48 protein-coding genes and 1 tRNA gene (1 of these 49 only partly in view) are annotated in these 57,671 nt (G+C 33.8%); 17 read left to right on the forward strand and 32 right to left on the reverse strand.

Features of this window, described 5'->3' with window-relative positions:
• Positions 1-559 carry the 5' portion of a fibronectin type III domain-containing protein gene (locus tag BLR30_RS15640; RefSeq protein WP_089860958.1) on the reverse strand. Its footprint begins 2,180 nt before the window's first position, so only the first 559 of its 2,739 coding nucleotides appear in the window; it begins with the start codon at positions 557-559; its stop codon lies off the left edge, out of view.
• A gap of 285 nt (positions 560-844) precedes the next feature.
• Here BLR30_RS15640 and rplS point away from each other — a divergent pair, with 285 nt between their 5' ends.
• On the forward strand, positions 845-1,201 hold the full coding sequence (gene rplS, locus BLR30_RS15645; protein ID WP_034709455.1) for a 50S ribosomal protein L19: 357 nt from the start codon (positions 845-847) through the stop codon (positions 1,199-1,201).
• A gap of 187 nt (positions 1,202-1,388) precedes the next feature.
• Complete coding sequence (locus BLR30_RS15650) at positions 1,389-3,110, forward strand: cellulase family glycosylhydrolase (protein WP_089860960.1); 1,722 nt, start codon at positions 1,389-1,391, stop codon at positions 3,108-3,110.
• A 52-nt stretch (positions 3,111-3,162) separates the two neighbouring features.
• On the opposite strand, the gene BLR30_RS15655 is transcribed toward BLR30_RS15650, so the two are convergent.
• Together BLR30_RS15655 and BLR30_RS15660 are read right to left on the reverse strand one after the other, a co-directional pair.
• Positions 3,163-4,296 carry a reverse transcriptase family protein gene (locus BLR30_RS15655; RefSeq protein ID WP_089860962.1) on the reverse strand — a complete coding sequence of 378 codons (1,134 nt, stop codon included), beginning with the start codon at positions 4,294-4,296 and terminating at the stop codon, positions 3,163-3,165.
• A 215-nt stretch (positions 4,297-4,511) separates the two neighbouring features.
• Positions 4,512-5,762 (reverse strand): phosphoribosyltransferase-like protein, encoded by a 1,251-nt coding sequence (locus tag BLR30_RS15660; RefSeq protein WP_089860964.1) that lies wholly within the window; start codon positions 5,760-5,762, stop codon positions 4,512-4,514.
• Between the two features lie 54 nt (positions 5,763-5,816).
• Here BLR30_RS15660 and bla-A point away from each other — a divergent pair, with 54 nt between their 5' ends.
• The 5 genes from bla-A to BLR30_RS15685 all read left to right on the forward strand — a co-directional run bounded on the left by bla-A (position 5,817) and on the right by BLR30_RS15685 (position 9,735).
• Positions 5,817-6,698, forward strand: a complete 882-nt coding sequence (bla-A, locus tag BLR30_RS15665; protein WP_089860965.1) for a CGA/CIA family class A beta-lactamase — start codon at positions 5,817-5,819, stop codon at positions 6,696-6,698.
• A gap of 31 nt (positions 6,699-6,729) precedes the next feature.
• Complete coding sequence (locus BLR30_RS15670) at positions 6,730-7,140, forward strand: hypothetical protein (protein WP_089860967.1); 411 nt, start codon at positions 6,730-6,732, stop codon at positions 7,138-7,140.
• 27 nt (positions 7,141-7,167) lie between these two features.
• Entirely contained in the window at positions 7,168-8,058 is an 891-nt protein-coding gene (locus BLR30_RS15675; protein WP_175443677.1) for a 3-hydroxybutyryl-CoA dehydrogenase, read from the forward strand.
• A gap of 81 nt (positions 8,059-8,139) precedes the next feature.
• Complete coding sequence (locus BLR30_RS15680) at positions 8,140-9,456, forward strand: hypothetical protein (RefSeq protein WP_089860971.1); 1,317 nt, start codon at positions 8,140-8,142, stop codon at positions 9,454-9,456.
• Positions 9,457-9,495: 39 nt separating this feature from the next.
• Complete coding sequence (locus BLR30_RS15685) at positions 9,496-9,735, forward strand: hypothetical protein (RefSeq protein ID WP_002977986.1); 240 nt, start codon at positions 9,496-9,498, stop codon at positions 9,733-9,735.
• A 54-nt stretch (positions 9,736-9,789) separates the two neighbouring features.
• On the opposite strand, the gene BLR30_RS15690 is transcribed toward BLR30_RS15685, so the two are convergent.
• The 3 genes from BLR30_RS15690 to dnaN form a co-directional block, all read right to left on the reverse strand.
• Positions 9,790-10,197, reverse strand: coding sequence for an META domain-containing protein (locus BLR30_RS15690; RefSeq protein ID WP_089860973.1), 408 nt, complete (start codon positions 10,195-10,197; stop codon positions 9,790-9,792).
• 169 nt (positions 10,198-10,366) lie between these two features.
• Positions 10,367-12,769 (reverse strand): phenylalanine--tRNA ligase subunit beta, encoded by a 2,403-nt coding sequence (gene pheT / locus BLR30_RS15695; protein WP_089860975.1) that lies wholly within the window; start codon positions 12,767-12,769, stop codon positions 10,367-10,369.
• A 590-nt stretch (positions 12,770-13,359) separates the two neighbouring features.
• Positions 13,360-14,490, reverse strand: coding sequence for a DNA polymerase III subunit beta (gene dnaN, locus BLR30_RS15705; RefSeq protein WP_089860980.1), 1,131 nt, complete (start codon positions 14,488-14,490; stop codon positions 13,360-13,362).
• Positions 14,491-14,692: 202 nt separating this feature from the next.
• Between dnaN and BLR30_RS15710 the strand changes: the two genes are divergently transcribed.
• The 3 genes from BLR30_RS15710 (at position 14,693) to BLR30_RS15720 (ending at position 16,128) form a co-directional block, all read left to right on the forward strand.
• Entirely contained in the window at positions 14,693-15,061 is a 369-nt protein-coding gene (locus tag BLR30_RS15710) for a diacylglycerol kinase family protein (protein WP_089860982.1), read from the forward strand.
• A 147-nt stretch (positions 15,062-15,208) separates the two neighbouring features.
• On the forward strand, positions 15,209-15,583 hold the full coding sequence (locus BLR30_RS15715; protein ID WP_089860984.1) for a hypothetical protein: 375 nt from the start codon (positions 15,209-15,211) through the stop codon (positions 15,581-15,583).
• A 2-nt stretch (positions 15,584-15,585) separates the two neighbouring features.
• The gene (locus tag BLR30_RS15720) at positions 15,586-16,128 is read left to right on the forward strand and encodes a hypothetical protein (RefSeq protein ID WP_089860986.1); all 543 of its coding nucleotides are present in this window, start codon (positions 15,586-15,588) and stop codon (positions 16,126-16,128) included.
• Positions 16,129-16,271: 143 nt separating this feature from the next.
• Here the strand turns inward: BLR30_RS15720 and BLR30_RS15725 are convergent, their stop codons facing one another.
• The 12 genes from BLR30_RS15725 to BLR30_RS15780 form a co-directional block, all read right to left on the reverse strand.
• On the reverse strand, positions 16,272-16,655 hold the full coding sequence (locus tag BLR30_RS15725; protein ID WP_089860987.1) for a barstar family protein: 384 nt from the start codon (positions 16,653-16,655) through the stop codon (positions 16,272-16,274).
• Between the two features lie 39 nt (positions 16,656-16,694).
• Entirely contained in the window at positions 16,695-20,390 is a 3,696-nt protein-coding gene (locus tag BLR30_RS15730) for a phosphoribosylformylglycinamidine synthase (RefSeq protein ID WP_089860989.1), read from the reverse strand.
• 114 nt (positions 20,391-20,504) lie between these two features.
• On the reverse strand, positions 20,505-21,464 hold the full coding sequence (locus tag BLR30_RS15735) for a WG repeat-containing protein (protein WP_089860992.1): 960 nt from the start codon (positions 21,462-21,464) through the stop codon (positions 20,505-20,507).
• A gap of 18 nt (positions 21,465-21,482) precedes the next feature.
• Positions 21,483-22,499, reverse strand: coding sequence for a hypothetical protein (locus tag BLR30_RS15740; protein WP_139164646.1), 1,017 nt, complete (start codon positions 22,497-22,499; stop codon positions 21,483-21,485).
• A gap of 45 nt (positions 22,500-22,544) precedes the next feature.
• The gene (gene purB, locus BLR30_RS15745) at positions 22,545-23,972 is read right to left on the reverse strand and encodes an adenylosuccinate lyase (protein ID WP_089860996.1); all 1,428 of its coding nucleotides are present in this window, start codon (positions 23,970-23,972) and stop codon (positions 22,545-22,547) included.
• A gap of 230 nt (positions 23,973-24,202) precedes the next feature.
• The gene (bglX, locus tag BLR30_RS15750; protein WP_089860998.1) at positions 24,203-26,530 is read right to left on the reverse strand and encodes a beta-glucosidase BglX; all 2,328 of its coding nucleotides are present in this window, start codon (positions 26,528-26,530) and stop codon (positions 24,203-24,205) included.
• Between the two features lie 153 nt (positions 26,531-26,683).
• On the reverse strand, positions 26,684-27,388 hold the full coding sequence (locus BLR30_RS15755) for a carboxylesterase family protein (RefSeq protein ID WP_089861000.1): 705 nt from the start codon (positions 27,386-27,388) through the stop codon (positions 26,684-26,686).
• Between the two features lie 82 nt (positions 27,389-27,470).
• Positions 27,471-28,859, reverse strand: a complete 1,389-nt coding sequence (locus tag BLR30_RS15760; RefSeq protein ID WP_089861002.1) for a glucoamylase family protein — start codon at positions 28,857-28,859, stop codon at positions 27,471-27,473.
• A gap of 19 nt (positions 28,860-28,878) precedes the next feature.
• On the reverse strand, positions 28,879-30,273 hold the full coding sequence (locus BLR30_RS15765; RefSeq protein WP_089861004.1) for a glucoamylase family protein: 1,395 nt from the start codon (positions 30,271-30,273) through the stop codon (positions 28,879-28,881).
• 49 nt (positions 30,274-30,322) lie between these two features.
• Complete coding sequence (locus BLR30_RS15770; protein ID WP_089861006.1) at positions 30,323-31,219, reverse strand: LamG domain-containing protein; 897 nt, start codon at positions 31,217-31,219, stop codon at positions 30,323-30,325.
• A 4-nt stretch (positions 31,220-31,223) separates the two neighbouring features.
• Complete coding sequence (locus BLR30_RS15775; RefSeq protein ID WP_089861008.1) at positions 31,224-32,702, reverse strand: RagB/SusD family nutrient uptake outer membrane protein; 1,479 nt, start codon at positions 32,700-32,702, stop codon at positions 31,224-31,226.
• A gap of 14 nt (positions 32,703-32,716) precedes the next feature.
• On the reverse strand, positions 32,717-35,587 hold the full coding sequence (locus tag BLR30_RS15780) for a SusC/RagA family TonB-linked outer membrane protein (protein WP_089861057.1): 2,871 nt from the start codon (positions 35,585-35,587) through the stop codon (positions 32,717-32,719).
• Positions 35,588-36,009: 422 nt separating this feature from the next.
• On the opposite strand from BLR30_RS15780, the gene BLR30_RS15785 reads away from it, so the two are divergent.
• Entirely contained in the window at positions 36,010-36,687 is a 678-nt protein-coding gene (locus BLR30_RS15785) for a DUF4197 family protein (RefSeq protein WP_089861010.1), read from the forward strand.
• 41 nt (positions 36,688-36,728) lie between these two features.
• Entirely contained in the window at positions 36,729-37,034 is a 306-nt protein-coding gene (locus BLR30_RS15790; RefSeq protein WP_042721409.1) for a DUF493 family protein, read from the forward strand.
• Positions 37,035-37,090: 56 nt separating this feature from the next.
• On the opposite strand, the gene BLR30_RS15795 is transcribed toward BLR30_RS15790, so the two are convergent.
• The 10 genes from BLR30_RS15795 to BLR30_RS15840 form a co-directional block, all read right to left on the reverse strand.
• Entirely contained in the window at positions 37,091-37,441 is a 351-nt protein-coding gene (locus BLR30_RS15795; RefSeq protein WP_089861013.1) for an ArsC/Spx/MgsR family protein, read from the reverse strand.
• A gap of 74 nt (positions 37,442-37,515) precedes the next feature.
• Positions 37,516-38,130, reverse strand: coding sequence for a deoxynucleoside kinase (locus BLR30_RS15800; RefSeq protein ID WP_089861015.1), 615 nt, complete (start codon positions 38,128-38,130; stop codon positions 37,516-37,518).
• Between the two features lie 32 nt (positions 38,131-38,162).
• On the reverse strand, positions 38,163-39,116 hold the full coding sequence (locus tag BLR30_RS15805; RefSeq protein ID WP_089861017.1) for a hypothetical protein: 954 nt from the start codon (positions 39,114-39,116) through the stop codon (positions 38,163-38,165).
• 110 nt (positions 39,117-39,226) lie between these two features.
• Positions 39,227-40,249 carry a glutaminyl-peptide cyclotransferase gene (locus BLR30_RS15810; protein WP_089861019.1) on the reverse strand — a complete coding sequence of 341 codons (1,023 nt, stop codon included), beginning with the start codon at positions 40,247-40,249 and terminating at the stop codon, positions 39,227-39,229.
• Between the two features lie 91 nt (positions 40,250-40,340).
• Positions 40,341-40,766 (reverse strand): SRPBCC family protein, encoded by a 426-nt coding sequence (locus BLR30_RS15815; protein ID WP_089861021.1) that lies wholly within the window; start codon positions 40,764-40,766, stop codon positions 40,341-40,343.
• Positions 40,767-40,929: 163 nt separating this feature from the next.
• Complete coding sequence (locus BLR30_RS15820; RefSeq protein WP_089861023.1) at positions 40,930-41,604, reverse strand: DUF2490 domain-containing protein; 675 nt, start codon at positions 41,602-41,604, stop codon at positions 40,930-40,932.
• Between the two features lie 154 nt (positions 41,605-41,758).
• Positions 41,759-42,208 carry a VOC family protein gene (locus tag BLR30_RS15825; protein WP_089861025.1) on the reverse strand — a complete coding sequence of 150 codons (450 nt, stop codon included), beginning with the start codon at positions 42,206-42,208 and terminating at the stop codon, positions 41,759-41,761.
• A 23-nt stretch (positions 42,209-42,231) separates the two neighbouring features.
• On the reverse strand, positions 42,232-42,603 hold the full coding sequence (locus BLR30_RS15830) for a VOC family protein (RefSeq protein WP_089861027.1): 372 nt from the start codon (positions 42,601-42,603) through the stop codon (positions 42,232-42,234).
• Positions 42,604-42,665: 62 nt separating this feature from the next.
• Positions 42,666-43,121, reverse strand: a complete 456-nt coding sequence (locus BLR30_RS15835; RefSeq protein ID WP_089861029.1) for a DUF1569 domain-containing protein — start codon at positions 43,119-43,121, stop codon at positions 42,666-42,668.
• Between the two features lie 160 nt (positions 43,122-43,281).
• On the reverse strand, positions 43,282-49,140 hold the full coding sequence (locus BLR30_RS15840; protein ID WP_089861059.1) for an alpha-2-macroglobulin family protein: 5,859 nt from the start codon (positions 49,138-49,140) through the stop codon (positions 43,282-43,284).
• A 19-nt stretch (positions 49,141-49,159) separates the two neighbouring features.
• Here BLR30_RS15840 and BLR30_RS15845 point away from each other — a divergent pair, with 19 nt between their 5' ends.
• The 4 genes from BLR30_RS15845 to BLR30_RS15860 are packed head-to-tail and all read left to right on the forward strand — an operon-like array spanning position 49,160 to position 51,891.
• Entirely contained in the window at positions 49,160-49,915 is a 756-nt protein-coding gene (locus BLR30_RS15845) for a UbiA prenyltransferase family protein (RefSeq protein WP_089861031.1), read from the forward strand.
• Positions 49,916-49,918: 3 nt separating this feature from the next.
• A complete protein-coding gene (gene recF / locus BLR30_RS15850) occupies positions 49,919-50,998 on the forward strand; it encodes a DNA replication/repair protein RecF (RefSeq protein ID WP_089861033.1) in 1,080 nt (359 codons plus the stop codon).
• Between the two features lie 12 nt (positions 50,999-51,010).
• Positions 51,011-51,598 (forward strand): hypothetical protein, encoded by a 588-nt coding sequence (locus tag BLR30_RS15855; protein WP_089861035.1) that lies wholly within the window; start codon positions 51,011-51,013, stop codon positions 51,596-51,598.
• Complete coding sequence (locus BLR30_RS15860; protein ID WP_089861037.1) at positions 51,595-51,891, forward strand: hypothetical protein; 297 nt, start codon at positions 51,595-51,597, stop codon at positions 51,889-51,891. Before BLR30_RS15855 ends, BLR30_RS15860 begins: the two co-directional genes overlap by 4 nt.
• Positions 51,892-52,054: 163 nt before the next feature.
• Here the strand turns inward: BLR30_RS15860 and BLR30_RS15865 are convergent, their stop codons facing one another.
• The 3 genes from BLR30_RS15865 to BLR30_RS15875 are packed head-to-tail and all read right to left on the reverse strand — an operon-like array spanning position 52,055 to position 55,833.
• The gene (locus BLR30_RS15865; RefSeq protein WP_089861039.1) at positions 52,055-54,088 is read right to left on the reverse strand and encodes a recombinase; all 2,034 of its coding nucleotides are present in this window, start codon (positions 54,086-54,088) and stop codon (positions 52,055-52,057) included.
• 13 nt (positions 54,089-54,101) lie between these two features.
• A complete protein-coding gene (gene mtgA, locus BLR30_RS15870; protein ID WP_089861041.1) occupies positions 54,102-54,746 on the reverse strand; it encodes a monofunctional biosynthetic peptidoglycan transglycosylase in 645 nt (214 codons plus the stop codon).
• A 40-nt stretch (positions 54,747-54,786) separates the two neighbouring features.
• Complete coding sequence (locus tag BLR30_RS15875) at positions 54,787-55,833, reverse strand: ABC transporter substrate-binding protein (protein ID WP_089861043.1); 1,047 nt, start codon at positions 55,831-55,833, stop codon at positions 54,787-54,789.
• A gap of 48 nt (positions 55,834-55,881) precedes the next feature.
• Between BLR30_RS15875 and BLR30_RS15880 the strand changes: the two genes are divergently transcribed.
• Positions 55,882-55,955 (forward strand) — tRNA-Arg (locus BLR30_RS15880).
• 936 nt (positions 55,956-56,891) lie between these two features.
• Here the strand turns inward: BLR30_RS15880 and BLR30_RS15890 are convergent.
• Complete coding sequence (locus BLR30_RS15890; protein ID WP_089861046.1) at positions 56,892-57,554, reverse strand: 4'-phosphopantetheinyl transferase family protein; 663 nt, start codon at positions 57,552-57,554, stop codon at positions 56,892-56,894.
• Positions 57,555-57,671 lie beyond the last annotated feature (117 nt).

Here is a 57,671-nt window from a genome sequence, read left to right on the forward strand (position 1 = left end):
AATGAACATTTTCGTAATGATCCAGCGTTCCTACATCCACCTGATCTCCCACCATGAAAGTGAGCGCCACATTATCAGAAGGATCCGAATTTGGGCCGAACTTTTCTTTTAACTTTTTATAAGCATTTAACGTTAAAGTATCATATCTTGGTTCTGCTTTGATCTGGTTGTCTCCCATAATCAGAAAACGTATTTTACCGTTGGCAGTAACCGGCTGGCCAGGTAAAGGAAGTGTCCTGAAATTGTAAACCGCAGATTCGCTACTGCCGGTTTTTATTTTATAGTAATATTTTGTATTCGGCTGCAAACTGGTGATTTTGGCAGTGTGATAATAATAATTATTGTTGTATCCGGTATCTGAGAAGATATTTGTTGTGCCGGTAAATGTCACATTAAGATTGGACGGATTCGTTCCGTAAAAAACAGTTGTTTCGTTATTGGATGACGTTTTCCAATTGACAATCATTGAGGTTGGTGTCGGGTTTTGTAAATAAGGATACAGATTTTGCCCGAATGTCATCTGGACGACAAAACAAAAAAAGAATAGCAATTTTTTCATAAGTACAGTTTTAAGCTTATAATGTTTTAATAATATAATTGGTAATGAGAAGCCTGTAAGGTGTTTTATTACCGCGCAAAAGTAGAATACTCATGTAAACTGTACCTGATGATAACTTCAAGGAAATATTAATTTTATACCTGAAATTTTCTTAAATATTTCATAAGATTTAATATTAATTTGTTTTGAATATTTGAAAAATGATTTGTATATTTGCAGCCTGTTATTCAACCTCTGACGAAGTCCGTGTAAGTTGCTTAGCTTTAAACATTTTATTTATTAATAATGGATTTATTAAAGTACGTACAAGACAAGTACATTACAAAAAAAGAATTCCCTGAATTCAAAGCGGGTGATACAATCACTGTTTACTACGAGATTAAAGAAGGACAAAAAACAAGAACTCAGTTCTTCAAAGGAACAGTTATCCAATTGAGAGGTACTGGTTCTACAAAAACTTTCACGATCAGAAAAATGTCCGGTGATGTAGGTGTAGAAAGAGTATTCCCTATCAATATGCCTGCGCTTCAGAAAATTGAAGTTGACAGAAGAGGTAGAGTTAGAAGATCAAGAATCTACTACTTCAGAGATCTTAGAGGTAAAAAAGCGAGAATTAAAGACGCTGCTTACAAAAAGAAATAATTCAGACAACAATACATACGAAAAGAGACTGTTTAGCAATAAGCAGTCTCTTTTCATTTATGCTCCAATCATATTTTTCTTCCTATAGAAATATTTTGAATTCTATTTAATAAATTTTAAATATATTTGTCATTATCAAATAGTCATTCTTAAAAAGATCCCATAAAATTTAATATTTAAAACAACTATGAAACGAGCAATCCTACTTTCCGCTTTTTTATTGTCTCAATTTGGGACATCACAACTTTTAAAGACGAACGGACAAAAGATCGTCAACGACAAAGGCGAAAATATACAATTAAGAGGTCTCGGTCTGGGAGGATGGATGCTTCAGGAAGGATATATGCTGAAAACCGCTGATTTTGCCGGTCCGCAATATAAAATCAAAGAAAAAATCGCAGAGCTTATCGGTGAAGACGGAATGAATGAATTCTATAAAGCTTACCTCAAAAACGGAATCACCAAACAGGATATTGATTTTCTGAAGAAAGCAGGATTCAATTCTATAAGGCTGCCGATGCACTATAATCTGTACACATTGCCCATTGAAAAAGAACCTAAAAAAGGTCAGAACACCTGGCTGGAAGAAGGATTTAAAATGACTGATGATCTTCTGAAATGGTGTGCTGACAATAAAATGTACCTGATTCTGGATCTTCATGCAGCTCCAGGCGGACAGGGAAATGACGTAAATATTTCCGACAACGACAAGTCTAAGCCATCCCTTTGGGAAAACGAGGAAAATCAAAAAAAGACGATTGCTCTTTGGAAAAAATTAGCAGAAAAGTATAAAGATAGTCCGTGGATTGGAGGGTATGATCTTATTAATGAGCCCAACATCAATTTCACAGGAAAAAATCCGAACGGAACTGATGAAATGTCGAACGCTCCTCTCTGGAAACTTCAAAAAGATATCACGGAAGCCATTCGTACTGTTGATAAAAAACATATCATCATTATTGAAGGAAACGGCTGGGGAAACAATTATAACGGACTCACTCCACTTTGGGATGAAAATATGGTTTTCAGCTTTCATAAATACTGGAATTATAATGATGATGCTACCCTTAAATTTGCCCTTGATCTTCGTGAAAAATATAACATCCCAATCTGGCTGGGAGAAACAGGAGAAAACTCAAACGTTTGGTTCACGGAACTTATTCAGCTTTTGGATAAGCACAACATCGGTTATGCATTCTGGCCGATGAAAAAAATTGACAATATCGCAGGAATTACCAACGTAAAAATCACTCCGGAATATCAGAAGCTCCTGGATTACTGGAAAAACGGCGGTGAAAAACCATCAAAAGAATTTGCCAAAAAAGCATTAATGCAGATTGCCGAAAATTATAAGTTTACTAATGTAGAAGTAAAAAATGATGTAATTGATGCCATGTTCAGACTGACTGTAGATTCCTCTACAAAACCTTTCAAAAATCTTCAGGCTCCGGGGAAAATTCCTGCAATAGATTATGACTTAGGAAGAATTGGCTCTGCATATAAAGACAATGATTTTATGAATCTCTGGGTAAGTGATCCGGAAAAAAGATCCGAATGGAACTCCGGAAACCAATTGAGAAATGACGGCGTTGACATCTATAAAACCGCAGACAATCAATATTATGTAGGGAAGACAGAAAGTGGTGAATGGCTTCAATACACGATCAATGCAAAAACAGGAAAAGCCTACACTTTTGATATTAATTATGCCAGTAATTCTCCGGCAAAAATCAGGATTGAAGATGCTTCCGGTAAAGTATTAACAACCGTTTCACTCGATTCTACAGGAGGAAATGAGAACTGGAAAACTGTTTCCGCAAAGGGAATCAATCTTAAAAAAGGTGAAAACAAAATCCGTATTTATTTTGAAAACGATGGTGTTAATCTTAAATATTTAGAATTGAAATAAGAAAAAATCTTAAATTGCAAATCCCTTTTAGTTTCTAAGAGGGATTTAAAAACTATTCGCTAATACTCCAATTTATTTTCCTAAAAATATCAAACATTTTATTTGCTACATCTTTATTGATAGAATTTGTATAACAAATATGCCCAAATAGCCAATCATGAAACTGAATAATATTATATTTTCTAAAATCTTTATTTCTTTCTAAATGGTTATTAACACCAAACTTTCTGCAATAATGTAAATGTTTAAATATTTCTTTCCTATATTTTTTTGAGAGATTAACATCGCTTGTCACAGTAAGTCCCGTAACGTATTGACGCTGTCCTTTTTTCTTAATAATGGTTTTTGAAGGATTGACAAAAAAACCTTCAGATTCTATAAGTTTTATAATAAGTTTTGAATATGGTAAAACGCCCTCATTTTTCTTTACTGAAAAAGTGAGATCATCAGCATAACGACTGTAACGAAAATTCAATTTTTTTGACAAATTAATTATTTTTTTGTCTAAATTAGTAGCAATAATATTTGCTAACATAGGACTTGTTGGCGCTCCTTGGGGTAATACAGGAGTCTTAGCATTTCTTATAGAAGATAATTTAAGTTTTGAATATTCATCAAAACAGTTCCAGTAACTTTCTCTATTACTTGCAGTTACTATCTTAGCAATAGAAATAGCTAAATTTTTTATATAGCCAACAGATTCAAATACTTGCACTACTCTGTCAAAAGTAATAGAATCATAAAACTTTAATAAATCAACTTTAAGGATTTTTTCTGAATTTTCATGAACTATTGCGTTATTTAATATTCCTTGATTTGGCATAAAACCTTTACAACAATCTTCTAATTTATAAACATATAAAATATTTAGCAATATCCATTTTTGGATATATTTGAGATCTTTTGAAGGAGCCATTATTTCCCTATAGCCATTCCTTTTCTTTTTTATACTAAAATAATTATATCTTTTATATTTATGTTCATACTTATTGTCATTCTCTCCAATTAAAAATCGAAGATATTTATATTGAACACCAATTTCTTGGGCTAAGTGATGCAAAGAAAAAATTACAGGAAAACCATTTGAATCTAATTTCTTAATATATTCAACGCAAACATCTATATATTCTTTAGACTTCCCTTGCTTTTCAGCTTCCAAAATAAACAGTTCTAAAGGAAAAGGCATTATTTATTACTTATTTAAATTTATTTTATATAAAACTCAAGAATCTAAATAAATTCTTAATAAGCTAAGTGAAATTTTCGTTTATTATAAGTCTAAGCGATTCTACGGTTTGAGAAAATTTCACTTAGCTTATTAAAAATTATCAAGTAGCTTTAAATATTCTTAGTAAACTTCACTAAGACGTTAATAATTTAATACTAACTATTACTAATATTTTATGCCTTTCCTTTGAACTGTTTAGGCAAATTTAAAATATTTTTCAATAACATTCTTTCTCTTGTTTCATTTCTAAAATTTTCTTTTTTAACATTTTTAATAATAGAGTCTATAAGATTAATACCTTCAATTGTCAAATCTTTACTTTTACTGAAAAATTTTTGCTTAATCGCTTTTTTATAGATTTCTTCTAGCTCATGTAGCGTTAATCCTAATAATTGGCATATTAAAATATTTTCCATTTTATAATTTCTACGTAAAAATAATAATGCAATTAAAGAATGATGTTCCTTAATACTATAAGTGAAATTTTGCGATTTATTATTTCTTGTATTATAGTTGTAAAAACTATTATCATTTTTTAAAATATTTAACCCCAATTTTTTATATATTCCAATAAAAAAAGAAAACTCTTTTTTTATTTCTCTTGCCTCACTTATTTTTGATTCTTCAAACCTGGGAAATAAAGATTTCCAACTATCACTATCTTTCCAAATAATAGGTAAGGTATTATTTGGGCTACCATAAGAAAAACTTAAGAATGATTCAGAATTTGAATAACCTCTAGGTAAATATTTGAATGATTTTTCATACTTCAAAATAATTTTTTTAATCTCTTCTATATTACCTAAAAATTTCAATGGAGAAGTATCATTGCAAAATATCTTTGATCTAAATTCAGATTTTATTAATAAATTAGGAAATCTAGACTCTAAATAGTTTTTTGCCTCGAGCATTGTAATTGATGAAAGTAAAGTGATTGATTTAAAATTATTATTATATATCCATTTTTTTGTAGACTTTTTCGAAAATTCTTTACAAAAAGAATGACCAGAACCAACAAAATCATCAATAAAAACAACATGCTTATACTTCCCAATTTTTATTTTTTCATAATCAAATTCAATAGCAATGTTTTTTCTTCGCCTTAATTTCGGTGTATGAGTTAATGGATAGGTTATCAAAGTCGAACTTTTTCCTATTTTCCCATATGGTATAAAAACTATTCCTTCATAAGTTGGGATATCTTTTATTAAACTACCAAGCAAATCATCAAACCTCATTAGCAACTCATTATAAGTAATGAATTCAAAGGTTAACATTAGTGTAAGAATATGGTCTATTTCATCATCCTCAAAATTCTCAAGCCACTTAATAATTTTAGATGGAAAAACCGAATACTTCAATCTAGGAAGTAAATGCTCTATTTTGTTAAAATATTTTTTATTATATTTAAAAGTATAACTCATGTAACAAAATTAAATACTAAATTTAAAAGAAAATCAACTATAAAATATATTTAAATGCAAAAAAAATTTAAATTGGTATTCTTTTTTCTATCCGCATTTATCTATTCCCAGGAATCAGTTTTAGATAAAAAAATCAGTTCAATCATCCAAGATAAAAAATCTACTATTGGAATTTCCGTTCTCGGTTTTGAAAATGGTTTTAAATACAACAAAAATGCAGATAAGAAACTTCCGATGCAAAGTGTCTTTAAATTTCATATCGCAGCGACTGTTCTCGATTATGTTGATAAAGGTAAGCTTTCTCTGGATCAAAAAGTATTATTAGACAAATCCAATTTATTAGAAAATACCTGGTCGCCCCTTCGCGAGAAATATCCCAACGGAGGCGTAGAAATTCCTTTAAGTGAAGTTCTTGAATATACCGTTGCCAAAAGCGATAATAACGGGTGCGATATTCTGCTGAAATTATTAGGCGGTACACAAACCGTTCAGCGATTTATGGATTCAAAAGGTTTGAAAGGTTTTCAGATTAAATACAATGAAGCGGAAATGCACAAAGACTGGAATAATCAATATAAAAATTACAGCACAGCATCTTCTGCTACTGAAGTTCTTAAAAAATTTTATGACGGAAAATTACTTTCTAAAAAATCTACGGATTATTTAATGAAAGTCATGTTTTCAACATCTACGGGAAAAAACAAACTGATCGCTCAACTTCCGGAAAATACGCCCGTGGCAAGAAAAACGGGAGCTTCCGGAAAGAATAATTCCGGCCTGACGGGTGCAGAAAACGAAATCGGCATCGTGACATTACCTAATGGCAAGCATTATGCAATAGCTGTATTTGTCAGTAAATCAACGGAAAGCGATGTGGTGAACTGCAAAATGATTTCAGATATTTCAAAGTCGGTCTGGGATTATTTTAATAAGTAAAATTTTAAGCTTAATTTTAAAACCATCAAAAATGAAAAATTTAATACTAACAATAGCAATCTTCGGCAGCGCATTATTCTCTGCGCAGAAAAGCGAACACTATCTCCAGATTGGTTACGCAAGCGTTTGCTGCGGAACTCCTTCTGAAAAGCCTGTTATGGATTATCTTACAAAGTTTAAACAGAAGAACAAGGTAAAAAATCTTGAAATCTACAAACAGAGCGGATTGGGAAGAGAAGGCGAATACAACTTGTACATTGGTACCGATGGACTTTCAAAAACTCAGAAGGATACTTTCATTAGAGGATTAAAAGCTGCAGTTGACAGGCAGAATAATACAAGAAGCAAAAATAGTGACGGATTGGTCAATTTTAATGAATCAGAAATTATAACAAAAGCTGACCTTTCCAAAGCAAGAAATTTAACATTAATAAAAAAATAAATAATTAAAACTAAATAAGGAAAAATGATCAAAAACATTGTAGTTATCGGAGCGGGAACCATGGGAAATGGTATTGCACATACATTTGCACAAAGCGGTTTTAAAGTAAATCTGGTAGACGTTTCTCAGGAAGCTTTAGACAGAGGCTTAAAAACCATAACCACGAATCTCGACAGAATAATTGCAAAGGGAAACCTTACCGAAGAACAAAAAGCTGAAACGTTAGGAAATATCACTACTTTTACAGCGCTGAAGGATGCTGTTACCGATGCAGATCTTATTGTTGAAGCTGCAACGGAAAATCAGGAATTAAAATTGAAAATTTTCGGACAAATGGACGAGTTTGCTCCTGAAAACTGTATTCTGGCGACCAACACTTCATCTATTTCAATCACGAAAATTGCGGCTGCCACCAAAAGGGCGGATAAAGTAATCGGAATGCATTTTATGAATCCTGTTCCGATCATGAAATTAGTAGAGATTATCAAAGGATATTCGACTTCAAAAGAAACTTTTGATGCGATTTATGAAATGAGCAAAACATTAGGAAAAGTTCCGGTAGAGGTAAACGACTATCCTGGTTTCGTGGCTAACAGAATCTTAATGCCAATGATTAACGAGTCCATCGAAACATTGTACAATGGTGTAGCGGGTGTGGAGGAAATCGATACCGTAATGAAACTGGGAATGGCTCATCCGATGGGACCGCTTCAACTGGCAGATTTTATCGGTCTTGATGTTTGTTTAGCGATCTTAAATGTAATGTATGACGGCTTCAAGAATCCTAAATATGCACCGAATCCGTTATTGGTTAATATGGTTATGGCCGGAAAGCTGGGTGTAAAATCGGGAGAAGGTTTCTACGATTACTCAGAAAGCAAAAAAGCAGAGAAAGTAGCAAAAATGTTTTCAAAATAATTTTGAGTTATGAGTTATTAGATATAAGTTATAAATTTGATGCAAAACTTTGCAATCTGCAACCTAATAACTATAATCTTGATGAAATTTAAAGAAAGAACAATTCAAATATCAATGATCATCACTACCTTAGTGATGATCATTTTACGTTTTTTACTAAACGAAAAAGGACGGGTAAGTCCGGATTCTATTCGTTATATGCGTTTTGCACATGTTTTTCCTACCATTGATAATACGACGACACCGTTGGGGTATCCTTTAAGTATTAAATTTTTTACGTTTTTAGGAACTGATGAATTCTGGAGCAGTAAAATAGTGGGCATTGCAGCATTTCTTTTTATTATAATTTTTTCTTGGAAAAAGAAATTTTTCTTTAGAGAAACGGTTGTTTTATGTGCGTTATTTAGTTTTCTTTCAATATTTTCCTATACGATGAGTGAGGCTTTGACATTGCCTTTCGTGCTATTATTTATTTACACTTCTTCGTTAGTGATTAAGGGAAAACTCAGAAATGGAAAAGCCATTTTTTATCTTTCATTGAGTTTAATTGCACTGTATAATGTCCGTTACAGTTCGCTATTCATTATGGCAGGCACAGGACTTTTTGGATTGGTTTCTTGGAAAAAGCAATATGCAAAAACGTTTATTATTTCAGTTTTGATCGGCGGAATTTTTGTGGTTCTGTATAAATTTTTATTCATTGATTATTTTAATGAAAACTATGTAAATGAATTTCTGGAAATAGGTCTGCACCCAACCTCACAACTTTTAAAAGAATTGTTTCTGGGGCTGTGCACTACTTTTAATCCATTTATTCACATTGCAAATCCGGCGGGAGGCCTCATCAATTATGCAATTTATGGAATTGGCTTTTTTAATATCCTTGTAATGGTGTATCTGTTTATTAAATATAAACTTTCAGAGACTGAGTATTTCTTTATTTTCGTGAGTATTGTCGGTATAATCTGCTCTTATTTCATCCAATATTTCTACTCTGTAAATCCAATTGATTATCGTCTGATGGCTCCATTCAGCTTCCCGATATGGCTCGTGTATTTCAGAAAATTATTTTTGATTTTTAATTATAAAGTATATGCGATAGGTTTTTTGAGTATTCTTTCCGGGCTGGCTTTTACGTGGCTTTCAAGAGGAAATTATCTTGAAAACAGAAAAGAAATGAAAAAGTTTTTACAGTCTGAAAATCTGGATAAAGGACCGGTAAAATTTTATGTGGAAGATATCGAAGATCTTGAATATATTCAGGTTGCAGAACTCATCAGTACCGTAAATCCTTATGTAATACTAAGTTTTAAGCCAAAAGACACTTTACAGAAAACAACTTTAACGAGGTATAAAGTTTTACAAAAAATGAAGATTGACAAGAACAAATACCAATAATTTTATTATCTTTGATTTTAAAGTTAAAACATTAAAAAAATGAAATTACCAAAGTTTTTATTAGCAGATAATTCGGAATTTCCAGAAGATTTGTTCGTAGTTCATACAGAATATCCAAGATTTATCCTGAATGTTGAAGAAGAAGAAGTTGAATGGCTGGATGATCTTGAAGGCGATGACGAAGAAACAATGGCAGATGAAGCTACAAAAGTGGTAGAAGCTGCATTTAAATGGTGCGATGAAGAGTTGGCTAAGTACGACGAAGAAGAGGAAGATTAATAACAATTAAAACATAAAAAAGGAACCCCTGATGGAGTTCCTTTTCTTTTTTATCTATTCAGCTTTATTGAATTTTAATAAAAGGAGATTGTCCTGATAGAGTTCTAGGACATTACCGTTAACAACATATTTGTTTGCTTTTGACATCATGTCCATAAAGTTTTTCTCCACACTCATGTTTTCGCAGGCCATTTTAGTAGAACCCATTTGTCCGGCAGAAAAATTTCCGGAAGAAGGTTCAAGTTTCGCAGTCCCGAAATAATTGTTGCATCCTGCATTTCCGCTGATCTTTTCTCCTTCAATATTCAGGGTAGGAGTTTTACCTTTAACATGATCTGCAAGCGCCCATTTTGTCCCTGCCAGAGAAGGCTGAGCCTTACCTACCTTAGATGCAGAACCTGCCATTGCACCACAGGAAACCAAAACCGCCGCTGTACATATACTTAAAAAAATATTTTTCATTTTTTTCCTTTTGATTTGAATCAAATTTACGTAAATATTATTATTTAAACGGTTTTCATAATCATTTATTATTTTTTTGAAAGCTATTTTCCATAGCTTCAGTCAGGAATAGAAACAAAAAAAAACGGACTAATGTCCGTTTTTTGTATGATTCTATTTGATATTGAAATTAACCTCTTAATTCGGCATTAAATTCTTTTTGGAAAGATTTAACCAGAGAATCCATTACTGATGTAATTTCTTTTTCCTCCAGCGTTTTTTCTTCATTTAAAAGCTCAAAACTCATCGCATAAGATTTTTTGCCCTCAGGAAGATTTTTTCCTTCGTAAACATCAAACAGATTAATGTTTTTGATATAAGGAGACTTATTCTTTTTGGCAACCTGATAAAGATCTTCATAATTTATCGTCTTATCGATCAGCAATGCTAAATCTCTTCTGATCTTATTAAATTTAGGAATATCTTTAAATTTCAGCTCATTTTCAGCACGCAGTTTTTGGGCAAATTCCAGTTCGATTTCTGCATAAAAACATTCCTGATCGATATCAAAATCTTTCAGCATCTGAGTACTTACTTTGCCTATTCTCACTAAAGTTTTACCATCAACCTCGTACGAGAGAGCATCCGAGAACCTTTCATCATTTAAAGCAGTTTCTTTAAAATCAATAACCAGCTTTTCTAACAAAACCTTAACATAAGCTTTCAGATTGTAGAAACTTGTTGCAGATTTTGGCTGTAGCCAGTTTTCTGCCACTTCTCTTCCGGAAACCAGAATAGCCAGCTGCTTTCTCTCTTCGTATTTTTCTTTTTTATGATAAATTTTCCCGAACTCGAAAAATTTGATATCCTGATTTTTTCTGTTTATATTATAAATTGTATTCTGTAAAAGCCCTTCTAACAAAGACTTTCTCATAAACGCAAGATCATTACTTAATGGATTCAACAACTTTACGGCATTCGTTTCATCTTTTACGGAAGTTAATGAATTATTCATCACTTCATTAAAACCAAGTGCCTGTAATGTTCTCGCCCAGCTGTTTTCAAGCTCATCCTGATCTTTTGCATTTAATTTCACCGGAGTAAAAGATATCTTCTGAGGAGCATCGATTTTATTGTATCCGTAGATTCTTAAAATCTCTTCAATTACATCAATTTCCCTTGTTACATCTGCTCTGTATGCAGGAACAGAAATTTCAAGTCCGTTTTGGATTTCATTCAACACCTGAATATCCAGTGCTTTTAAAATTTCTTTTACCTTTTCTCTATGAATTTTTGTCCCTAAAATCTGTTCAATTTTAGAAAATCTGATAATCACATAATTATCTTCAATTTTCTTTGGGTATTCCTCCAAAAGATCGCCAACTAATTTACCTTCAGCCAATTCCTGAATTAATTTAATGGCATGAGTAATAGCAGTTCTGGTAATATTAGGATCCACGCCTCTTTCAAATCGGAATGATGCATCCGTATTCAAACCATGGAATTTTGCTCCTTTTCTCACCGCCACCGGATTAAAGTAAGCACTTTCCAGGAAGATCGTTTTTGTTTCACCGGAAACACCTGAATTGGCACCACCAAAAACTCCGGCAATGCACATCGGATTATCTTTTCCGTCTTTGATGATTATTTCAGAACCATTTAAAGTTCTTTCCACACCATCCAGAGTGGTAAATTTTGTTCCTTGTTTTACCGTTCCTACTTTTACGGTTTTATCTGCAATTTTATCTCCGTCAAAAGCATGAAGCGGTTGCCCGAAACCATGCAAAATATAATTGGTAATATCTACAATATTGTTGATCGGACTCAGTCCGATTGCTTTTAATCTGTCTTTAAGCCATGCTGGAGAATCCGCTACTTTTACGTCTTCAATTACGGCTCCGATATATCTTGGACAAAGCTCTGGATCTTCAACAATTAAACTGAAATCATGAGTACCTTCATTGCTCAACACCACTGAAGAAACTTTCTCAAATTCAGATTTCTGCTTGTTTGTAGAAAGGTAAGCATGTAAATCTCTAGCGACACCGTAATGCGACATAGCATCTGTACGGTTTGGTGTCAACCCGATTTCTATCACCTCATCATTAGCAATTTCAAAATAATCAGCGAAATTTTTTCCGACTTCAAATTTTTCTTCATCAAGAATCATAATTCCTCCGTGATCGTCGCTTAGTCCGAGTTCGTCCTCTGCACAGATCATTCCTTGGGAAACTTCTCCCCTGATTTTGGCTTCTTTAATTTCAAAGAAATTTCCTGTTTTGTCGTAGATTTTTGTTCCGACTACGGCTACAGGAACCGTTTGGCCAGCTTCTACATTCGGAGCACCGCAAACGATATTCAGAATTTTACCGTTTCCAACGTCTACGGTTGTTTTTTTGAGTTTGTCTGCATTCGGATGTTTTTCGTAGGTTAAAACTTTACCTACAACAATTCCCTCCAGGCTGCCTTTTATGCTTTCAAATTTCTCTATCCCTTCAACTTCAAGACCAATATCTGTAAGGAATTCACCGATTCTTTCAGTTTTCAATTCCGTTTTGATAAAGTCCTTAAGCCAGTTGTTTGATATTTTCATCTGATAATTTATTTTTTAAAGCCAGATGTGATCTTACGGTTTCATCTGATATATTTTGAAAATTTTACTTAAATTTTAAGTCTACAAATGTCGTGTTTTTTTGAGAAATAGAGAAATTTATAACAGATTTTAAGAGTTTAATTTTATCCCTTTTTATTATCTTTTTATCATGTATTTTAAAAATAGAACTGATTTATTTTTAATTTCAGTTTTATTGAGTCTGTTTTTTTCTAGTGCTGATTTAAACAGATTATTTCCCATAAATATTTGTAGAATTATTCCGTGAAGTTTGTCATTATGAAAGTATCTAAACATAATTTTTCCAGAATCTTTTCCAGTAACTATGCGTGAACGCTTCAGCATGAACAGTTGTTGTGAGTATTTCCTGATGTTTATCAAAGAACTGTCTCCTAGCCCCGATTGCAGCAATTGTTTGAGCTCATTTTATTTGTTTCGGCTGCTGCGGCGAAGCCGCCGCAGCAGCCGAAACAAATAAAATAGCGAGTGCGGAAAGCGGGAAATAGCTCCTTAAAAAACAAAAAAGAGGTTTTGAAAATATCAAAACCTCTCTTATTTTTATCTAAAAACGATTATAATCCAATCACTGGCATTGATAACATTAAGATATTTTCGTTTTCTTCAAGACCGTCAAGAGGTTCAATAATCCCCGGTCTGTTTGGTTGAGACATTTTCATTGTAATATCGTCTGAACCCAGAATTGTTAACATTTCCGTTAAAAATTTGGAGCTGAAACCGATATTGATATCTTCTCCATTATAATCGCATGGAATCTGCATATCTGCTTTATTCGCATACTCCGTATCTTCTGCATGAAGGTGAAGAATATTCGCTGACAATTTGAATCGAACCTGGTTGGTAGATTTATTTGACATGATGGAAGCTCTTTTAATAGCTCCTAACAGTAGATTTCTATTGATTGTCAATACATTCGGATTTTCCTTTGGAATTACCGCTGTATAGTTGGGATATTTTCCATCGATCAGTCTACAAATCCATATATGTTTCCCGAAAGTAAATTTGGCCATATTCTCATTGAAGTCGATGGTAACGTCGTCGTTTGAGCTTGCTAAAATATTTTTGAAAATATTCAACGGTTTTTTCGGCATGATGAATTCCATAGGCTCGGCATTCATAAGGTCGGTTCTTTTATATACAACCAATCTGTGAGAATCTGTAGAAACAAAGTTGGTTTCATTTTCACCGAACTGAAAAAGAACCCCCGTCATCACCGGACGAAGAGAATCGTTACTTGTTGCAAAAAGCGTATTGGTAAGTGCTTCAGACAAAACTCCTGCTGACATGGTAACACTTTGTGAAGCATCGAATTCCGGCAATTCCGGATAGTCGTCTGCATTATCCAGCGCTACCGCAAAGTTATCTTTTTCATCTAAAATCTCAAGCTGACTTCCGGTTCCTTCTGCATTATCTTTTACCACCAATGTTAATGGCTGCTCTCCATAAGTCTTGATAAAATCCTGAAAAATCTTGGCAGGAACGGCAAATTTGCCGGTATCGTCCGACTTCACATCTAAAGAAGTGACAAGAGTAGTCTCGCCATCGGATGCTGTAATGGTAACCTGAGTTCCGTCTAATTCAAAAAGATAATTTTCTAAAATCGGTCTCGACTGAGAGCTTGATATAACGCCACTTACAGTTTGCAAAGCTTTCTGCAGTTCACCACTTGAAATAATAAATTTCATAGATTTAAAAATAAATTTTTACAAATATAATAAATAGAAAACAGACTGAAAAGAATAATCCTGAGAGTTATTAACAACCATCAAAAGATTTTTATACTAATCCTTCCACTTCATTTCAATATCTTTTGATCTCAAAATGATACCGACTAAAGATAGGGATTTTCTTTGAGCAATTCGCTATATTTACAAATATCTTTTCAGTATGCGAAAACCATCTCTTTACAAAAGTTTTTTCAATGCTTTCCGTGGTATTTTCCTGATGCTGAAAAATGAAAGAAATTTTCAGATTGAAGCCGCCGCATTTTTTATTAATCTGTTTCTGATTTTTTATTTAAAACTGACAACGATTGATGCAATTCTTATTTTGGTCGTTTGTTTTGGTGTTTTATCCGCTGAGATTTTTAATACTGCCATTGAAAAGCTCTGTGACTTCATTCACCCTGAATTTGATAAGAGAATTGGTTTTATAAAAGATATTTCGGCCGGAGCAGCGTTTTTAATGACTGTTTTATCGATTGTTGTAGGCATTTTAATCTACTCAAAATATATTTCCTTGAAATTAAATTTTTAAGAACATCCTATTAAATTAAGATTTATATTGAAAAAAATTCATTCAATTATGCCATAAAATAACATTTTTTCAATAAAATTAATTTATCACTATATTTTGATAAATATTTTTTGTTACATTTGCATCACAATCAACAATTTAATACATATGAAAACCAAATTATTCTATGCCTTTCTTTTGGCAGGAAGTATTTCGTGCAGTACCGAAACATCAACCATGAACCCGATGAGCACGACAAAAAGTGAAGAAGTTCAGAATTTTGAAAAATCTATCAAAAGTCTTTTCAGACCCGAAAATGCTGAAACTCCGGAGGAAATAAGGACTCACAAACCAATGGAACTCAGTGAAAGACGCAAAGACATTCTTATTCCTTCTGCGATTGAGCTCATAAAATCCAGCGGAGTAAAAGAAAAAGAAATCAACGAAGCCACACAGGGAGACAAAGAAAAAATTCTGACATGGGCTATGAAGATATATAATGCTAAAATAGATCAGATTAACAAAAATTCAAAACTAAGATAATCATGAAAAAAATAATTACTTTACTCTTCGGCTTAACTTTAGGAGCCACTAGTTTTGCTCAGATCGATCCGAGTACCGGTCAGGGAACCATACATATCTGGAATACCGATAACTATCACAGTTTAAACCTGAACTTTACACTTTTCACACTGAATCCTACAACCTGCTCACCAGATTTCCAATCGCTTGGACCTTCGATTCCTCTGCCACCAGGTGAACTGACGAAATACTCAAAATATATTGATTCCGATACCGCATCCGGACATCCTTATCCTATAGACAGTTGGTATGACGGAAGCATTTATTCACCCAGCGCAATTCCTCCAAGTATCGTCTATGACCAACGGTGGGCATACGTAAAATTTGAATTTAGGGAACCTAGCAACCCCGGACAATATATTCCCGGAATGAGCGGTTCGGTAGGATTTTATCAGTCATGCACGGGTATTCCTGACTATTTAACAGGTACTTCTTCCGGAGGAACATATAGCTTTGAGGTAAAAGCTTATGTTATAGGAGGCGATTTATGGGTTGAATTCCACTAATTATTCCACACCATACAAAATAAATCCTGTCATTTTTTCTGACAGGATTTATTTTTACTTATCTAACTACCTATTTCCCAACATATACAAATCCATATTTCCCGGATTAGTAATTTCCAGCATAAACTGATTGTAATAAATTATTAATGATTTAAAATTAATGTAATATCCTTATGCGATTCTATAATTTCAATTAAAATTTCAAACAAGGTTTGGCCGGTTCCGTCAATCAGTTCATCCAGTTTTTGCTGAATTAATTTTATATTAAAAGGCTTTCCTTGGCTGATTTTATTTTCATAAAATTCTTTAGTTAAATCAAACCCTAAATCTTTTCTCGATTTCTCAGAATTTTCCCAGATAATTTCTCCCTGAAATTCATACAGAATATCATTAAAACCATCCAGTGTTCCAACTTCCCAATCTTCATCTTTTAGAAAAAGTTGAGAAATCTCTTCGTAAAAACCTACCAGATTTGAAAAATGACTGCCATTGATGACAGTCATTTTCTTATTTGAATTATTACTCATTTATTTAAAGTTAAAAGCTAATTGCCAAATGTTTGCAGCTTATTTGAAGTATTCCACTCCATTTTTAAATATATTGTGATAATTGGCAGTTGGAATATTTTTCATCAATCCTTCTGCAAAACGTTCCGGGTGTCCCATTCTACCAAAGATTTTTCCACAAGGAGAAGTAATTCCTTCAATCCCGAACAATGAATTATTTGGATTAAACGGCATTCCGTGGGCAATGTTTCCATCTAAATCTAAATATTGTGTAGCAATCTGTCCGTTTTCATACAGCTTTTGAATTTCTGCTTCTGAAGCTATAAAACGACCTTCCCCGTGAGAAATTGGAATCGTGAACACCTGATCTTTCATTCCTTTTAACCAAGGAGATTCGTCATTGACAACTTTTACATTGACCATTTGTGAAATGTGTCTTCTGATCGCATTATGAGCTAAGGTTGGAGAATTTTCATCCAGATCTTTAATTCTTCCGTAAGGTAATAGTCCAGATTTAACTAACGCCTGGAATCCGTTACAGATTCCAATAATCATTCCGTCTCTGTCTAATAATTCATGAACTGCATTTCTCATTTTTTCGTTTTTCAAAACGTTCACGATGAATTTTGCAGAACCATCCGGCTCATCACCTGCAGAGAAACCTCCAGAGAAAGCCAAAATCTGAGAGGTTTTAATTTCCTCAACCCAGACATCAATACTTTCATCCAACAATTGGTGATTGATGTTGATTAAAGGCAAGCTACTGATAACCGCACCTTCTTTTGCGAAAGCGTTCAGCGTATCGTACTCACAGTTTGTTCCCGGGAAAACCGGTGCGAATACTTTTGGCTGAGCGATTCCGTATTTTTTAATAATGATATTTCTTGGATTGATTGAGTTTAATTTTACATCGATCTCAACCGTAATTTTTTCTTTTTCAACTGTTGGGAAAAGATTTTCGAATGTGTTTGTGTTGGCAGCTAGAAGCTTATTGATTGCTATTGGTTGATTGTTGATCGTTAGAACCTCATCTGTAACAACTTCTCCTATTAATTGAAGATTTACAGAACTTAACTCTTCTTTAGATTCAATAATTAAGCTACCGATATTTTTAGCCAGTAAAACAGTTTCGTCAATCGTAATTTCAGCACCTAATCTGTTTCCAAAACTCATTTTTGCCAAAGCAACCGCAATTCCACCTTCTTTAACTGTTTTTACTGAAACGATTTTTCCTGCTTTGATGTTTTCGAAAATAAATTCGTAAATATTTTTTAAATCATCATAATTCGGAAGTCCGTTTTCCTGAGCGATATGATTGAAGAAATAAATCTTGTTTCCTGCTTTTTTAAATTCAGGAGAGATAATATTTGATTTTTCACCATTTGCACAAGCGAAAGAAATCAACGTTGGCGGAACATTCAGATCCTGATATGTTCCACTCATTGAGTCTTTACCTCCAATAGCTGCCAAACCGAAATTAATCTGAGCATCATAAGCTCCCAACAAAGAAGCCAAAGGCTTACCCCATTTTTCAGGATTCTGACCTAATTTCTCAAAATATTCCTGGAAACTGAATCGAATATTTTTGTAATCGCCGCCCATTGCAACGATTTTTGCAACACTTTCCACAACTGCATAAGAAGCTCCCAGCAAAGAATTCTGCTTAGAAATCTCTGCATCGAATCCCCAACTCGCCAAAGAAACGGTTTCAATATTTTTTGCTCCGATAATTGGCAATGTCTGAACACTTCCTTCCATCAACGTCTGCTGATATTTTCCACCCAAAGGCATCGCAACCGTAGTCGCACCAATCGATGAATCAAACATTTCCAGCAAACCTTTTTGAGAAGCAACATTTTTATCGCTTAATATTTTTAAGAAATTCTCTTCATTAAATGAAAGAGTTTCTTCTTTTACTTCATTAAGGTGAGTAATTTTAACTTCCTGGCTTTTTGAACAACCGTTTGTATCTAAAAATTCTCTCGAAAGATCAACAATTTTATCGCCTTTCCAGAACATCTGCATTCTTCCCGAATCCGTAACTTTTGCAACCTCAACAGCTACAATATTTTCAGCTTCACAGAACTTGATGAACTGTTCTTTATCTTTTGGTTCAACCACAACCGCCATTCTTTCCTGAGATTCAGAAATTGCAAGCTCGGTTCCGTTCAGACCTTCATATTTTAAAGGTAAAACATCCAGATTAACTTCCAAAGAATCTGCTATTTCACCGATTGCTACGGAAACACCACCCGCTCCGAAGTCATTCGATTTTTTAATTAATCTCGTTACTTCAGAGTTTCTGAATAATCTCTGAATTTTACGTTCTTCAACCGCATTTCCTTTCTGAACTTCAGAACTCATCGTGTGGATTGAAGTTTCGTCCTGTTCCTTAGAACTTCCGCTTGCTCCGCCTACACCGTCACGACCCGTTGCACCACCCAAAATAATTATCGAATCACCAGCTTCAGGTTTTTCACGTCTTACCCAATCCACAGGAACGGCTCCAGCAACGAAACCAACTTCCATTCTTTTTGCTTTGTAGCCTTCGTCGTAGATTTCAGAAACCATTGTAGTTGCCAAACCGATTTGGTTACCGTAAGAAGAATATCCGTTTGCAGCCTGTTTTGTGATGGTCTTTTGAGGTAATTTACCCGGTAAAGTTTTGTCAACAGATTCTAAAACATCTGCTGCACCCGTTAATCTCATTGCCTGGAAAACAAAAGAACGTCCGGACAAAGGATCTCTGATAGCTCCACCTAAACACGTTGAAGCCCCACCGAAAGGTTCAATTTCAGTCGGATGATTGTGTGTTTCGTTTTTAAATAATAAATACCAAGGTTCTTTTTTACCGTCGTATTCAGCTTCAATCTGGATCGTACAAGCATTGATTTCATCTGATACAACAAGATTCTCCAAATTGCCTGTTTTATGGAAATATCTTCCACAAACGGTCGCCAGATCCATTAGAGATATAGGCTTCAGTTCGCGTCCTAAGAATTTTCTTTTTTCGATATAATCATTGAAAATAGTTTCCAATGTATGTTTAAAATCTCCTTCAAATTCAATATTTGACAACTCTGTTTCAAACGTTGTGTGACGACAGTGGTCGCTCCAATACGTGTCTAAAACTTTAAGTTCAGTTTCCGTAGGATTTCTTTGTTCAGATTTAAAATATTCCTGAATGAATTTCAAATCATCTAAACCTAAAGCAAAACCATGAGAATTATAAAATTGCTCTAATTCATCCGAATTAAACGAATTAAAACCTTCGTGAACAATAACTTTTGACGGCGTTTCTTCCGCAGGAATATCTAAAATTGATAAATCTTTTTCCTGAGATTCAACTTTATTGATTAAAAGGTCTTTGATTTTTACTAAATCAGATTCAGAAACTCCTTCAAACTCGATTAATTTACCGCTTCTTACTTTAGATTTTTCATTTCCAGTTAATAAAGCAATACATTGTTGAGCAGAATCTGCACGCTGATCGTATTGTCCCGGTAAAAATTCTAATGCGAAATGAGTTCCTTTTGCAGGATTCTCTTCGATTAAAATATCAGTAACCGGATCTACAAAAGTGCTATTGACCACCTTTTCGAATTCACCATCATTTAAACCAAAAATATCGTAAATATTATATACTTTTACGACTTGGACAGATGGAGCAACCGCTTTTACTTCATCAAATAGTTGCGGACTTTCAACATCGAAAATTCCTCTTTTTTCTACGAAAATTCTTTTGTTTTGAGACATTAGATGTCAGATTTTATTTAGATTTATTTTATTTAAAAACTTATTTGGCCAATGCCATATTCCATTCCTGATTGCAAAGATAGCATTCTTAAGGAATAAACATTTTCACTATTTTCATTTACTTAATTTATTCGGATTATCCGGATGTTCCTTCTGAAATTTTTCAGCTTGTTTTCTTTCGTTCTTCAGCCATTTTTCAAAAGGAATTCTTTCATCATCAAATTCCAATGTCATTATATTTTTGCCGTCTTCAGAAACAAGAAATTTGTAACCGGATATTCCGGCATCTGTTTTTTTGTAGTCATAGGCATTCACCTGATAGAATTGAAAATTTTCCTTTGGTTTTTCTACAATTTCAAAGAAAAGCTTCTTTTCTGCATCAGACAATTTATCGTAATGATTGACATAATATATTTCCGAAAGCATTTTATTTTTTTCCTCAAAAAATCTGAGAATACTTTTTTCCTTTTTATTATAAGAGAAAGGGTATGGATAATATTTCCCATCAACTTTAACCGTATTTTCAGATTTTGAAACAGGCTTTATAATTTCTCCCTTAAAATTCATAACGCCCCAGGTTCCTCCGACTATTGCTTTATGCTCATCTTCAGTTTTTTCCCAGTCACAGCCGTCACAAAAAGCAGCATAACCATAATTAAACGGCGATACAAAATCATGTTCAGGCTTGATGACAACTTTTCCATTTCGATCTACAAAACCAACTTTTCCGTCTTTAACAAACCTTCTTACACCTTCAGAAAAATAATCCGCTCCATTATCGTAAAAGAAAGGTCTGTAAAGGAAATTTCCTTCTCTGTCGTAGACATATCCCCATTCATTTTTTCCAGGTTTTTCATCTTTTTTAAAACCATCAAAATAAACGGTCTCACCTTTTACCGGTTCGCCATCTTTGAGATATGAAAAAATTTTAAACTGTGCAGGAATGATTATTTTGCCGCTTTGAGTTTTTACACCAACCAAAGAATCTTTCGATTTGAAATACTTCAACAATTCTTTCTCCTGAGAAAAAGAAAGTATTGGCATTAGTAAAATGGCTGGAAGTATTTTTTTCATATGATTTTTTACAAATAATTACTCATCTTTGTTAAGATCAGTTTTCTTGCGGGAATTTACAATAAGATAATACTTTTGAGAAGTATTATATTCGATTGAATTTTCCTGTTTCCACTTTTGGTAGCCTTTGTAATCAAATTGATGATTTTCAGGAGGAATTAATAAATAATAGTAACTCTCCATCAAAAATTCATCTATAAAGCCAGATTCTCTTAGTTTTATAAAGAAGCCAATTAGATTATTTGTTTCGTAACCTCCTTTGCTTGGTTTCGGATTTTTTTCCGTTTTATAGTCAATAAAACCATTAATACCAGCAATCTGATAGTTTAAAAGTATACCCGGAATTCCTGATGCTCTTTCATATTTATTGATATTTTCATAGATCCACCTCATCTTATTAGTTGCACTACTCATAGCACTTCTAAGCATTAGAGAATCACGAAAACAGGCTTTTGCGTAATAAATATTTGAATATCTCGTCAAAGGATTTTTTTCAACAATTTTTGATGGCATTATTTTTTTCAAAAACTCATCCTGTCTGTTATCCAGAGCCAAAGTATCATTCCCTTTCTGACTTGTTTCTGAAACAAAGATCCAAAATCCTGCATCATAAACTCTTACATTTATTAATCTGTCAAGATGCGAAAAATAAGTGCTAATTCCATTGAGTTTAAAATTGCCGTCTTTAAAACTTATTGTTTTATTGATAGCCTCTTTAGGACTGTATCTTCTGCTTTTAAGATTTTCGAAATAATAATTAAAAAGCCTCTCTTCATCTAAACCTCCTAAAACTATTTTGAACTGAAAAAGAGCATCATTATTTTCATTTTTATATTCTGCAGAAAAGACACTATCATTTTTAGAGTTTGCAAATAAAGCTATTCTTGAAAAATTACCCAAATTCATTGGCGCAGAAATTCCAGAAATAGGATGTTCAAAATCTGTATTTGATTTAATTTTTTTATTCAGTTTTAATTCCTGCGAAAATATCATCACAGGTAATAAGAGCAAAACAAAAAAGATACTAATCTTCATACGATTATTAATAAAATATGCAGCCCAAAAAGACTGCATATTGATTTATACTTTAAGATCAGCTTCTAATCCTATCAAATCTTTGTTGGCATCAATAATCGGCTGAACTTCATTTGCAATGAATTCTTCCGTCTGGATAGGGGCAAAACCAATAAAGTTTTTAGGATCAAGCACTTCTTTTAATTTTGACTTATCCAGCTTTAATGAGTGGTCGTTCAAAATTCTTTCGATAAGATCATTTTCTTTTCCTTCCACTTTTACCTGCTTGGAAGCTTCCATGGAATGAACTCTTATCACTTCGTGAATTTCCTGACGGTCACCGCCGGCTTTCACTTCTTCCATGATGATATATTCTGTCGCCATGAAAGGAAGTTCTTCCATAATATGTTTGTTGATTCTGTTCGGATACACCACGATTCCGTTCATGATATTATTCCAGATTAATAGAATTGCATCAACTGCTAAAAAAGCCTGAGGAATTGTTAATCTCTTGTTGGCAGAATCGTCCAGTGTTCTTTCAAACCATTGCGTTGAAGCTACCATTGCAGAACTTGTCGTAAGAGACATCACATATTTTGCCAATGCTCCGATTCTTTCGCTTCTCATTGGATTACGTTTGTAAGCCATCGCCGATGAACCGATCTGATTTTTCTCGAATGGTTCTTCAATTTCTTTTAGATTTTGAAGTAAACGTAAATCGTTGGTGAATTTATGAGCAGATTGAGCGATATTTCCTAATAAAGCAACAACTTTAGCATCGATTTTTCTGTCATAAGTCTGCCCGGACACGCCGAAAACTTTCTCAAAACCGAATCTTTTTGATAATTCTTTATCTAAATGTTTAACTTTAGAATAATCACCGTTGAAAAGCTCCAGGAAGCTCGCCGCTGTTCCAGTCGTTCCTTTTACTCCACGGAATCTCAATGTTTCAAGGAAGAAATCAAGCTCTTCGATGTCAAGAACCAAACTCTGTAACCAAAGTGTAGCTCTTTTTCCGACAGTTGTTAACTGAGCCGGCTGGAAATGAGTAAATCCTAAAGTTGGAAGATCTTTATATTGAATAGCAAAATCCGCTAAATTTTTGATAACATTAACGAGCTTTTTCTTTAAAATTAAAAGCCCGTCACGGATTTGAATTAAGTCTGTATTATCTCCTACAAATGCGGAAGTTGCTCCGAGGTGAATAATTCCTTTGGCTGAAGGAGCAACATCTCCATAGGTGTGAACGTGTGCCATCACATCATGACGGAATTTTTTCTCGTACTCCGCTGCTTTATCATAATCGATGTTTTCAGCATTGGCTTTTAGCTCAGCGATTTGCTCGTCTGTAATTTCAAGGCCAAGGTCTTTTTCGATTTCAGCAAGGGCGATCCAAAGCTTTCTCCAGTTCTGGAATTTATTGTTATGAGAAAAGTTAAACAACATTTCTTCGCTTGAATAGCGTTCTTCCAATGGATTTTTGTAGGAATTCATTCTTTCTTTTACTTTTTAGCTATGCAAAAATAGGGTTTTTCTGTGAGAGTTAAAAATGGTTTTCTTATTGAGCATTCTTACAAAATAAGTTAAAAATAATCATCATTCCATTTTAATTTAAAATAGTAATCTTTTTTGATTATAGATAAATTAAAGCTGTATTAAAAACAAACAAATTCATTTTTCTAAAAAGATAAAGCCGCCTCACGAATGAGACGGCTTCTTAAATTTTATTTTGTCCAGTTGATTTTTGAATGTTTCACATCCGAAGAACTTGTTCCGATCATGATATCAAATTCTCCCGGTTCCCAGTCAAATTTCAGATCGCCATTATAGAACTTAAGATCTTCCGGAGTAATATTAAAGGTAACTTTTTTAGATTCTCCTTTTTTCAACATTACCTTTTGGAATCCTTTCAATTCTTTTACCGGTCTTGTAATAGTCCCTACCAAATCTCTGATGTAAAGCTGAACCACTTCTGCACCATCATAATTTCCGGAATTCGTAACCGTTACTGAGGCCTGAATCGTTTGATTTCCTTTAGGATTTACATTTGAAACCGTAACATCGGAATAGTTGAATTTAGTATAACTTAAACCATATCCGAACGGATAAAGCGGAGTGTTACATTCATCCATATAATTGGAACGGAATCTCTGGTATTCGCATTTATCCACAAGCTTCTGATCTAAAGGTCTACCGGTATTTTTTTCATTATAATAAATAGGCACCTGTCCCAAGCTTCTCGGGAATGTCATCGGAAGTTTTCCGGAAGGATTTACTTTTCCAAAAAGAACATCTGCGATTGCATTTCCAGCTTCTGAACCCGGGAACCATGCATTCAAAATAGCATCAGGAGCATTTTTCACATTGGTAAGCGCCAATGGACGACCTGTAAAAAGCACCATCGCTATTGGTTTTCCAGTCTTTTTCAATTCGTTTAATAAATCTACCTGAGACTGAGGAATGGTAATTTCTGTTCTGGAAGAAGATTCTCCACTCATTTCAGCAGATTCTCCAATCGCAAGAACGATCACATCTGCTTTGTTAGCTACATCAACAGCTTCTTTCAATAAAGCTTCTTTGGAACGATTGTCTCTGTCGGTTTTTTTGCCGTGAGCTGCATAAATTTCTTCCAGTTTTGCATCATAATCGATATTAGCGCCTTTTGCAGAAATGAATTTTACATTTTTGCCGTAATTAGCTTCCAGTCCTTGCACCAGATTGATTGACTTATCGTGCTTAGCCGCCACACTCCACGTTCCGGTCATATTGATGGAATTATTCACCAACGGTCCGATAACCGCTACCGTTCCGGTTGCTTTTAAAGGAAGGGTCTGATTTTCATTTTTCAATAAAACCATCGACTGGGCTGCAACATTTCTTGCAATATTTCTGTTTTCCTGGCTGAAAACTTCTTTTGCTGCCAGTTTTGCATCTCCGTGTTTATAAGGGTTATCAAATAATCCAAGGTCATATTTTGCTTCAAGGATTCTTCTTGCTGCCATATCAATTTCAGCCTGAGTCACTTTTCCTTCTGACAATGATTTTTTAAGAGTGGTTAAAAAACCTTCGCCCACCATATCCATATCAATTCCAGCTTTTAAAGCCAATGCAGAAACTTCCTGAAGATTACCCATTCCGTGATCTACCATTTCGTTGATTCCGGTATAGTCGGTTACTACAAATCCTTTGAAATTCCATTTATTTCTTAAAACTTCGGTTTGCAGCCATCTGTTTCCAGTAGCCGGTATGCCGTCCACTTCATTGAAAGAAGCCATTACAGAAGCTACTCCTGCATCAACCGCAGCTTTATAAGGAGGAAAATATTCGTTGAACATTCTGATGTGGCTCATATCAACGGTATTGTAATCTCTTCCCGCTTCACCGGCACCGTACAATGCGAAGTGCTTTACACATGCTAAAATGGTATTTCCAGCTGCAAGATCTTTACCCTGATATCCGTACACCATGTTTTTAGCAATTTCACTTCCCAGATACGGATCTTCTCCTGAACCTTCGGAAACTCTTCCCCATCTTGGTTCGCGGGAAATATCCACCATCGGAGAGAATGTCCAGTTTATTCCATCCGCTGAAGCTTCTTTAGCCGCTACACGCGCCGATTGCTGAACAAGGTTCATATCCCATGAAGAAGCCAGTCCCAAAGGAATAGGAAAAGTCGTTTCATATCCGTGAATTACATCCATACCGAAAATCAACGGAATTTTCAAGCGGCTGTTTTCAACGGCTACTTTCTGAACGGCTTTAATTTTATCCGCGCCTTTTATATTGAATAGTCCACCCACTAAGCCTTGTTCAACTTTTTTTCCGATGTCTGAGCTTTTAGCCAAACCGGTCGTAAAATCTCCGGAACTCGGCAAATTCAGCTGTCCGATCTTCTCATCCAATGTCATTTTAGACAAAAGATTGTCTACAAAAGTCTTCTTTTTAGTCTGATATTGAGCCGTCTGATATACCTGAACGGGCTTCGATACCATTTCCTGTGCCGAAAACACAGGTGCCAGTGCTAAAGTGGCCATTACAATTAACTTTTTCATAAAATCTATCTTCTTTAATTATATAGTTCTTTTTGTAATAATAATTATTTAAATGCAAACAACAAACTTTTTAAAAGTAATTGTCTCCTTTCCGATGTATGGATTTAACAAAGATCGTAAACATTTTAAATGACAGTTATTAATTTTACTTAATTATTTTCTTTTTGATAGCATCCATTCATACAGTGCGGGATCGGAGTATGTAGAATCCCAGGAATTGTGATTGTCATTCGGGAAAATTTTCAGTTCTGCTGAAGGATTTACAGGATGTAATTTTTGATAGAAATTAAATGCATTTTCCGGTAAAACCACATCATCCATTCCGCCATGGAAAATCTTCATATTCAGATTTTTGTATTGATTAATGTTTGCGTACATCACCCTGTCGGTAGGGGCGCACACAGAAACCACGGCTGCAAACATTTCGGGGTGTTCCATCGCCAGCTTCAGCGTTCCCCAACCTCCCATAGAAAGACCGGTAAGATAAATTCTGGAAGCATCAATCTTATATTTTGCCTGAATTTCTTTAATCAGATTATAGACTGTCTCCGTATCCCACCATATATTTTCAGGACATTGCGGCGCTAAAATTGCCACCGGTTCTTTTATTAAATTTTTATAGGTGAACGGACTGTGTGCTTTCACTATTTCCAGATTATTACCTCTTTCCCCCGATCCGTGAAGAAAAACAATAAGCGGAACATTACCTTTCGTATTTTGAGGATAATCCAGTATGTAAGAAATTTTTTCCTGTCTTTTAACCTCCTTATTTAATTCTGCTTTTATTTCCTGTGCGTGTAATAAGCTTAACGAAAAAGGTAAAAATATAAGAGGTAAATGCTTTAATTTTAATTTCATTTTATTTTTAATTTTTGACTGAAGCCTGTTTGAATTTATTTAGCAAACGGACTACAGTTCATTCCTATTGATTAACGAAATTTTATTTTATTCCGTACTTCGGAGATTGAAAACTTAGCTTTTTTAATCCCTGCTGAATTTCAGGAGCATTCATGAATAATTTCCATAAAAATCCTGTTCTGTAATTTTCGATCATCGGAGCAATTGTTCCCTGATCGATGGCAAGATATCTTGGGGTTGTCCAGTTATCATAATTAATCGAATTGGCATCATAAGGTCCTGCAGAGCCTATAAACTCAGGTTTCTGTGTGTACAGAAAGCGTAAAAAGTCCATAGATTCTTTTGGCGTATAAGGGAAACTGCTCAATGCCGCCGTGGGTGTAATTACTCCTCTGTCATTTTGTGGAAAATGAGCATCATAACCAACACTTCCATCACTATTTCTTGAGTAACTTGCCGTTAATCCCCAATAATTTGGTCCATAACCAGCCCATTGCTTAGGATTTTCAACACAGTACTTATAATCAATAAGAACCTGATTTTTATTTAAATCAAAATAATTCTTGATTAATTTATCTGAAAGATTTGTAGGATCCAAACCAATATATGAATAATGCGCCCAGAATAATGGACCTCCATATTCTTCAGCTCCATTGTGTTTAACATATAAAGGAAGTCCGTATTTTGTCTTATCGGAAAGATAGGTTCCGTTTCTTGTCCAGCCTTTATAATATGTTTCAGCATCGATAGGATACGTAGGTGAAGATGCCGCTAAAATATAAGTAATCAGGCATTCATTATATCCCTGCAAAGGAAAGTTCATTTCCCATTGATAATCTGGTGACCAATGCCAGTACAAAACTTTCTCACCACCTTTTGTGTACCAGTTCCATTGAATTCCTTTCCAAAGATCGTCACATTTTTTTGCCAGAGCTTTTTCTTCAGCATTTCCATTTTTAAAATATTCACGAACCATTAAAATTCCTGAAGTCAAAAATGCTGTTTCCACCAAGTCTCCTCCGTTGTCTTTCTTTCCGAAAGGCACTGTTTTACCGGTTTCCCCATTAATCCAGTGCGACCATGCTCCTTTGTGCCGATCAGCCTTTGCAAGAAAATCCATCATGGTGGTCAATCGTTTTACCGCTTCCTTTCTCGGTATAAAACCTCTTTCAACACCTACGAGAACAGTCGCAAGCCCAAATCCGGAACCTCCAGTTGTAACGACATGTTTATCATTATCCGGATAAATATTATCTTCATGATATCGTTCCCTTCCAAGTAAAGAATTCGGCTCAGCGTAATCCCAGAAGTATTTTAGTGCATACTTCTGTACTTTGTCCATTAATTGTTGATCAGTAATATCATTTTTTACTGCCTGAGTTTTCGCAATTTCCTTTTGTGGAACTTGTGAATTTTTACAGGAAATTGTAAATAATGATATTAAAGTGATTGACATTATAATCCTCTTCATGTTAATATTTTTTATTTTTTTAAAATCCGTATTGTGTGGAGTGGAAACCTAATTTGATTAATCCCAACTTTACATCAGGAGCATTCATAAATAGTTGCCATAAGAATTGGCTTTTATAGTTTTCAACCATTGGAGCAATTGTGCCCTGATCTATAGCTAAATATCTTGGAGTAACCCAATTGTAATGTACAGAATAAGCATCATAAGGTCCTGCAACTCCAACATATTTATTATAGTTTTCGTTGTATAGAAATCTAAGCATATTCATACTTTCTGAAGGCGTATAAGGCATATTTGATAATGCTGCCGTTGAAGAAATAACTCCTAAGTCATTATTTGGCTGGTGCGCTGCATATCCTGTAGATCCGTCTGAATTCCTGGAATAACTGGCGGTAAGTCCCCAGCTTTTAGAATTATATCCCTGCCATCCTTTTGGATTTGTTAAGCAATATTGATACATTATTTTGGCATGATTTGTCGTAGCATCTCCATAATTTACATATTCATCAGATAAACCTCTGGGGTCCAATCCTAAAAATGAATAATGAGACCAAAACATGGGACCAACTGTACCATTTGCTCCGTTATGGTTAACTACCAAAGGAATTCCATATTGTGATCCTGTATTTTTAATACTCCCATTTCTTGCCCATCCTTGCTGGTAAACAGGTTTTTCAATAGAATAATTTGGTGAAGCTGCTGCCATTACATAAGTAATTAATGTTTCGTCGAAACCTTTTAGTTGCAAATTCATCTGGAAATTGTAATTAGGAGACCAATGCCAATATAGTACATTTTGTCCCTGAGTGTACCAATTCCATTCAATTCCCTTCCATAGAGTGTCTGCCTTTTGAGAAAGTGCCAGTTCTGAATTATCAGAAGAGGTTTTAAAATACTCTCTTACACAAATTAATCCTTGTGCTAAAAAAGCAGTTTCCACCAGATCTCCACCGTCATCCATTGTACTAAAAGGAATAACCTGTCCTGTAGCCCCATTCATCCAATGTGGCCATGCTCCATGAAACCGATTGGCATTCTGTAAGAAATTAAGTGAAGTTGTAAGTTTTGAAACTGCTTCGGCTCTGGAAATATATCCATTTTTAATTCCTACCAGAATCGTCATCAATCCGAAGCCTGATCCTCCAGTCGTGACAACATTGGCATCCTGTCCCGGATTATCGGTATGGTATCTTTCACGCGCAAGTTTAGAATTTGATTCGGCATAATCCCAAAAGTATTTTAAGGCATCTTTTTGGACCATTTCGATGAGCTGGGGATCGGTGTAGTTGTTGACAGGATTTTGGTTATTCCCATTTCCGCCAAGTGGAGTTCCTGATCCAGATGAAGCATCATCAGAAGAGCAGCTATTAAATATTATACTTGACAATAATATTGTTGATATAATCTTTCTCATATTATAAATGTAAAAAAAGGCCTATTTCTAGGCCTCATTCAAATAATAATTATCTGTTATCTTTTTCAAGTTTATACAAAGCATCAATTTCTCCTGCCGTGAGAGCTTTATCATACATTCTGAATTCATCCATTAGTCCTGTATAGTTAAGCATCCAACTATCTGGTGATCCCCAAGGTGTACCTAAATGCTGTTGATATCCTCCAACAATAAATTTAGAAACATTTGAATTTGCTAAATCCCCAAGAGGCCCCCCACCTAAAGAAGGATCATTACTATATCTTTTTGTAATACTATCAGGGAGTTGAATTTTTACACCGTCAACGTACAAAGAAAATAATGACATTCCTCCATCATAAGTCCAAACAACATGTTTCCATTTATCATACATATTATCTAATTTATTTGTTCCTCCGGTTTCAATAAATTGTCCTGCCCAAGGAATGTTAGGTGTTACATCTTTTTGAATGTGAAACTTCATTAACATTTTTCCATCAGTAGAGCTTTCAATCAAAACAAAAATATTTCCCCAAAAATCTGTTGTTTTAGGTAACATAAAAAGACACTGGGCTCCTCCTGTATGGGTAGAAGTTTTTATCCACATCGACTGGGTAACGCTTTTCAAGTTTTTAATTTTATCATTTACATCACTGTAACTAATAAAACCATTTGTTGATCCTTTATAAGCCATACCTTTGACTCCAACATTAAAAGTACTTCCAGAGACATTTCCTCCGGTTAATCCACTTTTTGAATCTATCGTTGAAGAATTATCAAAACTAATTTTACTTATTAGGTGATCCGATGCTATTTCATCAGAATTTTGATAGCCACCGATCGAAGCATATGGTATAGGTAAATTCTCTTTATCTATATTGTCTTCGCAAGAATTTATAAAAAAAACTCCTGCGACGATTAATGTAATATTTTTAATTGTTTTTTTCATAATTTTAGTTATATCCAGGATTTTGTTGAGAATATTTAGCAGCTTGAAGCATAAAGCTTGATGGTAATGGGAATACCTCATGCTTACCAACTACAAAAGTTTTACCATCAGCAGCCATTGCAGATTGAGCCTGACCTGTTCTAATAAGATCAAACCATCTGTCATGTTCCATTGCTAATTCAAATCTTCTTTCTTTCCATATAGCAAGTCTGACATCTGACTGTGAAGAAGCTCCTGTATTCCCTAACCCAGCCCTAGTTCTTATTTGATTAACTAAAGTAATTGCTTGAGCGGTATTTCCTTGTTCATTATACGCCTCTGCTAACATTAATAAAACATCAGCATATCTAATTACTCTTAAATTTTGTGAAGCAAAATCATTTCCAGAAAAACTTGGAGAATAAGCTTTGTAATTATACATTGGATTAGATACCGTTGAAGGTAAGATTACACCATCATACAAAGTCTGTCCACGGAACATTATGGTTGCATCTTTTCTTAAATCACCTGTTTCATAAGCATTTAGTAGAGTATTTGAAGGGGTATTGAACCCCCATCCCCAACCACCTGCACCTCTTGGAGCCTGAACTTGAGAATATTGCTTAATACCTGGACTAGTAAGATTTGTGCTTCCTGATGGTCCTCCAATACTTTGAATTTCAAACAGTGATTCTTGATTATTCTCTCCACTAATTTTAAATATATCTGAATAAGAAGGAGTAAGAGAATAACCCGAAATCTGAGTTCCATATGTTATTACATCAGCCCACTTTTTTTGATATAATGCAACTTTGGTCATTAATCCAAGTGCTGCTCCTTTAGAAGCTCTTCCTATATCAGAAGTTCCATAAGCACTTTTCGCAGGTAATCCTGCTATTGCATCTTTTAAATCTTTTTCAATTTGGGCATAAACTTCAGTAGCTGATTTTCTTGTTAAAAGTGTTACATTATCTGCTTCAGAAGCAGGATCTGGAACATGATCTACAATTGGAACACCTCCAAAACATCTAACTAAATTGAAATAATAATATGCTCTTAAAAATTTAGTTTCAGCAATAAGCCTATCTCTTAAAGCCTGGCTTGCATTATCCAACAAGGGTAAATATTTTAATGCCTGATTGCATTTATTAATTCCTTCGTAATTTCCTTTAAACACGTCGCTAACTGAGCCACTTGAAGAATCAAAGGTCAATGCATCCATTAAATTTTTATCAGATCCTGCATCACCTGGATCTGATCCTTTATCGGCTTCATCAGAAGTAATACTAGTCATACCAATCCATGCGAATGAAGAAGTGTCCCATTCAAGTAGTTGTGCATAAGCAGAAGTTACAAAGCTTTTAGCCCCTTCGTCGTTATTATATAATGCCAAATCAGCAGTTGATATATTTTCGGTTGGAGCTACCTCTAAAAAATCATTAGAACAACTTACAGAAAACATTAAAGTTCCTGCCATTAAAAGTGTTATATATCTATTTTTCATTATTATTCTTATTTTTAAAATTTAACATTCATTCCAAATACGAATGATCTTAATTTAGGATAAACGCCTAATTCTATGCCTTGTGTTCCATACGCAGGACTTCCGTCTCCGTTAATTTCAGGAGAATAACCTGAATATTTTTGCCAAATAAATGGATTGATCGCACTTGCATAAAAACGTAAAGATGTGATCATTTCGCTAAATTTTGGCAATGTATAACCTAATGTAATGTTATTAATTCTAAAAAAGTTTGAAGATTCTAAATAGTAGTTAGAAGCAACTGGTTGAACATTTGTTGGACTTGGATTTGGAGAACTTATATTTGTTGGAGTCCAATAATTAGTAGCTATACTATATTCAATGTTTTCATTTCCATTTCTAACTGCTTTCTTCCCGTTAAATACCTTTCCTCCTATTTGACCGTATCCATCGACTGAAAAATCTACATTTTTATAGTGTATTCCAGCAGTTACTCCATAATTAGTAGGGGCAATTACCGATCCAAAAAATTTTCTGTCTGCATCCGTAAGCTTAGATCTCTCAACTACATTGTTATTTTTATCGTAATATACAAAATTACCTTGATTATCATATCCAGCTACTTCATATAACCAAAAACTACCAATAGGTTGTCCTTCAGAAAGCTTTTTTGTAATTTGGCCATTGCCTAGGCTTCCCCCGGTTAATGTATTAGCAAGCTCGCTAAGAGACTCTACGTTGTTTTTATTGTATGCAATATTACCTCCTATCCAATAAGTAAAATTATTACCAATTTTATCATCCCAACGTAAACTTCCTTCTATACCTTTGTTAGAAACACTCGCTCCATAATTATAATAAGGGTTACTAATACCTGTTGTTAGGATAGATTTTAAATCTAAAATAGCTTGTTTATTTCTTTTGTTATAAATATCTACCGTACCTTTTAATCTACGATTTAAAATTTCAAAATCTAATCCTAGAGATGTTTCTTCGGTTGTTTCCCAAGACAGTTTCGAATTAACAAGTGTATTAACTGTAATACCAGAATTAGCAGTACCTCCAATACCATAGCTATATAAATCAAATGGAACATAGTTTAATGGAACATTTTGATTTCCAAGTTTACCCCATCCTCCGCGGATTTTTAACAAATCAAAAAAACCATTCTGCATAAAGTTTTCTTTGGAAATTACCCATCCAGCACTAAATGCAGGAAACGTACCCCACTTTTCTCCATCAGCAAATTTTGAAGAACCATCCCTACGGATACTACCTGATAGTAAATACTTCCCTGCATATGCATATTGGAATCGTCCAAAATAAGAATTTAACCTATTCATATTCGTAGTCACATTTCCTCCGTCTTTCCCTGTAGGAACTTGTGTAAAATCACTTACAGTGGCAAAGTTTGCACCCCAATAATTAGATAACTGAGGCACATTACCATAAATTATTCTGCTATTATACACACTTCCAATTTCGCTAGCTTCTGTTCCTAATGTAACTTCTAAATCATGCTTTCCAAATTTCTTAGTATATGTAAAATAGTTAGACCAATTCCAGTTGAAGAAATGACTAGCATTTTTAGTAACTAAGTTATATGGATTTGTAAGTTTTCCTGAAGTTGCGTCTTTTGTATTAAAGAAAGTATTATAGGCATTATCTCCAATACTGTTATTTGGATGCCCCATCAACCAAGAAGTAATTCTATCGGCATAAGAATACTGGTTATAATTATTATATTCTCCTCCAAATTGTGAAGTAAACTTCAGATCATCTAATATCTTATATTCGGCAGTAATTCCTCCAAAAAGGTCAAATGTTTTTTGTTTTTCATTATTTAAGGCTAATTGTGCAACCGGATTAGGAACATTATTAATTTGTGTTAGAGATCCAGAAGTACCAGCAAATCCATTATCTTGAACATAAGAATTAGCATAAATACCATTAGCCCATTGTACAGGAATTAATGGAGATTGTTTGTATGCATCAGTAAAAGCTGATAGTGGTTTAGGAGTATTATTATTATTCGAAAAACCTAAAGTTTGTGTAATTTTAATTTTTTTAGAAACTTTAAATTCGTTATTCGTTCTAAAATTAAAACGTTTGTATTCCATTCCTTTAAGAATAGTCTGTTCATCATAATAACCTAAGGCAAAATTATAGTTTACTTTATCCGTACTTCCTGATAAAGATACATTATGTTGGGTATAAAATCCTTTTTGTGTAATTTCTTTCATCCAATCAGTGTTGACTGGTTGATCTTGTGAAAATCGTATTGATCCAGTTGCGAGATTTGAATAATTAGCAAAGAGATTACTACCTGCCATTTTTACAGTTTTAAGCATATCTCTTACACCAACAAAGGTATCATACCCAACCGTCATTTTTCCCCTACCTTGTTTAGTAGTAATTATAATTACACCATTTGCTGCCCTATTTCCAAAAATAGCCAAAGCACTTGCATCTTTTAATACTTCATAAGACTCAATATCATTAGAATTTATATTATTAATGAAGTTAGCATTTGTATCTCCATCAATTTGAACTCCATCTACAACATATAGTGGTGCCCTTCCTCCTAAAGCAGTTCCAATACCTCTAATGATTACAGATGGCTTACTCCCAGGGTTATCATCCGCAACAACATTAACACCTGCAACTTTACCCTGAATAGCCTGATTAGCATTCATTACTTTGGTTTTAGATACTTCATCAGCTTTTAGCGATGATACAGAAGTTGTCAAATCACTTTTCTTTCTGCTACCATACCCAATCATCACCACCTCCTCAATTTTCTGTTCTTTAGCAACAGTATCTTTTGGCGTGGTTTGTGCATTCACATTCATACCAAAGTATAGAACAGCAATGAGACATGAATACTTTAAATCACTTTGTTTCATATAGTTAAATTTTATTCGTACAATCATATTTAACAAAAAAGGCAGTACCTTTTTTCATGCTTATCATCGAATATTAACATATTCTCAGAAAAAGACATTAGTCAAAATTATAAAAATATCTTGAACAATGTTAATTTTACTTAATATTTTTATTTATCTGTTAAAGACCTTATTTTATTTAAAATAACAATATTGATTTACATTTGAAAAATATTTTCAAAACCAACCATAAAACAATCGATTTTAAGTTAAAAATGAAAAAAAATTATGAAAAAAAATTACTGATTTAATAAACAATTTTAGAATTATGACATTTTGCATCTTAACTATTAAACAGTCTTATCATTAAAAATTTGTTAAAACCATAATTCTTGTTAAATTTGGTTCATTATTTGAAAATACATTACGTTTAATCATTAACAATGAAAAAATATATTATTGCTGCTGCTTTTATTATAGGCACAGGGACTATTATCAATACAGCAATGCACTCATGCACTACGCTTGCAACATCGGATTTAGGGCTTTCTATCATTAAAAGATTTCTTTTAAACGGGATTGACAAAGGTGTAAATATCTACAGCAACAGAGATGCTTTCTTACAGAACAATATGGTAGATAAGGCTCTTCCTAAACAATTGAGAGAAATCAATTCAATGCTTGAAAAGGTAGCGCCTTCACTGGTTGAAAAAGAAAGAGCATATATTGCAGATGCTGCCGTTTACACCGTTAACATTTCAAAACCAATTCTTGTGAATGCGGTAAACAGCTTAAATGCACAGGATGTCACGAGAATTATTCAGGGAGAGAAGGGAACTGCCACACTTATTCTTAAGGAAAAAACGTCTCAGCAACTCATTGCTGCGATTACCCCTAAAGTAGAAGAACAACTGAACCAATACGGAATTGTGAGAAGCATTAATACGGCTCTATCCGGAAGTAACCTTTTGGGCAGCTTGCTTGGAGGCAATAAAAGTCCGGTGAATGCAGGAGGGTTAAGCCAATTAGCATCAGAACAGCTGGTAAACGGAATGTTCAACATCATTGAAGATTATGAGATCCAGAACTCTAAGTCTCTTCTTGGTCCACTTGGAAAATAGAAATAATTTCGTTATATTTAAATATTATTTAAAATAGGTTAATGGACATTTTACAAGGAAATCAGCATGCGAGTCCTGAGGATTTTTATAATTCGCTAAAGACAAAACTGGAAGATCATCACGATTTTCCGGAAGATTATTTATTTAAGTTTATTATTCCAACAGATCAGGCAAAGCTCACTGAAATTTACAGGGTTTTTGACGGAATTAAATTTACCCTTGGAAATCGGGAAAGCAAAAACGGAAAATATACAGCCTGTAATATTAACGCATTTGTTCTGGATGCCGATCAGGTGGTTAAAATTTATAAAGAAGTCGCAAAAATAGAAGGGGTTATTCTATTATAAAAACAAAGTCAGCTTAATTGCTGACTTTTCTGTTTACATTTTTAATATGTTTTTATTTATTTTTCGATAAAATATTTCACATTTTCAATAGGTCTTCCCAGCATCGCCACAGAGCCTTTGATAAGAATCGGCCTTTGAATCAGCGAAGGATTTTCAGCTAAAATCTGGATCCATTCTTCTTCAGAAAGATCTTGATTTGCAAATTTTTCAATATATAATTTCTCGTTCTTTCTGATGATATCAAACACACTCTGATTGAGTTTTTTCAAAACAGTTTTAATTTCAAGAGGACTTAATGGCTCCTCAATAATATTAATGATTTCAAACGGAACGCCATTCTCATCAAGATACTCCAAAACCGCTTTGGATTTTGAACAGTTACCGTTATGTAAAACTTTCACTAACATTTTAATTGTATTTAATACTCAACAAATTTAGAAAGAAACAGAATGAAAACACATTAATTTATACTAAATCTTTGTTAAAACAATCCGTAAAGTTCTGCTTCAATTTTTTCAAGGATAAATCCGAAATCTTCAGGTTTTTCAACAAAATCGAGATCATCGACTTCTATAATCAATAATTTTCCTTCTGTATAATTAGATATCCATTTTTCATACTTCTGATTCAGTTTAGAAAGATATTCAATACTGATGGATGCTTCGTACTCCCGACCTCTTTTATAGATCTTTTTCACCAGATTTGGAACGTCTGATTTAAGATAAATTAATAAATCAGGTGCAGAAACAAAAGATTTCATTAAGTCGAAAACTGATGCATAATTATTAAAATCCCTGTCTGAAAGCAAATTCATATCATTCAGGTTTTCGGCAAAAATATGGGCATCTTCATAGATTGTACGATCCTGAATGATATTTTTCCCACTATCTCTGATCTCTTTTACCTGTCGGAATCTGCTTCCTAAAAAGTAAATCTGCAGCGCAAAGCTCCATTTGCTCATATCTGCATAAAAATCTTCAAGATAAGGGTTGTGATCTACATCCTCAAACTGTGCATCCCATCCGTAATGTTTTGAAAGCATGGTCGTTAAAGTAGTTTTACCTGCTCCAATATTCCCTGTAACTGCAATATGCATATTTTTCTCCTTAATTATTAATGATTTATCGATTAATCCCCGGCAGACTGTAGCGTAGAAATTTCCTCGATCAGCTTTTGAATAGAACTTTCCCCGGGATTTTTATTTTCTATTTCCTGAGTTTTTTCCTCCAGTTTTTTTTCCTGAGTGTCAGGCTCTGAAGTTTTTTCTTCCGATGGTTTTACCTCCTGCTGAGTATCTTTCGACTGCGGTTCTGACTCCGTCTGTGGTTGGATTTCTTTATTTTTTTCGAGACTGTAAAGATAAAGTTTGTTGGCCTTGATTGCAAAATAAGAAAGTGTGTTTTTATCCACAATCTGCACATCCGGATCCTGAAAAATTTTAACCATTTCTTTTTCCGGAATGTATTTTAAAATAGTGTTGGGAGTAATTACTAAAATATTTTCGTTTTCTCTCCTGAATCGTTTTCCGTTTTCAACAGATGCTTCAAAGATTTTTTCAAATTTAAAAGTATAAACCCTAATACTGTTTCTCGTTAGGATATAGATCTTATTTTCATACACTAAAAGATCCATCAGATCATCAAAGCTGGCATCGAAGGGATAAGAATTAATAATTGTTTCGTTTCTGAAATTGTACTGGATAAGCCTTTTGGTGCTTTCATCCAATAGCCAAAGCTGTTGCAGGTCTTCTGCATAAGCCATCTTGATGAAGCCAAATTTCTGTTTGAAATCCACCCTTTGAATTTCATTCATGTTCTGATCTACAAATTTAAGTTCCTGTCCGTTTTCTGAAAAAAGCGGCACACTCAGCGGATTTTGTACGGTCTGTATTTTGTATGGAACAGTCAACATCATTTTGCCAATCTGTTTTCCCAGAGAATCATATTTGGTGAGGCTAAAATCCTTATTCTTATAGATGTAGAGATTGCCGTAATCATCGGCGAGCATATCTTTAGCTTCCTTGAGTTTTAAAGTGTCTAAAGGAAGAGATTTCTGCGCATATAGCGAACAGAAGGTAAACATAAAAATGAAATATAATACTCTCAAATTATTCTACTAAAGTAGCGCTCCATTAGGAACGCTACCAATTTACTACTTTATTTTATTTTTATTTAAAATCTTCAAAATTTTAATTACTGTATAGCTACTTCATAAATTTTCGGCCAGTTTTTACCTGTGACCAGCATATTTTCGCCTTTAAAAGCTATTCCGTTTAATACATCGTCGCTTCCTTTTGTATTCTGTTTTGCTATATCTGTAAAATCGAATGTTCCTACAACTTCTCCGTTTTCAGGATTAATTTTTAAGATAATAGGTTTCTGCCAAACATTTGCATAGATAAATCCATCGTGATATTCAAGTTCGTTCAGCTGATCGTAAGCCTGTGAACTTCCTGCTACAGCAATATATTTCACCAGTTTGGAAGGATTCGCAGGATCAAGAAAGTATAAAAGTTTGCTTCCGTCTGATGCGATAAGATTTTTACCGTCATATGTTAATCCCCAACCTTCTCCCAAAACATTTGGATAGGCAAATTCGGATAATAATTTCAATGAATTTTTATCATAAATATATCCTTTTTTACTCTGCCATGTGAGCTGATACACTTTATCTCCAACAATCGTGCTTCCTTCAGAAAAATCTTCCTGAGGCTGCTTGGTTGAAGCCAGCGGTGTTGTCGTTCCCAACGTGTATTTTAAAATCTGTGAAGAACCATTCTGCCCATCACTTTCATAAATAGTGTTTCCTTCAATCTGGAAACCCTGAACAAAGTTTTTAGAATCGTGTGGATATTCGGCTACGATTTGGTAAGATATCTTTTTCTCCGGATTCTTGGCAAAAACATTAATGGTAGCGTCCTGCGTAAGAATCTCTCCTCCTTTTGTTTTGATATTGAAAGTAACCGGATTATCACCAAGCGTGAAGAATTTCGGATCAATCGTTAAGCTGGATGTTTCTTTATCACCAAAACTGATGGAAATACTTTCAGCATCTTTGGTAACTTCGTTTGGTAACGTAAGCTTATCGCCAAAATGGTATCCTTTCTGCTCCATTGAATTGTTATAATCCGCAAGTGAGTCCAGGATTTTCTTATCATTTTTACAAGATGCCAGCAGCATGATTGCCGCAAAACCTGCTATGATATTTTTTTTCATTGATTTCTAAATAAATTTCTCCAAAATTAGCAAAATTTATTACTTCCTGCTAATTTCCATCAGATGTTGACCAAATTGTAATATAGTAAGGTCAATTTTCCAGATAAAGTTTCAGACTTTGGGTGATGATTCCTTTCCACCCTTCTGTAAAGGCTTTTTCTGAAAAATTTTCACCAAGATCATTAAAATTTTCAATGTCTTCATGAATTAATCTTACCAAAGTTTGTTCTCCTTCTGCTTGAAGTTCCCAAACAACGGTCGTTTTTTTATCCGAAAAATCAGGATAAAACCAGGTATGCTTAAATGTATTTCCTTGAATTATTTCCAGAATTTCTGCCTGATGATGATATTTTCGTTCATCTCCGGGTTCGTAAAAATTAAAAACTTTTCCGGTTTCCAATATAAAATCGGGAATATCAAAATACCATATTTTCATTTCATTCTTATCAGTGAGTGCTTTCCAAACTTTTTCAGCAGGAGCATTTACCTTTTGTTCTATAATGATCGGATGGCTCATATACTTTGTTTTAAATTGATGCAATGCAAATATTTATATTTTTATCTCATATTAAATATAATGTTTTTTACGTAAAGAAATTAATTTTTTGGAAATGATAAATTACTGAATATCTGTCATTAGAATTTATCAGTATGTCAGCAATTTACAGAATGACATTCATTTAATTTTTTGTAAAAGGAATATTATTATAGAAACCGATCTGGATTTGTCCGCGGTTTTTATTTTCCTGAAGCTGATTCATGTATCCTGCTTCAATTCTCATATTCTTGTTGATGACATATCCCAACGCTCCATACACTCTGTTTCTGTCGAAAACCGGACTGTCGAAGTGCAGGAAAATTTCATTGTAAGCCGATGCGTAAAAAGTTTTTGGCGTAAGTTCTTTATTATTGAGGGGAATATTAAAGCCTAATAAATATCTGAACCTCATTCTGAAATCATCTTCCAGAAATCTTTCTTCCAGACGGTAACGATGCTGAATATTGAAACGTCCGAACTTTTGTTTTGTGATATATTGTTGAAAGATTCTATGTTCAATATTTTCAGTTTTTTCGCCATTAAGATAAGGCTGACTCAAAATAAATCCATAGCCAAGCAAGATATTATTGTTGTTTTCCGTAAGGTCATACCCGATTCCTGTACGGATAAGAAGTTGCTCCAAATCTCCGATTGCATCAAAATTCCTGTACTGAATTTCATTGTGCAAGTTTAATTTCTTACTGATCTTATTATTACCAAAATACATATACCAGGCTCCCAAATCGTTTTTCTGAGCCTGCACCATCGAAGTTCCGAAAATAAAAACGCTTACTGCCAATGATTTCAAAATTTTCATATCGTTTATCTTTATTATTAAAATCTATTAAATAATTAAATTCAATATTAATTATCAATAATAAGAAAAATAATCAGGTTATAAAAATTTTGGCTTTTAATCACAAAAAAACCGGCTGTTGTTGCCGGTCTTTTATATATCTAATCTTGATCTTTTAAGAATGTTGCTGTATTTTTTCAGGATCATCATAATTCACCATCCAGTTGATTCCGAATTTATCGGTGAACATTCCAAAATAAGCTCCCCAGAAGGTATCCGTCATAGACATGGTAATATTTCCGCCTTCAGAAAGGCCATTAAACAGTTTATCAGCTTCTTCTTTTGATTCTGCATTAATAGAAACTGAAAAATTATTTCCCTCCTTAAAATTGGAAGCCCACTCTCCGCCGGTATCGCTTCCCATCAGCACGGTTTCTTTTGATATCGGAAGAGTGACGTGCATGATTTTGTTTTTGTCTTCTTCAGAAACTTCTTTTCCTTCAGCAGAAGGCATTTCGCCAAAAGTACCCATGTAGGGGATTTCTATTCCGAAAACCGATCCGTAAAACTCAAAAGCCTGTCTGCAGTTTCCGTTGAATGTTAAGTAAACATTTACTGTTGCCATAATATTTTATCGTTAGTTTTAATTTATCTGTGCTGGTCGATCAGAATCATATTTCCATCGGGATCTTTAAGATAAATATGCTCCGGCCCGAAAGTATTTTCATCGGCTTCTTTCTGAAGTTCAACGCCTTGTTCTTTCAGGTGTTTCTGAATATCGCGAACATCATCAAAGCTGTCAAGATTCTGAGCATTCTGATCCCAGCCGGGATTAAAAGTAAGCATATTGCCATCAAACATCGCCTGGAAAAGTCCTATAATGTGATCTCCGTTTTTCATGATGAGATAATTGTGATCCATTTCTCCCGCCATCTCTCTGAATCCTAATTTCTCATAAAACTCTTTGGATTTCTGAAGATCCTTCACACTTAAACTGATTGAAAAAGCTCCTAATTTCATTTGTATTTTATGATTTATTATTATTTAAAATGACTGTTGAAATATTGGTTGGTAAAAACTTTTTAAACATCAAACTGAGCCAAATGATGATTCAGATGTTTGGCAAACATATTGCTCCATTCCTGCGCCTTCAGCCTCCCGAAAGAAAAAGACTCCTTACCATCGAAAGCAGATGCCCCAAGCTGTTGTGTTTTCTGAATGAAGCCGATCAATCTTTTCTTTTCTTGTTCAAAATTCTTTCTTTCGGCAATAATAAACTGTGGTGCGGTAGGACTGTTTTTCGGATACGATTTTTCTCCGGTAACTTTAGGCTTTAAAAAGGTTTTCAGAATAAATTTGGCAATGCCTCCCGGCTTTTTATGTTTTTCAGGTTCGTACACCATTTCATACGATACACAACAGTGCGCCAGCATCTGATCAACTGCCATTTTTCCCCATAAAGGCTGTGTTTCCGGGGTAAGCTTGTTGATTCTGTCAATATAATTCTGAGCTACTTTTACATCAAAAACGTTTTCCATAGTTTATCGAAATGTTAAAAAACAAATATATCAGTTTTTCAGATTATTTTTTTAACCATTTATAAAAGAATATTACCTTTTATCTCATTCATAAAAAAATACCCTTGAAAATCAAGGTTTTTCAAGGGTATTTTAGGTTTAGTGAAAAATTTATTTAAAATTATTCTGAAATCTTTACTTCAGTACCTTTCGTATGTGCGTTCATTTGCGGCGCATAATAATTCTGGATGGTGGTAATTCCGTTTGAGAATTTTCCGGATGCATTGGCCAGATAATCATATTCAAATACATATTTTCCTTTCGGCAGATACTGGATATAAAAATTCGTGGAAGCGTCTTTGGTTGATTGATAATATCCAAGATTATTTTTCCACTGATAGCCTGAAAGTACATCCACGGGCTCAAATCCTGCGGCTCTCATGTCTTTAATATGGATAAATTCCATCGGACGATCCGTATTTAAAATCATTCTTACCGTTACTTTATCTCCTATTTTCAACGGCATTTCAGGAGATATTTTTTGCAGCTCCTCGCCGTTTACTGTTTTAATTTTTCTGTAAAGTTCTTTGCTGACAGAAATATAATTTTCTGAAGATTTTATTTTATCCAGATCTTCATAATACTGCCAGAACAATCCGCCCTGAACGATTCCCGGGCCTGGCTTTGAAACAGTAACCTCAGCAAGACTTTTATTCAAAACATCTGATTTTACTGTAGATTTTACATATCCTGTAGCTTGTGTTTCAGGCTTTAATTCTTTTCCGCCCCAAACAATTTTTGCTTTATCACTTTCCGCAGATGTCCACGATTTTCCGGAATTCAAGATGGTAAATATAACTTCTGCCGTTCCTCTTGAACTGCCCCATGAATTAACTTCTTTTTGGGTAATCAGCCAGATTTTCATTTCTTCAATGAATTTCTGATCATTGGGTTGTAATCTGTTAAATGCTTCTAATGCTCCTGCCTGATTTACTACTTTTGAACTGAACCAGCCCCAGCCATCGAGATTCTGTTTCCAGTAAACTCCCTGGGTTTTGGTTTCTACAGAGGTTTCTTTTAAATAATTCATCAGCTTATCAGAAACATCTTTCAAACCGTAGTCATTCATTAATAAAGCCGCACGATGCAGTCCGAAGAATGTGAAATCGGTAAGTTTTGCCGTTTTTGCTTTTTGTTTTACCAGAGATTTCAAAGTAGCTCCGTTGCCTTTTAAAGGATATTCTTTTTCCCAGTAATTTCTGGCATCCAGATAATCGAGCGCCCAGTTTGTCCAGACATCTTGCGTTTTTACATCATAATAGGTGTTGATTTCTTTATCCACATAGGTAATCAGATTTTTAACTAATTCTTTCTGTTCAGCATTTTGATAATCTTTTACGTTATCTTTTAACCATACATTAATTTTCCCTAAGTTTTTAAGGATATATAATGATGTTGAGTACGAACTAGGATATCCTTGATACCATGAAAAACCGCCATCCGGATTCTGTAGTTTTCTGAGTTCATCCCAATCCTGATTGATCGAATTTTTCATTGTGTTGGCATCAAACAGCAATGCCAGTTTCTGCATTTGTTCCTGTTCATTATTACTTTCCAGAACCCATGGTGTTTCGTCAAGCAAGAGTTGTTTCAGTTCCTGATTTTTTTCAAGATTTGAATTTAATAAACCTTTATTCTGATATTCTTCAAATACAGTTTTCATTTTTGGATTGGCTTTAAAAATCTCAGATGCCAAAACATCGGCAAACCATTTATTAAAGACTACATCCGCGGAATTGTTCGGATCATTTTTAAGACTTGGAAGCGCAAACATAATTTCCCAGATCGGATTGGTAGTCAGCTCCAACGTATTGGAAACATTCGAAATGGTTTTTGAATTGGCATTTTTAAGATTTTCAAGTTCAAATGTTTTGGTTTCGCCTTCTTTCACAAAAACCGGAACCGCATCGGTAACCAACATTCTGTTCGGAAGAACGGCAATTGCCTGCTGTTCTCCATCGGAATATGCTCCTGCTTTTGCCACAACTTTCAGGATAATAGACGACACATTATCAGGGACTTTTAATTTCCAGGTTAATGCAGAATTTCCATTTTCATTAATTTCAAAATTCTGTACAGCGGAATTTACTCCTAATTTCCCGGAAATATCTTCATTGGTAAATGCATCTAAAATTTGTAAGGTTGCTGAACCATTAAGTTTTTTACTTGTTAAATTTGAAAGTTTTGACTGCAGATTCAATTCATCTCCTTCTCTCAAAAATCTAGGATAATTAGGCGTTACGGAAAATTCTTTCTGCGTAATCACTTCTTTTTCCAGTGTTGCCGCTCTGGCATCTTTTGTGTGAGCAAGGAACATCAGTTTCCATTTGGTTAATGTTTCCGGAGAAGTAAATTCAAAGCTAACGTTTCCTTCGGCATCGGTTTTCAGATCCGGATAAAAGAATGCGGTTTCATTAAGATTCTGACGCACGGAAACTTTTTCTAAAGAATTTTCTTTATCTAATACTTTATCAGCAGCAACCACTTCTGATGCTGTAGCAGCAACTTCTTTTTTAGTTCCGTAACCGCCTATTAATACAACTTCCTCAACATTTTTACTAACAGAACTGTCCGCTTGTGCAGCAGGACTCGCAACTCCACGAATAGTAATTCCCGAAGCTCTGCCCTGCAACATCATTAAACCGTTTCTATCAAACCAATTAAACTGAGGAACTTCCACATAATTCCCATTGAGGAATTTTATTCTTTTCTGATAATATTTTGTTAAAAGATTATCGCTCAAATTATACATCGTGATTAATGAATAAGGTCTGTACAATTTTTCCCAGGTAAAGTTATTGACCGCAAACTGATCCAGTGACATATCATACATATTAGCCAGCACTTCAGCATTGATCTTTTCTTTATCATTTCCTGAAACTTTCACAGACCATTTTTCTTTTGCATTCGGTTCGAGCTTATCTCTGAACGTTGTGGTTTCAATTTTTAACGGCTGTTCGGAATCTTTAATTTTTAAATTTACTGTTGCCGTCTGAACATCATTATAGGCCACAATCTGGAATTGAATATTAACCGCCGACACCGATTTATCTTTAGGGATATCAACCGCATATTCCAGTTTGCCATTTTTCATTTTTTGAACATCGTAAACGGTTTTTCCTGAGCCATCCTGTACAAAAATATTCACGAGCGCATCTGGAACCGCAGAATACATATAAACTTTAGCTTTGTCACCCCTTGAAAATTCTGTTTTTGGCTGTAAAGCGGTAAGGAATGTTTTCTGACTAGCTTTCAGTCCATTTTTATCCCAAACACTAAAATACTGAGAAGTTTTAATTGTATCCTTTCCTTCGATATTGTAGAGTTCAAGCTGGTAATCGCCGGCATCCAGTTCTCCCAGATCCAGAGATTCTTCACTTCGCTTTACACCGTTCAGGATAACGGCTGAAGTTTTCCAGTTTTTCATTTCGTCATTTTTATCGTAAAGATCATGAGGAAATTTTCTGATAAATTCCTCTTTCGAAAATAAAGGAAGATTCTGTACTGCATCTTTAAAGTTACTTCTGAAAATTCTGTCCGGAGCCTGAAGTTTTGAAAGTTTTACCTGATAAGATTTTTTTAAATTCTGCTCATTATAATTTTTGGTTTCAACCGTTAACTTTACATTTTCATCAGAAAAAACATCTTTTATTTCAGCTGCTTTGATATAATGAGACACTGAAGCGACCTTCAACTGTGTATCTGCAGATTGGGTTTCACCGTTGATATCCGTAACGGAAGCGTTAATTTCATAATTATCGATCTGAATTCCTTCCAGCTGTTCATCTTTTTTAAGTTCCAGGCGAATAACAAATTCTCCTTTTTCGTTGGTCTGAGTTTCTCCCAGAATAGAGTTTTCATTATCATTTCCTTGTGGATACCACCAGAAATATCTCCAGCGAATATTACGTTTTTTTATTTCATAATTCACTTTTGTATTGCTGAGTGCAATTCCTGAAAAGGTTGTTGCTTTACCTTTCAGCTCAATCGTCTGACCATATTTATATTCTTCTTTTACCGGTTCAAAATTGACTTCAAACTTCGGTCTTTTATATTCTTCTACACTAAATCCTTTGAAAGCAGGCGTTTCTCCATTTGTATTGAGATAAAACTCTCCGTTCAGTTTTCCTTTCGGAAGAATAAAACTTCCGTGATAGGAACCGAACTCATTGGTGGTGAAGTTTTGGGATGAGACTTCTTTACCATTGGCGTCACCTAAGGTAATTTTTTGTTTCAATCCTGCATCTACAGATTCTACCTCTTTATTGATTTTCGTATTGATTACTTTGAAATAAACAGTTTGCCCAGGCCTGTAAATGGCTCTGTCTGTAAAAATCTGAGTTTTTGTATGTACTTCATCATCAACATCAAATTCATTATCATAATTATTTCCATAGACCTGCATCATCTGGAAATCATTCGTTTTCGGCTGCTGAATTAGAAAAGCTCTGTAATATTCCTTATCCGAAGAAGCAGGAAACCTGAAGACTCCTTTGCTGTCAGTTTTACCGGTAGTCTTATTTAAAACAGAATTTCCTGAAAATTCATAAAATGTAAGACCTTCATTGGATACCGGCAAACCATTTTCACTGTTGACTAATTTCAATTCGTTTTCAGAAAAATTAGTATTGACTTTATTTTTATAAATGATTTTGTGATCAGAAACTAAAAAATAAAAGTTCTGGTTTTTATCGTTTGTCCCGTCATTTATTACATATTCCGCGATATAAATTCCTGGTGGAAGCGGTTTTATTTCAAGAGACGTTTTATGTAACTGATAATCTTTTGGATCCGGAATCTGATACGTTTCTTTTTTTACGAGCTCTTTTTTTACTTTATCAAACATTTCAGAATAAGGATTTCTCGAATACTGTAAAAATGATTTAAGGTCATCCGTTATTTTATAAATATTCAGAGAAAAATTGTTAAGGTTTTTATATTCTGCAACAAAATGAATGGGTTTATTGCTCTGTGTTTGCCGCTCATATTTTATGTTTAAAGAAGTCATTTTAATCTGCTCTTCTTTATTTTTAATATTTTCGATAAATGGAGATTGAGGATATTGAGATTGGGCTTTTGCAGCAATTTCAAGTGCTTCTTTCTCCTGATTTTTGGCTAGCAATTCATTCATGATATCGTCCATGATGAGTACTTTATAATCACCTTTAATATCAGAATTCAAAAGGCTGTTAAGCTGCTGAAGTTTGTCTTTACACTGAATGAAATTACAGTTCTCCTGCAGTTTCTGATGCATAAAATACAGTTTCGCGTTACCGTTATTCTGTGCAATTAATTCATTGAAAATATCATTGATTTGTTTTCGGTTATCTGACAATTCATTTTTAGTAAAAAGGTCGTTATCAGATAAAAAATCAACTTTTTTAAGCGCGTACCAATCTGCCAGTGTCGGAAAAAAAGAAATGGATTTTGTATTGGTAAACAGCGACTGAAAAGGCATCAGAGCAATCTTTTTCATTTCAGCTTTTTGCTGGTCAAGATCTTTAAAACCTTTGGTCAGATAATTTTTAAAATCGAGTTTGCTCCAGGTTTCAATCTGTGTAACATCCTGAGAGTTTATATTGGTTCTGCCATTAATCTTCCAGCTGTTACGATTGTAATAATCCATGATAAAACCATTCATTAAGACTTTATAAATGATTTTTTCTTCACCTTTCAATTTATTTTCAATATCCGTTAGTTTACTGAAAAACGTTGAGGCAGCATTATTCTGTTCATCATCCCGGGTCTGATTCACAATTGCGAATTCTGCTTTTAAGGAACGAATGAGCTGAAGCGTATTATTGTCTTTCATGGCGTGATTTTGGATATCCAGAATAAGAGGAAGATTAGATTTAAATGTCCCTTTTGTACTGTTTTCTTCTATTTTTTTCCATTGCTCGTCATAATATTTCTGAGCGTAATACATTGTTGGGCCTAACAATAGAAGGAAAAACATAAAACTCTTGGATAATCTTTTCATAAATGTTATTTTTGATCTGATGAATTTATTAAAAATACTGAAAAAAACCATTATCGACAGTCAATTCTATGTCTCTTTAATGGGAACTCTATTTGCAGTATTCTTCATGGAGGAGCAAAATACATTCCGTTATCCCACATTTCTCCTTATTTTCATCACTTATTTCAGCGGTTATCTTTATACCAAATATCAGAATACCAGACATTTCCCTGTTATATTACTTATTAATGCCATTGCAGGAATTGTATGCGCGCTGCTGATTATTCACAACCATAACGGTATCAGGCTTTTAAAATGGCTTGTGATTGTTATTTTAGGATTGCTGTACAATAGCTTTTTCCTTGATGTTTATATTCGTAAAATTCCTTTGCTGAAAGTCTTTTATGTCGGTCTCGTTTGGGCTTTGGTTAATTGCTGGCTCACTTTACCTGAATTCAGTATTCCTATATTTCTGATCAGCTTCTTTTTCATTACAGCGTTGGTTCTGCCTTTTGATATCCGAGATATGAAAGTTGACAGTGTCAAGACATTCCCAACAATGATTGGCGTTCAGAATACAAAATATATTGCTTATCTATTGATTTTCATCAGCACTATTCTTGCTGCACAATATCTTACTTTCACTTATTTTATTTCTTTCTTTTTATCAGGAATTATCTCTTATATTTTTATTTATTTTTCTGAAAATGAAAGAGATGACGCCTATTTTTCTTTCGGCGTAGAAACCTGTTCTGCACTTCCTTTTTTATTTTTAGTAATAATGAAGTATTTTTGACAAATGATTATCAAGAAACTTTCGCTGTATAATTTCAAGAACCATTCCGAGAAAAAATTTGAATTTTCCCCGCAGATCAACTGTTTTGTGGGAAACAACGGTGTGGGAAAGACCAATATTCTTGATGCGCTGCATTATCTTTCGGTCGGAAAAAGTTTTTTGGGAAATACAGATCTCAACAATATCAGGCATGATGAAGATTTTTTTACAATTGATGCAGAAATCATGAATGAAGAAAGTGAAGATATTATCAAAATTTCACAGCCGAAAGAAGCGAAAAAAATCATTAAAAAGAACGATAAAAGCTACGACAGACTTGCAGACCACATCGGTTATCTTCCAAGTGTGATGATTTCTCCCTATGATTCTAACTTAATTTCAGATTCCGGAGAGAGCAGAAGAAAGTTTCTGGATGCCATGATTTCGCAGACCGATTCTGAATATCTTTTTGATCTCATTCAGTATCAGAAAGTGGTTCAGCAAAGAAATGCGTTGTTAAAATATTTTGCCAAAAACAGAGTCTGGGAAAAAGATTCTCTGGAGATTTATGACGATCCGATAACGAAATTGGGAACAAAAATATTCATCAAAAGAAGAGATTTTGTAGAAAAGCTCAATCCTATCGTTCAGAGTTTTTACAGGATTATTTCGGGTGGAATGGAAAATGTTTCAGTTATTTACGAATCCCATCTGTTGGAAAATTCTTTTGAAAATCTGCTGAAAGAGAGTATTGAACGTGACAGAATGCTTACTTATACTTCCAAAGGTATTCATAAAGATGATCTTCTTTTTGAGATGAATTCTGTTCTGATCAAAAAGGTTGGTTCCCAGGGACAGCAAAAATCTTTTCTGATTTCTTTAAAACTGGCGCAGATGAGCCTGGTAAAAGAATTAACACGGAAAACACCTATTCTTCTTCTGGATGACATTTTTGATAAACTTGATGACAACAGAGTTTCTCAGCTAATCGAACTGGTCAATCAGGAGAATTTCGGACAAATTTTCATTACAGATACACACAGGGAGCGCACGGAAAGTGTTGTCAAAAAAATCAATGAAGAAAGTATTATTTTTGACATATGATAAAAAAATTAAATGAAAAAATTACTATTCTTTGTTTTCATAGTGTTATTTTCTATTTCATATAGTCAAAAAAAATTTTCTACAAATGAAATATTAAATACTTTTCCATTACGTAAAGCTGTAAAAGTAAAAATCATTTCTTACAATATAAATTTTATTAGTGAATTTCCCACTCCTTTGCCACCGATTGGAGGAAGGGTTGATTCAGCAGAGATAAAAAGAATAATCGCTAATCAAAAATTTCCAATTAGCTTAAAAAAAAACATCGAAAGTGGAGAGTTTTCAGGGATAGATGAAATCAAAATTCTTAATTTTAAAGAGACTTATGATTTGTTTAAATTACTTTACAACACCTGTGGAAAATTCCCCAATCTGCAAAGAAGAATAAGTATGTGTTTTTTTCCAAGAAACGCAATTCTTTTTTATGATGAAAATGATAAAGTTTTTGATTTTCTAGAAATTTGTTTTGAATGTCATAGAATGGATTCATTATCTGAAGAATTTACTGAAATCAATGATATGTGTGATAATTTTTATTTCAATTTAGAAAAATTCTTTCAGAGTAAAGGCTTAAAAACTAAATTCAATCAACAAAAATGAAAAGAAATAAAAAACGAGAATATCAGTCATCGGAACTTGTGAAATCTTTCGCAAGAATTTACGGTTTTGAAGATAAACTGGTTGCTTTTGAAATTAAAGATTTTCTTGAAGAATATCTTGATGAAAGTCTTTTTCTTGAAATAAAGAGTGTGAATATTGAAGATCAAAAGATTATTATAAAAATTAATTCACCGCTTTTGAAACATGATTTTCAGTTGCGTAAAAGCTTTTATCTGAAAAAATTTCAGGATAAGTTTGGAGCTGATAAATTTAATGATCTCTTAATAGTTTAAAAAAATTTCAGAAAAATTTAAGACAGATCAACGGCGGAAATACTGGCGCATGCTGCGTATTTTATTGTAATACAAATGAATGTGCTTATTGGACAGAGCCGAAAGTTCAATGTCTACTCTTTCCAGACTGTCTTTAAAACTAAGCTACAGAAATGTAGCTTTTTTAATTTAATTGATCTTCAGATTTTGTAGTTTCTTTTATCAGTTTTTTTGCATTTTCATCTAAAATAGAACGAATAGGAAAGAAAAATATCACTGGATTTTTTCCAAAATATTTAATGATATGAGAAATAATCTTTCTTATTTCTAAAGAAGTAATTTTTCTTGATCTGAAAGCCAGAAGCATCGAAAGTCCAAAACTGACACTAAAATTGGCAAAACCGATAAGAAAAACTGTTGAAACTCCCATCAGAATCGTTTTTAAATCGACATTAAAACCTTGACCGTAAATTCCAAGTGCAAGATTTCCTGCTTCGAAACTGATGTGTTTGGTATCAATATTCAGACCTAAGAACGAGCCCACAGATGCCGTGATTCCCATTAATACACCAAGCCACAGGTAAGACATAATTCCCGCCCAGTTTCTTGCATAGAACGAAGAAAGTCTTTTTGCAAAATGATGACCGAAAGTATTTGTGATTAAAGGATTTTTCTCAATTCTTTGGGGAATTTTAAAAAAAACGGTTTTATTCCCAACACTACCTGAAATAATTCCGGATATAAAGAGATACACCCCTGTAAGTGCACCCTGAGCGATAGATGAAGAGGTAATAAAGTTAAGATTTTTCAGGAATTTATCTGATTTTTCAGTAGCGAGGTTTATTCCCAACAGTACGTCCAATGCATAAATAATAATCATTGCCACCGGAAAACTCATCAGAACATTTCCCATAAAAGCAATAAACTGACTTCTGAATAATTTTGAAACCAAGTGTGCAAAATCCCAGTAATTTCGTTTGGTGTTTTTAACATCAGATAATACTCTCGCCATTGTAGTAGCCGTCATAGACGGTTGTTTGGTCGCTAATGCAAAACCCATCAGGAAAATCATAACGAACCCCATTACATAATTAAAGGAGTACAAAAATGCATGGGAAAACTCACTCCCCGGAATGTAGGAATAAATCATTTTAAGAATACATAAAGCGCCTACTATGACACCTCCGCCTGCCGCTTTGCGGAACATTTTAAAGTATTCTTTTGGTGATGAAGTTATATAACCCGAGCCTGTTTCTGCGGTATGAGAAGTAATAAGATGTGAAATAAGCGTAGTACTGTCATTTACCAGATCTCTTACATTATTTTTATGAGATTTATAAATAAGTATATTAAAAATCAGCTGTTTAGATTTTATGATGACATCCTGTTCATTATCTATTACCAAAAGATTGAGAATCTCAAGAATTCTGCTAACTTGTTGGCGAATTTTAAGGAGAGAATGATTAATCTTACCGGAAATTCCGTATTTTGAGGAATTTTTGAAAGCAATATTCACAAAATCAAGACATTGCTGTATGTAAATTTTAATCTGTTTATAATGACTGTCTTTTGAATTGAGCTGATGTTGAGGTTTCTTATTGAAATCTTCTGCCAGTGATTCAAGTTCATTTTGAAGTGCTAAAAAAGGATTGTCGAAATTTCGGTATTCCGGAGCCATTTTAATTACTTCAACTTCAAGAGCCATTCCGGTTACCCTCCACGAAAGGATGTTCATAGAAAACACCAGTTCGTTTTTTACTTCCGGACTCTTGATAAAGTCTGCAATTCCAAGAATCTGCATCAATTCGTTCAATTCATTATCCGGTAGGTTTTGAAAATATTCCAAATCTTTTTTTGGTCTGAAACTTACGTTATCAATAAGATACCAAACTGTATTTTCATGTTCTACAGGAGGCAATATTTTATTCAGAATCCTTTTTTTAAGTTCGGGGACAAAAGCATTTTCAGACAAAATACTTGCTTCCGTCAACGAAAGATTGAAGGGTTTTCCAGAAAAAATTCTATAGAGATAGTACCTGAAATTTTCTGCAAAATTTTGGTTTTGTTTGAAAAAATTAAGAATGTCAGTAAATTCTGACTTCTTTATTGCTTCCAAAAATTCGGATAAAGGTTCCAAAGAAGTAGTCTCATTCTTAAAAGAAAAATACTTTTTAAGAACAGATTTAAAGTTCCCTGTATTTGAACTAAAAAATTTCATTAGTACAAAGATACTACTTCAAACTTACATTCCTCATCTGTCTCATGATCCAATTGTGTTTCTTTCTCAAATAAGCTGAAGGATTCTTAGGATCGTATTTTTTAGGGTTGGGTAAAACTGCTGCAATCCATGCTGCTTCCGAAATGGTAAGATCTTTTGAAGGCTTACCAAAATAATATTGAGCAGCAGCCTCAATTCCGAAAACCCCTTGCCCCATTTCAATAGAATTAAGATATCTTTCAAGGATGATATCTTTGCTCCAGGTTTTCTCAATGATAAAGGTGTAAACCGCTTCCAGACCTTTCCTGATCCAGCTTCTCCCTTGCCACAGGAATACATTTTTTGCCGTTTGCTGAGAAATAGTACTTCCACCTCTCAGCTTCTTTCCTTTCTCATTGTTTTTCATTGCTTTTTCTATAGCCTTATAATCAAATCCGTCGTGTACAAAAAACTTCTGATCTTCGGAGGCAATGACGGCTTTTTTTACATTGTTACCCATTTCATCATAAGAAATATAGTCTCTGTGCAGTTTTCCGTATTCAAAAAAACCACCGATCTGCGTGATGGTTATTGGCGGATTGAAAAACCTACCCCAAACAATGAATAATACATTCAGAATCAAAACAATAAATATAATGCGTTTAATTGTTTTCCACATAATTTAAAAAGAAAGATCAAAAATACGCAAATACTCCGAGTTATTGCAACTCTTTCATGTAAGTAAGCTGATAATCTGGTAAAAGCTCGGGATGAAAAATTTTAATATAATCTTTTAAAACAAGATCAGATCTTACCACTCCACTTTCAAAAAAATCATTGGCTTTGGCTTTTTCTTTACCGGTAATCACATAAATTTTTCCTTGATTGAAAACATTTAATTTACTATAAACAGGATTCATTCCCAACATTTCTTTTTTCGAAATATGATTACCTGCGTTAATCCAGTACTGAACCTGATCTGCTTTAGCAAAGACTTCTTCAAAACTCATGGTGACTGCCTTTTCCTCCGCATTATTTTTTAAAATATAATTGGCGTTGGCATCAGAAATAAAGTTGGCAACAGATGTTTTTCCACCAGGGAGATACCAGATATCACCGTACATTTCGTTTGCCAGAACTGTCGGTCGCTCTTTCGCTTGTAAAGCTAAATGTTTGAGCTGATTATAATTCTTTTCAATCTCTTCATATTTTGCGACTGCTTGCTTATCTTTTCCGAAAAGTTTTCCAAAAAGTTTGATATAGGCTGTTTTTTCCAATGGCTTCTGCTCCATATATTCGTCCAGAAAAACAACCTGAATTCCGTTATCTTTTAATAACTTATATGTATTGTCAAAACTTGCAATATGATTGGTAAAAATGGCATCAGGTTTCAGGGAAAGGATTTTTTCGACATCATATTTCTGTTCATTGCCAACATTCTGAATTTCTCCTTCTTTTAATAAACTCTGAATTTTATCAGAATAAATATATTCAGGACTTGCAACGCCGATGACAAGATTCTCAGCTTCAAGCTCTGATATATATCCGGCCATACTTGCATTTAACAGGATAATTTTTTTAAAAGGAAGTTGATTTTGCTTAAAATCATAACTAAAATTTCCCGACTGAATATGTACATTCCCACTTTCTTCTTTAAGCTGTACATGATTTGAGATAGAAACAGTTTCTGAAGGTGATTTTTTTTGTTCTCTTTTACAAGCCGTTAGCGCCAAAAACACGATTAATAGTAAAATTCTTGGTTTCATCTTTCAAAGAAAGTAAAAAAGTGCTATATTTGCAAACCAATTAACAATGGCCTCGTGGCGCAACTGAATAGCGCATCTGATTACGGCTCAGAAGGTTACAGGTTTGAATCCTGTCGAGGTCACAAACAAGCCAAAAAGGCGCCAACTGAAGACAGTTGGCGCTGTTTTTATGAAATATTTGTAAATTTGTTAGAATTGTTCCAATAATTATAGGGCTGTGATTCGCTTATATATATTTAATCAGTTGCATCAGAAATTTCTTCACTAAAAGATGAGTTTGAAATTTCAGGAACTTATAAATCTAATGGAACGAAAGAACTATCATACATTCCCATACTTGGTATTTCTAAAGATGTAGAAGATATGTCATAAATTCTAACATTAGACCATTCTATTTGTATTCAATAAAGTAGCCAAATCTCCAAACTCACTTCTGTTTTGAGAATGCACCCTTTTTATGTTGAAATACAGACATACTAAGCTGCATCAATTCAGCGATATCTTTCCTGATAAAAGTTTGAAACCCACGATTAGCAGAATCTTTTTTCAAAGCTTCAAAATGGATAGCAACATTGTATGTCGCTTCTCTTTCGCAGGACTCGGGATTACGTTTTTCAAAAACATTGAATACCAATGGGTCAGAATTGATTTCTCACAAAGTTAGCAGCATATTTTTGGAATATTGAAGTTTATTGTATTTGACTTTCAGAATGTTATTGAAATGATTATTATGGAATTCATAATCCTTTGCAATGAACCTTCAATACCATAAGCAATAATCAATTAAATATTTGTATATCAAAATTTTAAACACAAAAATTATTTTATTTATTATCCTGGACTCAGGTATTTATAATAATTTTTGGTGAGTAACAATGGAGATAAATTTTGGTCTCATTAATTTTGGAACCATATTATGATTATCAATCATTTGCGTTTTTTTCTAAAAAATAAACGAATGCAAGTTATCTTACTCTCGTTTTTACAAATTAAACTTAAATTAACATTGAAATCAACCGATTATATTTCCGAAAATGAATATCACTAAATTTGGAACATTATCCATCTGATACATTACATAATAGATTTAAATTAATTTTTTCTATTTGTATATTTTGAAACTGTAAATCATTAATTGAAGCAACACAACATTGATACTCTTTATCAATAAATATTTCTTTTAAATAAAATTTTTCATTTTCAATTATGGTTTGATTTTGAAAAATCTCAAATGACTGTAAAGGAATTAGCAATCCTTTTCCATGAGCTTTAATAGCAGCTTCTTTTTCCGTCCAATAAACAAAAAAATTTTTAATTATATCTTCTGAATCTTGTATTTTATGGAATTCTTTTAAAGTCATTTGAGATTTAAAGTCATCAAAATTTATTTTATGATCTATATATTCTATATCAACTCCTATTGGTGATTTACTGATTCCACAAATTACAAGATTTCCAGCGTGTGATATATTAAAACATACTTCTATATTTTTTAAAAAAGGCTTATGATTAGATGTCTGATCTATTTCATAATATTCTATTCCAAAATATTTATTTAAACCATATTGTAAAAGCATTCTTCCAAGCATTGACGACTGAGCATCTTGCCATCTTCTATATTTTAGAATTCTTATATCAAAGTCTTCCGAGTAAATTTCTGAGTATTTATTTAATAAACATTCATGTTTATCTTTATCAATATATGTATATAAAATTACCATGTAAATTTAATTTTTCCATCATCCAAAATAAAATGGTTAGTGAAGACTGTAAACCTTGCCCTTCATGATTGCCTTTCGAGTAAGAACCATGAAATAAATTGCTTCGTAATTTTTCAA

The organism is Chryseobacterium taeanense, assembly GCF_900099685.1.
GTDB classification, from domain to species: domain Bacteria; phylum Bacteroidota; class Bacteroidia; order Flavobacteriales; family Weeksellaceae; genus Chryseobacterium; species Chryseobacterium taeanense.

Bases quoted from the DNA above. Each gene is read 5' to 3' on its own strand.
- rplS (WP_034709455.1), top strand. From the start codon at position 845: ATGGATTTATTAAAGTACGTACAAGACAAGTACATTACAAAAAAAGAA.
- BLR30_RS15650 (WP_089860960.1), top strand. From the start codon at position 1,389: ATGAAACGAGCAATCCTACTTTCCGCTTTTTTATTGTCTCAATTTGGG.
- BLR30_RS15655 (WP_089860962.1), bottom strand. From the start codon at position 4,296: ATGCCTTTTCCTTTAGAACTGTTTATTTTGGAAGCTGAAAAGCAAGGG.
- BLR30_RS15660 (WP_089860964.1), bottom strand. From the start codon at position 5,762: ATGAGTTATACTTTTAAATATAATAAAAAATATTTTAACAAAATAGAG.
- bla-A (WP_089860965.1), top strand. From the start codon at position 5,817: ATGCAAAAAAAATTTAAATTGGTATTCTTTTTTCTATCCGCATTTATC.
- BLR30_RS15670 (WP_089860967.1), top strand. From the start codon at position 6,730: ATGAAAAATTTAATACTAACAATAGCAATCTTCGGCAGCGCATTATTC.
- BLR30_RS15680 (WP_089860971.1), top strand. From the start codon at position 8,140: ATGAAATTTAAAGAAAGAACAATTCAAATATCAATGATCATCACTACC.
- BLR30_RS15685 (WP_002977986.1), top strand. From the start codon at position 9,496: ATGAAATTACCAAAGTTTTTATTAGCAGATAATTCGGAATTTCCAGAA.
- BLR30_RS15690 (WP_089860973.1), bottom strand. From the start codon at position 10,197: ATGAAAAATATTTTTTTAAGTATATGTACAGCGGCGGTTTTGGTTTCC.
- pheT (WP_089860975.1), bottom strand. From the start codon at position 12,769: ATGAAAATATCAAACAACTGGCTTAAGGACTTTATCAAAACGGAATTG.
- dnaN (WP_089860980.1), bottom strand. From the start codon at position 14,490: ATGAAATTTATTATTTCAAGTGGTGAACTGCAGAAAGCTTTGCAAACT.
- BLR30_RS15710 (WP_089860982.1), top strand. From the start codon at position 14,693: ATGCGAAAACCATCTCTTTACAAAAGTTTTTTCAATGCTTTCCGTGGT.
- BLR30_RS15715 (WP_089860984.1), top strand. From the start codon at position 15,209: ATGAAAACCAAATTATTCTATGCCTTTCTTTTGGCAGGAAGTATTTCG.
- BLR30_RS15720 (WP_089860986.1), top strand. From the start codon at position 15,586: ATGAAAAAAATAATTACTTTACTCTTCGGCTTAACTTTAGGAGCCACT.
- BLR30_RS15725 (WP_089860987.1), bottom strand. From the start codon at position 16,655: ATGAGTAATAATTCAAATAAGAAAATGACTGTCATCAATGGCAGTCAT.
- BLR30_RS15730 (WP_089860989.1), bottom strand. From the start codon at position 20,390: ATGTCTCAAAACAAAAGAATTTTCGTAGAAAAAAGAGGAATTTTCGAT.
- BLR30_RS15735 (WP_089860992.1), bottom strand. From the start codon at position 21,464: ATGAAAAAAATACTTCCAGCCATTTTACTAATGCCAATACTTTCTTTT.
- BLR30_RS15740 (WP_139164646.1), bottom strand. From the start codon at position 22,499: ATGAAGATTAGTATCTTTTTTGTTTTGCTCTTATTACCTGTGATGATA.
- purB (WP_089860996.1), bottom strand. From the start codon at position 23,972: ATGAATTCCTACAAAAATCCATTGGAAGAACGCTATTCAAGCGAAGAA.
- bglX (WP_089860998.1), bottom strand. From the start codon at position 26,530: ATGAAAAAGTTAATTGTAATGGCCACTTTAGCACTGGCACCTGTGTTT.
- BLR30_RS15755 (WP_089861000.1), bottom strand. From the start codon at position 27,388: ATGAAATTAAAATTAAAGCATTTACCTCTTATATTTTTACCTTTTTCG.
- BLR30_RS15760 (WP_089861002.1), bottom strand. From the start codon at position 28,859: ATGAAGAGGATTATAATGTCAATCACTTTAATATCATTATTTACAATT.
- BLR30_RS15765 (WP_089861004.1), bottom strand. From the start codon at position 30,273: ATGAGAAAGATTATATCAACAATATTATTGTCAAGTATAATATTTAAT.
- BLR30_RS15770 (WP_089861006.1), bottom strand. From the start codon at position 31,219: ATGAAAAAAACAATTAAAAATATTACATTAATCGTCGCAGGAGTTTTT.
- BLR30_RS15775 (WP_089861008.1), bottom strand. From the start codon at position 32,702: ATGAAAAATAGATATATAACACTTTTAATGGCAGGAACTTTAATGTTT.
- BLR30_RS15780 (WP_089861057.1), bottom strand. From the start codon at position 35,587: ATGAAACAAAGTGATTTAAAGTATTCATGTCTCATTGCTGTTCTATAC.
- BLR30_RS15785 (WP_089861010.1), top strand. From the start codon at position 36,010: ATGAAAAAATATATTATTGCTGCTGCTTTTATTATAGGCACAGGGACT.
- BLR30_RS15790 (WP_042721409.1), top strand. From the start codon at position 36,729: ATGGACATTTTACAAGGAAATCAGCATGCGAGTCCTGAGGATTTTTAT.
- BLR30_RS15795 (WP_089861013.1), bottom strand. From the start codon at position 37,441: ATGTTAGTGAAAGTTTTACATAACGGTAACTGTTCAAAATCCAAAGCG.
- BLR30_RS15800 (WP_089861015.1), bottom strand. From the start codon at position 38,130: ATGCATATTGCAGTTACAGGGAATATTGGAGCAGGTAAAACTACTTTA.
- BLR30_RS15805 (WP_089861017.1), bottom strand. From the start codon at position 39,116: ATGTTTACCTTCTGTTCGCTATATGCGCAGAAATCTCTTCCTTTAGAC.
- BLR30_RS15810 (WP_089861019.1), bottom strand. From the start codon at position 40,249: ATGAAAAAAAATATCATAGCAGGTTTTGCGGCAATCATGCTGCTGGCA.
- BLR30_RS15815 (WP_089861021.1), bottom strand. From the start codon at position 40,766: ATGAGCCATCCGATCATTATAGAACAAAAGGTAAATGCTCCTGCTGAA.
- BLR30_RS15820 (WP_089861023.1), bottom strand. From the start codon at position 41,604: ATGAAAATTTTGAAATCATTGGCAGTAAGCGTTTTTATTTTCGGAACT.
- BLR30_RS15825 (WP_089861025.1), bottom strand. From the start codon at position 42,208: ATGGCAACAGTAAATGTTTACTTAACATTCAACGGAAACTGCAGACAG.
- BLR30_RS15830 (WP_089861027.1), bottom strand. From the start codon at position 42,603: ATGAAATTAGGAGCTTTTTCAATCAGTTTAAGTGTGAAGGATCTTCAG.
- BLR30_RS15835 (WP_089861029.1), bottom strand. From the start codon at position 43,121: ATGGAAAACGTTTTTGATGTAAAAGTAGCTCAGAATTATATTGACAGA.
- BLR30_RS15840 (WP_089861059.1), bottom strand. From the start codon at position 49,140: ATGAAAAGATTATCCAAGAGTTTTATGTTTTTCCTTCTATTGTTAGGC.
- BLR30_RS15845 (WP_089861031.1), top strand. From the start codon at position 49,160: ATGAATTTATTAAAAATACTGAAAAAAACCATTATCGACAGTCAATTC.
- recF (WP_089861033.1), top strand. From the start codon at position 49,919: ATGATTATCAAGAAACTTTCGCTGTATAATTTCAAGAACCATTCCGAG.
- BLR30_RS15855 (WP_089861035.1), top strand. From the start codon at position 51,011: ATGAAAAAATTACTATTCTTTGTTTTCATAGTGTTATTTTCTATTTCA.
- BLR30_RS15860 (WP_089861037.1), top strand. From the start codon at position 51,595: ATGAAAAGAAATAAAAAACGAGAATATCAGTCATCGGAACTTGTGAAA.
- BLR30_RS15865 (WP_089861039.1), bottom strand. From the start codon at position 54,088: ATGAAATTTTTTAGTTCAAATACAGGGAACTTTAAATCTGTTCTTAAA.
- mtgA (WP_089861041.1), bottom strand. From the start codon at position 54,746: ATGTGGAAAACAATTAAACGCATTATATTTATTGTTTTGATTCTGAAT.
- BLR30_RS15875 (WP_089861043.1), bottom strand. From the start codon at position 55,833: ATGAAACCAAGAATTTTACTATTAATCGTGTTTTTGGCGCTAACGGCT.
- BLR30_RS15890 (WP_089861046.1), bottom strand. From the start codon at position 57,554: ATGGTAATTTTATATACATATATTGATAAAGATAAACATGAATGTTTA.